Annotated in this window: 52 protein-coding genes and 1 pseudogene (2 of these 53 only partly in view); 24 read left to right on the forward strand and 29 right to left on the reverse strand. The window is 62.4% G+C overall.

Going from position 1 to position 56,873, the window contains the following annotated elements:
• The 3 genes in view from ACYU81_RS08835 to ACYU81_RS08845 are tightly spaced (each overlapping or abutting the next) and all read right to left on the reverse strand, a layout consistent with a single transcriptional unit that may run on beyond the window.
• Positions 1-504 carry the 5' portion of a cytochrome c oxidase subunit 3 family protein gene (locus ACYU81_RS08835; protein ID WP_460987265.1) on the reverse strand. The gene continues 96 nt to the left of window position 1, outside the view, so the window shows 504 of its 600 coding nt (coding positions 1-504); the start codon lies at positions 502-504; its stop codon lies off the left edge, out of view.
• Positions 501-2,219 (reverse strand): cytochrome c oxidase subunit I, encoded by a 1,719-nt coding sequence (locus tag ACYU81_RS08840; RefSeq protein ID WP_460987267.1) that lies wholly within the window; start codon positions 2,217-2,219, stop codon positions 501-503. The genes ACYU81_RS08835 and ACYU81_RS08840 overlap by 4 nt, the downstream gene beginning before the upstream one ends.
• On the reverse strand, positions 2,219-3,088 hold the full coding sequence (locus ACYU81_RS08845; protein WP_460987268.1) for a cytochrome c oxidase subunit II: 870 nt from the start codon (positions 3,086-3,088) through the stop codon (positions 2,219-2,221). Before ACYU81_RS08845 ends, ACYU81_RS08840 begins: the two co-directional genes overlap by 1 nt.
• A 323-nt stretch (positions 3,089-3,411) precedes the next feature.
• On the opposite strand from ACYU81_RS08845, the gene ACYU81_RS08850 reads away from it, so the two are divergent.
• Positions 3,412-5,712, forward strand: coding sequence for a GumC family protein (locus ACYU81_RS08850; RefSeq protein WP_460987269.1), 2,301 nt, complete (start codon positions 3,412-3,414; stop codon positions 5,710-5,712).
• A 450-nt stretch (positions 5,713-6,162) separates the two neighbouring features.
• On the opposite strand, the gene ACYU81_RS08855 is transcribed toward ACYU81_RS08850, so the two are convergent.
• Together ACYU81_RS08855 and ACYU81_RS08860 are read right to left on the reverse strand one after the other, a co-directional pair.
• Positions 6,163-7,503: an O-antigen ligase family protein gene (locus ACYU81_RS08855; RefSeq protein ID WP_460987271.1), complete on the reverse strand. Its 1,341-nt coding sequence runs from the start codon at positions 7,501-7,503 to the stop codon at positions 6,163-6,165.
• A gap of 191 nt (positions 7,504-7,694) precedes the next feature.
• On the reverse strand, positions 7,695-8,450 hold the full coding sequence (locus ACYU81_RS08860) for a LuxR C-terminal-related transcriptional regulator (protein WP_460987272.1): 756 nt from the start codon (positions 8,448-8,450) through the stop codon (positions 7,695-7,697).
• Between the two features lie 621 nt (positions 8,451-9,071).
• Between ACYU81_RS08860 and ACYU81_RS08865 the strand changes: the two genes are divergently transcribed.
• The 4 genes from ACYU81_RS08865 (at position 9,072) to ACYU81_RS08880 (ending at position 14,350) form a co-directional block, all read left to right on the forward strand.
• Positions 9,072-11,174, forward strand: coding sequence for a polysaccharide biosynthesis protein (locus ACYU81_RS08865; RefSeq protein ID WP_460987274.1), 2,103 nt, complete (start codon positions 9,072-9,074; stop codon positions 11,172-11,174).
• Positions 11,175-11,225: 51 nt separating this feature from the next.
• Positions 11,226-12,473: a DegT/DnrJ/EryC1/StrS family aminotransferase gene (locus tag ACYU81_RS08870; protein WP_460987276.1), complete on the forward strand. Its 1,248-nt coding sequence runs from the start codon at positions 11,226-11,228 to the stop codon at positions 12,471-12,473.
• 87 nt (positions 12,474-12,560) lie between these two features.
• The gene (locus tag ACYU81_RS08875) at positions 12,561-13,127 is read left to right on the forward strand and encodes a polysaccharide biosynthesis/export family protein (RefSeq protein WP_196225176.1); all 567 of its coding nucleotides are present in this window, start codon (positions 12,561-12,563) and stop codon (positions 13,125-13,127) included.
• The gene (locus ACYU81_RS08880) at positions 13,118-14,350 is read left to right on the forward strand and encodes an outer membrane beta-barrel protein (RefSeq protein ID WP_460987278.1); all 1,233 of its coding nucleotides are present in this window, start codon (positions 13,118-13,120) and stop codon (positions 14,348-14,350) included. Before ACYU81_RS08875 ends, ACYU81_RS08880 begins: the two co-directional genes overlap by 10 nt.
• 12 nt (positions 14,351-14,362) lie before the next feature.
• Here the strand turns inward: ACYU81_RS08880 and ACYU81_RS08885 are convergent, their stop codons facing one another.
• The 4 genes from ACYU81_RS08885 to ACYU81_RS08900 are packed head-to-tail and all read right to left on the reverse strand — an operon-like array spanning position 14,363 to position 19,087.
• A complete protein-coding gene (locus tag ACYU81_RS08885) occupies positions 14,363-15,769 on the reverse strand; it encodes a pectate lyase (protein WP_460987279.1) in 1,407 nt (468 codons plus the stop codon).
• Positions 15,766-17,028 carry a glycosyltransferase family 4 protein gene (locus tag ACYU81_RS08890; protein WP_460987280.1) on the reverse strand — a complete coding sequence of 421 codons (1,263 nt, stop codon included), beginning with the start codon at positions 17,026-17,028 and terminating at the stop codon, positions 15,766-15,768. Before ACYU81_RS08890 ends, ACYU81_RS08885 begins: the two co-directional genes overlap by 4 nt.
• Positions 17,029-17,030: 2 nt before the next feature.
• A complete protein-coding gene (locus ACYU81_RS08895) occupies positions 17,031-18,218 on the reverse strand; it encodes a glycosyltransferase (RefSeq protein ID WP_460987282.1) in 1,188 nt (395 codons plus the stop codon).
• Positions 18,219-18,241: 23 nt separating this feature from the next.
• The gene (locus tag ACYU81_RS08900; RefSeq protein ID WP_460987284.1) at positions 18,242-19,087 is read right to left on the reverse strand and encodes a hypothetical protein; all 846 of its coding nucleotides are present in this window, start codon (positions 19,085-19,087) and stop codon (positions 18,242-18,244) included.
• Positions 19,088-19,279: 192 nt separating this feature from the next.
• Between ACYU81_RS08900 and ACYU81_RS08905 the strand changes: the two genes are divergently transcribed.
• The 3 genes from ACYU81_RS08905 (at position 19,280) to ACYU81_RS08915 (ending at position 23,475) form a co-directional block, all read left to right on the forward strand.
• The gene (locus tag ACYU81_RS08905) at positions 19,280-20,446 is read left to right on the forward strand and encodes a glycosyltransferase family 4 protein (RefSeq protein ID WP_460987285.1); all 1,167 of its coding nucleotides are present in this window, start codon (positions 19,280-19,282) and stop codon (positions 20,444-20,446) included.
• Between the two features lie 281 nt (positions 20,447-20,727).
• Positions 20,728-21,921, forward strand: coding sequence for a calcium-binding protein (locus tag ACYU81_RS08910; RefSeq protein WP_460987286.1), 1,194 nt, complete (start codon positions 20,728-20,730; stop codon positions 21,919-21,921).
• Positions 21,922-22,134: 213 nt separating this feature from the next.
• On the forward strand, positions 22,135-23,475 hold the full coding sequence (locus ACYU81_RS08915; RefSeq protein ID WP_460987288.1) for a lipopolysaccharide biosynthesis protein: 1,341 nt from the start codon (positions 22,135-22,137) through the stop codon (positions 23,473-23,475).
• A 9-nt stretch (positions 23,476-23,484) separates the two neighbouring features.
• Here the strand turns inward: ACYU81_RS08915 and ACYU81_RS08920 are convergent, their stop codons facing one another.
• From ACYU81_RS08920 to ACYU81_RS08945, 6 genes are read right to left on the reverse strand one after another with little or no spacing between them, the layout of a single operon-like run.
• The gene (locus ACYU81_RS08920; protein WP_460987289.1) at positions 23,485-24,165 is read right to left on the reverse strand and encodes an HAD family hydrolase; all 681 of its coding nucleotides are present in this window, start codon (positions 24,163-24,165) and stop codon (positions 23,485-23,487) included.
• Positions 24,149-25,189, reverse strand: a complete 1,041-nt coding sequence (locus tag ACYU81_RS08925; RefSeq protein WP_460987290.1) for an ATP-grasp domain-containing protein — start codon at positions 25,187-25,189, stop codon at positions 24,149-24,151. Before ACYU81_RS08925 ends, ACYU81_RS08920 begins: the two co-directional genes overlap by 17 nt.
• A gap of 1 nt (position 25,190) precedes the next feature.
• Entirely contained in the window at positions 25,191-25,874 is a 684-nt protein-coding gene (locus ACYU81_RS08930; RefSeq protein WP_460987292.1) for a PIG-L deacetylase family protein, read from the reverse strand.
• Entirely contained in the window at positions 25,871-26,794 is a 924-nt protein-coding gene (locus tag ACYU81_RS08935) for a methionyl-tRNA formyltransferase (RefSeq protein WP_460987294.1), read from the reverse strand. Before ACYU81_RS08935 ends, ACYU81_RS08930 begins: the two co-directional genes overlap by 4 nt.
• Positions 26,766-27,368 (reverse strand): sugar transferase, encoded by a 603-nt coding sequence (locus ACYU81_RS08940; RefSeq protein WP_460987295.1) that lies wholly within the window; start codon positions 27,366-27,368, stop codon positions 26,766-26,768. Before ACYU81_RS08940 ends, ACYU81_RS08935 begins: the two co-directional genes overlap by 29 nt.
• Positions 27,368-28,609 carry a glycosyltransferase family 4 protein gene (locus ACYU81_RS08945; protein WP_460987296.1) on the reverse strand — a complete coding sequence of 414 codons (1,242 nt, stop codon included), beginning with the start codon at positions 28,607-28,609 and terminating at the stop codon, positions 27,368-27,370. Before ACYU81_RS08945 ends, ACYU81_RS08940 begins: the two co-directional genes overlap by 1 nt.
• Positions 28,610-28,794: 185 nt before the next feature.
• On the opposite strand from ACYU81_RS08945, the gene ACYU81_RS08950 reads away from it, so the two are divergent.
• Positions 28,795-29,658 carry a sulfotransferase family protein gene (locus ACYU81_RS08950; RefSeq protein WP_460987297.1) on the forward strand — a complete coding sequence of 288 codons (864 nt, stop codon included), beginning with the start codon at positions 28,795-28,797 and terminating at the stop codon, positions 29,656-29,658.
• 246 nt (positions 29,659-29,904) lie between these two features.
• Positions 29,905-31,236, forward strand: coding sequence for an FkbM family methyltransferase (locus tag ACYU81_RS08955; protein ID WP_460987298.1), 1,332 nt, complete (start codon positions 29,905-29,907; stop codon positions 31,234-31,236).
• A gap of 30 nt (positions 31,237-31,266) precedes the next feature.
• Here the strand turns inward: ACYU81_RS08955 and ACYU81_RS08960 are convergent, their stop codons facing one another.
• Positions 31,267-32,373 carry an AI-2E family transporter gene (locus ACYU81_RS08960; protein ID WP_460987299.1) on the reverse strand — a complete coding sequence of 369 codons (1,107 nt, stop codon included), beginning with the start codon at positions 32,371-32,373 and terminating at the stop codon, positions 31,267-31,269.
• Between the two features lie 180 nt (positions 32,374-32,553).
• Between ACYU81_RS08960 and ACYU81_RS08965 the strand changes: the two genes are divergently transcribed.
• The gene (locus ACYU81_RS08965) at positions 32,554-32,991 is read left to right on the forward strand and encodes an acyl-CoA thioesterase (protein WP_449470942.1); all 438 of its coding nucleotides are present in this window, start codon (positions 32,554-32,556) and stop codon (positions 32,989-32,991) included.
• A gap of 217 nt (positions 32,992-33,208) precedes the next feature.
• On the opposite strand, the gene ACYU81_RS08970 is transcribed toward ACYU81_RS08965, so the two are convergent.
• Positions 33,209-33,598: a DUF983 domain-containing protein gene (locus ACYU81_RS08970; RefSeq protein WP_460987301.1), complete on the reverse strand. Its 390-nt coding sequence runs from the start codon at positions 33,596-33,598 to the stop codon at positions 33,209-33,211.
• 94 nt (positions 33,599-33,692) lie between these two features.
• On the opposite strand from ACYU81_RS08970, the gene pabB reads away from it, so the two are divergent.
• The 6 genes from pabB (at position 33,693) to ACYU81_RS09000 (ending at position 39,199) form a co-directional block, all read left to right on the forward strand.
• Positions 33,693-34,874: an aminodeoxychorismate synthase component I gene (gene pabB, locus ACYU81_RS08975; RefSeq protein ID WP_460987302.1), complete on the forward strand. Its 1,182-nt coding sequence runs from the start codon at positions 33,693-33,695 to the stop codon at positions 34,872-34,874.
• A gap of 18 nt (positions 34,875-34,892) precedes the next feature.
• Positions 34,893-35,516: an aminotransferase class IV gene (locus ACYU81_RS08980; protein WP_460987303.1), complete on the forward strand. Its 624-nt coding sequence runs from the start codon at positions 34,893-34,895 to the stop codon at positions 35,514-35,516.
• Between the two features lie 264 nt (positions 35,517-35,780).
• Positions 35,781-36,983, forward strand: a complete 1,203-nt coding sequence (locus ACYU81_RS08985; RefSeq protein WP_460987304.1) for a pyridoxal phosphate-dependent aminotransferase — start codon at positions 35,781-35,783, stop codon at positions 36,981-36,983.
• A 264-nt stretch (positions 36,984-37,247) separates the two neighbouring features.
• Positions 37,248-37,415, forward strand: coding sequence for a hypothetical protein (locus tag ACYU81_RS08990; protein WP_449470952.1), 168 nt, complete (start codon positions 37,248-37,250; stop codon positions 37,413-37,415).
• The gene (gene msrA / locus ACYU81_RS08995) at positions 37,402-38,073 is read left to right on the forward strand and encodes a peptide-methionine (S)-S-oxide reductase MsrA (RefSeq protein WP_460987306.1); all 672 of its coding nucleotides are present in this window, start codon (positions 37,402-37,404) and stop codon (positions 38,071-38,073) included. Before ACYU81_RS08990 ends, msrA begins: the two co-directional genes overlap by 14 nt.
• A gap of 13 nt (positions 38,074-38,086) precedes the next feature.
• Positions 38,087-39,199 (forward strand): zinc-binding dehydrogenase, encoded by a 1,113-nt coding sequence (locus ACYU81_RS09000; RefSeq protein WP_460987308.1) that lies wholly within the window; start codon positions 38,087-38,089, stop codon positions 39,197-39,199.
• A gap of 58 nt (positions 39,200-39,257) precedes the next feature.
• Here ACYU81_RS09000 and ACYU81_RS09005 read toward each other — a convergent pair whose 3' ends face one another.
• The 3 genes from ACYU81_RS09005 to thrS form a co-directional block, all read right to left on the reverse strand.
• Positions 39,258-39,641, reverse strand: a complete 384-nt coding sequence (locus tag ACYU81_RS09005; protein WP_460987309.1) for a VOC family protein — start codon at positions 39,639-39,641, stop codon at positions 39,258-39,260.
• Between the two features lie 318 nt (positions 39,642-39,959).
• Positions 39,960-40,493 (reverse strand): translation initiation factor IF-3, encoded by a 534-nt coding sequence (infC, locus tag ACYU81_RS09010; protein WP_449470959.1) that lies wholly within the window; start codon positions 40,491-40,493, stop codon positions 39,960-39,962.
• A 126-nt stretch (positions 40,494-40,619) separates the two neighbouring features.
• Entirely contained in the window at positions 40,620-42,602 is a 1,983-nt protein-coding gene (thrS, locus tag ACYU81_RS09015; protein ID WP_460987310.1) for a threonine--tRNA ligase, read from the reverse strand.
• A 162-nt stretch (positions 42,603-42,764) separates the two neighbouring features.
• On the opposite strand from thrS, the gene ACYU81_RS09020 reads away from it, so the two are divergent.
• The 3 genes from ACYU81_RS09020 (at position 42,765) to ACYU81_RS09030 (ending at position 45,446) form a co-directional block, all read left to right on the forward strand.
• Positions 42,765-43,202, forward strand: coding sequence for an ExbD/TolR family protein (locus tag ACYU81_RS09020; RefSeq protein ID WP_460987312.1), 438 nt, complete (start codon positions 42,765-42,767; stop codon positions 43,200-43,202).
• A 79-nt stretch (positions 43,203-43,281) separates the two neighbouring features.
• A complete protein-coding gene (locus tag ACYU81_RS09025; RefSeq protein ID WP_460987313.1) occupies positions 43,282-44,367 on the forward strand; it encodes a YjgN family protein in 1,086 nt (361 codons plus the stop codon).
• 59 nt (positions 44,368-44,426) lie between these two features.
• Positions 44,427-45,446, forward strand: coding sequence for a M48 family metallopeptidase (locus ACYU81_RS09030; protein ID WP_460987315.1), 1,020 nt, complete (start codon positions 44,427-44,429; stop codon positions 45,444-45,446).
• Here the strand turns inward: ACYU81_RS09030 and ACYU81_RS09035 are convergent, their stop codons facing one another.
• The 6 genes from ACYU81_RS09035 to ACYU81_RS09060 are packed head-to-tail and all read right to left on the reverse strand — an operon-like array spanning position 45,447 to position 50,574.
• Positions 45,447-45,812 (reverse strand): DsrE family protein, encoded by a 366-nt coding sequence (locus tag ACYU81_RS09035; RefSeq protein ID WP_460987317.1) that lies wholly within the window; start codon positions 45,810-45,812, stop codon positions 45,447-45,449.
• Positions 45,800-46,567, reverse strand: a complete 768-nt coding sequence (locus tag ACYU81_RS09040) for a HesA/MoeB/ThiF family protein (protein ID WP_460987318.1) — start codon at positions 46,565-46,567, stop codon at positions 45,800-45,802. Before ACYU81_RS09040 ends, ACYU81_RS09035 begins: the two co-directional genes overlap by 13 nt.
• On the reverse strand, positions 46,564-47,028 hold the full coding sequence (gene dut, locus ACYU81_RS09045; RefSeq protein ID WP_449470964.1) for a dUTP diphosphatase: 465 nt from the start codon (positions 47,026-47,028) through the stop codon (positions 46,564-46,566). The genes ACYU81_RS09040 and dut overlap by 4 nt, the downstream gene beginning before the upstream one ends.
• The gene (gene coaBC / locus ACYU81_RS09050) at positions 47,003-48,250 is read right to left on the reverse strand and encodes a bifunctional phosphopantothenoylcysteine decarboxylase/phosphopantothenate--cysteine ligase CoaBC (protein ID WP_460987320.1); all 1,248 of its coding nucleotides are present in this window, start codon (positions 48,248-48,250) and stop codon (positions 47,003-47,005) included. Before coaBC ends, dut begins: the two co-directional genes overlap by 26 nt.
• A complete protein-coding gene (gene ubiB, locus ACYU81_RS09055) occupies positions 48,247-49,788 on the reverse strand; it encodes a 2-polyprenylphenol 6-hydroxylase (RefSeq protein WP_460987322.1) in 1,542 nt (513 codons plus the stop codon). Before ubiB ends, coaBC begins: the two co-directional genes overlap by 4 nt.
• Positions 49,789-49,842: 54 nt before the next feature.
• Entirely contained in the window at positions 49,843-50,574 is a 732-nt protein-coding gene (locus tag ACYU81_RS09060) for a class I SAM-dependent methyltransferase (RefSeq protein WP_460987324.1), read from the reverse strand.
• Positions 50,575-50,694: 120 nt separating this feature from the next.
• On the opposite strand from ACYU81_RS09060, the gene mutM reads away from it, so the two are divergent.
• From mutM to ACYU81_RS09080, 4 genes and pseudogenes are all read left to right on the forward strand, one after another.
• Positions 50,695-51,507, forward strand: coding sequence for a bifunctional DNA-formamidopyrimidine glycosylase/DNA-(apurinic or apyrimidinic site) lyase (gene mutM / locus ACYU81_RS09065; protein WP_460987326.1), 813 nt, complete (start codon positions 50,695-50,697; stop codon positions 51,505-51,507).
• A gap of 117 nt (positions 51,508-51,624) precedes the next feature.
• Entirely contained in the window at positions 51,625-51,888 is a 264-nt protein-coding gene (gene rpsT / locus ACYU81_RS09070) for a 30S ribosomal protein S20 (protein WP_449470969.1), read from the forward strand.
• A 435-nt stretch (positions 51,889-52,323) separates the two neighbouring features.
• The gene (dnaA, locus tag ACYU81_RS09075; RefSeq protein ID WP_460987328.1) at positions 52,324-53,736 is read left to right on the forward strand and encodes a chromosomal replication initiator protein DnaA; all 1,413 of its coding nucleotides are present in this window, start codon (positions 52,324-52,326) and stop codon (positions 53,734-53,736) included.
• Between the two features lie 37 nt (positions 53,737-53,773).
• Positions 53,774-54,376, forward strand: a pseudogene (locus ACYU81_RS09080) (peptidylprolyl isomerase); the annotation flags it as partial.
• A 78-nt stretch (positions 54,377-54,454) separates the two neighbouring features.
• Here the strand turns inward: ACYU81_RS09080 and ACYU81_RS09085 are convergent.
• From ACYU81_RS09085 to murJ, 3 genes are all read right to left on the reverse strand, one after another.
• Positions 54,455-55,102, reverse strand: coding sequence for a DUF4136 domain-containing protein (locus ACYU81_RS09085; protein WP_460987330.1), 648 nt, complete (start codon positions 55,100-55,102; stop codon positions 54,455-54,457).
• A 169-nt stretch (positions 55,103-55,271) separates the two neighbouring features.
• Positions 55,272-56,276, reverse strand: a complete 1,005-nt coding sequence (gene trpS, locus ACYU81_RS09090) for a tryptophan--tRNA ligase (protein WP_460987332.1) — start codon at positions 56,274-56,276, stop codon at positions 55,272-55,274.
• A 4-nt stretch (positions 56,277-56,280) separates the two neighbouring features.
• Positions 56,281-56,873: the final stretch of a murein biosynthesis integral membrane protein MurJ gene (gene murJ, locus ACYU81_RS09095; RefSeq protein WP_460987334.1), read on the reverse strand. 1,000 nt of this gene lie beyond the right edge of the window; 593 of the gene's 1,593 nt are visible here — the last part of the coding sequence; its start codon lies off the right edge, out of view — the gene reads right to left on this strand; the stop codon is at positions 56,281-56,283.

Here is a 56,873-nt window from a genome sequence, read left to right on the forward strand (position 1 = left end):
CGCCAGCACCCAAGCGGCGGCTACCAGGCCTCCGACGATGTGAAGACCGTGAAGCGCCGTCAGCAGATAGAAGAAGGCGTTGGCTGGATTGGACGACAGATAATAGCCGTCGCCAAGATAGTGACGCCACAGCAGCCATTGACCGAAGAGGAATGCCAGGCCGAGCGCAGCGCCCGCGAGGGAAGCGCCTGCCGCTCGTCCAGTTACGTTGGATCGGCGCGCGATCTCCCATGCTATGCTGCTCGCGACCAATATCCCGCTATTGACCCAGAGCAGCGGCGGATCGGGCATGGCGACCCAGTCGTCCGCATGCCCCATGGCGGCGTGCAGCCCCATACGCATGAAATAGGCCGCGCCCAGCAATGAGAACATCACCATTGCAACGGCAAAATAGACGCGGAGCCCCACGCTCCCGGCGGACGGGCGGTTCCCGGATTGAGTCGCCGGGTCTCGGTCGCTCGCCGGTTCCCAGCTTCTCTCCGCAAGGCGCGAGAGGATCGTCATGAGCGCGGCTCCGTCTGGGGGATGAAGTCGCGAGGCGCGCCCGGCACGCTATAATCATAGGGCCAGCGATAGACGGTGGGCAGGGCCGGTCCCCAATTGCCATGTTCGGGCGGCGTCTGCGGCGTTTGCCACTCCAGGCTCGCCGCGCCCCACGGGTTCGGGTCTGCGCGCGGTCCCCAAAACCGGCTCCAGATCATGTTGAAGAAGAAAAGTCCCTGCGCTGCAAAGACGATCAATGCCGCAATGCTGATCCATTCATTGGCCAGATGTACCGACGGCGGGATGAACCCGGTTTCGCCCAGAGCATAATAACGGCGCGGCACGCCCAATATGCCCAGATAATGCATCGGCAGGAAAATCGCATATACGCCAAGGAAGGTGATCCAGAAGTGGAGCTTGCCCAAGGTCTCGTTCCACATTCGCCCGAAGATCTTGGGATACCAATGATAGATCGCGCCGAAGATCACCAGCACTGGAGACACGCCCATGACCATGTGGAAATGGGCGACGACGAAGAAGGTATCGGACAGCGGGACATCCACGCTGACATTGCCCAGAAATAGCCCCGACAGCCCGCCATGGATGAAGGTGAAGATGAACGCGATCGCGAACAGCATCGGCACGCGCAGATGAATGTCGCCGCGCCACAATGTCAGCAGCCAGTTATAGACCTTGATCGCGGTAGGGATCGCGATGATCAGCGTTGATGTTGCAAAGAAGAACCCGAAATAGGGGTTCATCCCGCTTACATACATATGGTGCGCCCAAACGAGAAAGCTCAGGGCGCCGATGATGACGATCGCCCACACCATCATGCGATAGCCGAAGATGTTGCGCCGGGCGTGGACGCTGATCAGGTCCGACACGATGCCGAAGGCGGGCAGGGCGACGATATAGACTTCGGGATGGCCGAAGAACCAGAAGAGATGCTGGAAGAGGAGGGGGCTTCCTCCCTCCGTGGGTGTGATCGCGCCCATCGATTGCATCGTCGGCATGAAGAAGCTGGTGCCCGCGAAATGGTCGAACAGCATCATGATCGCCGCGACGAACAGCGCCGGGAAGGCGAGCAGGCCCATAATGGATGCGGTGAAGATGCCCCATACCGATAGCGGCATCCGCATCAGCGTCATGCCCTTCGTGCGCGCTTGCAGCACCGTCGTCACATAATTCAGCCCGCCCATGGTGAAAGCGGCCACGAATATGGCAAGGCTCACCAGCATGGTGGCGATGCCCCATTGATGACCGGGTGTTCCCTCGCTGATCGCCTGCGGGGGATAGAGCGTCCATCCCGCGCCAGTCGGCCCGCCCGGCACGAAAAAGCCCGATACCAGAACGATGACCGACAGCAGGTAGAGCCAGTAGCTCAGCATATTGACGAACGGGAACACCATGTCCCGCGCGCCGATCATCAACGGGATGAGGTAATTGCCAAAGCCCCCGAGCAGCAGCGCCGTCAGCAGATAGACGACCATGATCATGCCATGCATCGACACGAACTGGAGGTAATTGTCGGGCTGGATCGCGGGGAAGGCGCCGGGAAAGCCGAGTTGCAGCCGCATAAGCGCGGACAGCACCAGTGCCACCAGTCCGATCGCGATGGCGGTCAAGCTATATTGGATGGCAATGACCTTATGATCCTGGCTCCAGACATATCTGGTGACCCAACTGTGGGGATGATGCAGCGGCCGCAGATCGTCAGCCAGGGTGGTAGCCATCAACTCTTGCTCCAGGACGCGGGGACGCTGCAGGCATTGGCCTTGATCAGCAGGATGGACATGGCGGCAGGCGGCGTTTCGGCCAGGATTTGTCCAAAGCTCGTCTGCTGCGCTTGCCAGGCGGCGAAAGCCTTGGGCGACTCCACCACCACGCGCCCGCGCATCTCATGGTGGCCCGTGCCGCACAGTTCGGCGCAGAGGATGTCGAACGTGCCCACCTTAGTCGGGGTCATCCAGAAATAGGTGACGATGCCGGGCACGAGATCCATCTTTGCCCGGAACTCCGGCACATAGAAGTCGTGCAACACATCCTTGGACCGCAGCACCATCTTGACCGGCTTGCCCAGCGGCAGATGCAGGTCACCCGCCTCTATGAGCACATCATCGCGTCCGAACGGGTCCAGGGGATCGAGGCCGAGCGCGTTGTCAGGCGTCACATATTTGACCGCCGCTGCACCCAGCACGCCATCGGGTCCGGGATAGCGGAAGGACCACTGCCACTGCTGCCCCACCGCCTCAATGACAGTGGCGTCCTGCGGCACGGAAACATAGCGGCCCCATGCGGCGAGGCCGGGAGCCAGCATCCCCGCGATGCCGATCGCCGTCCAGAGCGTCAGCCTTTTCTCCAATGAGGCGTTTTCCGGCTCATAATGCGCCTTGTGTCCGGTGCGATGTCGGTAGCGGACCAGCACCCAGGCCAGGAACAGGTTGAGGATGATGAAGGCCGCCGCGCAAATCCAGAGCGTTACGTCCAGCGCGGAATCGATGGAACCCCAATTTGAAGCGATCGGCGTCCGCCACCATGGGCTGAACAGGTGAAATGCGACCGAACCAAACACCAGCATGGCGATGGCGACCGCAATCGGCACAGGCTCTCTCCCATCAATGCAGGCGCGCCTCACAGCCATCGACCCGGCTTTTATTGAGTCGCCCCGGAAATAACCTCATTGGTAATCTATAGAAAAATCGCACCGGGTGGAAGTGGTTAGCCGTGATGCCGCTTTTCCGGACTGAAGACTGCCGCGTGCGGTGCGCGGAAGGGGGCAGGGCTGCGCCTCTTGCGTCACGCGATGCCCGAAGGGGTTAATCATTATGCCTGCGCTCTGCGACCGAAGATTGTTTGATCGGACCTGGCAAAAGCGGGAGGGTCGGCGGCCAATGAGGTCAGAATGCCGCTGTGGAGGATCTATTCATGCTATCGCAATCGGGAACGCTGAACGCGCCCCTGCTCGAGGCAATGTCTGACCGGCCGATGGAGGGGGGCTCCCGGCCCTCCAGCCTGTCGGCCCGCCAGGTCATCAAGATCATCCGGCGGCACGAACTGTTGCTCGGCGCCATCGTGTTCTTCGCGGTCCTCATCGTACTGGTGGTTCAGTTGACCGCGACGCCCATCTATCAGGCGACGGCGACGGTGCAGGTCGAACTGAATGACGACAGCGGATCGCCCGACATGGCCGCGCGCAACCAGCAGCGCGTCGCCAACGAAGCGGGCATCTACCGGTCCCGTTCCCTTGCCGAACGCGTGGTGCAGGATTTGAAGCTCGCGTCCGATCCGCGCTTCGTCGAAGCGCCGCTTCCCGCTAACGCCGTCGTCGACAACCGCCGCCTGTCCCGCCTCGCGGGCAGGCTGATATCCAGCACATCGATTTCAAGCTCCAAGGATTCCGACTTCATCGACATCACCGTGCGATCCGAGTCGGCCGACCTGGCGTCGGAAATCGCCAATCAATATCCCGCCAGCCTTGCCGCCTACCGCTCCGTCATGCGCGACGACCGGCAGGGCAAAATCGTCAGCCAGCTGGATGACGAGCGGGCGCGGCTTGCGATCGAGGCGCATCAAGCCGAAAAGGCGGTCGCCGACTTCCGGCGCCAGCATCAGATGCTCACCGGCGCCGGCGGGTCGGAAGACTATCAACAGATCAACCGGATCGCCACCGAAGCCGCCTCCGCCGCCGCCATGCGCGCCGCGCAAAGCGCGCGGGCAGCTGGCATCGCGAGCGCCGTGAGCAACATCACGACGGCGGGCGCGACGTCCCCGCTGCTCGACCAGCAAAGGCGGCAACTGGACGATCTGACCCGCACGCGCAGCGAACTCGCCATGATGTATGGGTCCGAACATCCCAAGATGCGTGGAGTAGAAGCGCAGATCGCGGAAACCACCGGCAGCATGCAGCAGGAACAGGCGAGGGTCATCGCCGCTGCCACGACCCAGGCCCAGAACGCGGCCGCCCGTGAAGCGGGCATCGCAAGGAGCGAGGCGGCCTCTGCCGCATCGCGCGCAGGCCAGTTGGAAGGAACGCTGCGTTCGATCACTGGCAAGGCATTCGCGAACACCGCCGCGACGGTCGAGTTGAACTCGCTCGAACGCAATGCGGAAGCCGCGCGCAGTGCTTTCACCGCCATGAGCACGCGTGCGCAGCAGGTGAAAGCCAGCCTCGCGGCATCGGGCATCCATTCGCGCCTGATGTCGCCTGCCGCCGTCCCGCAGGACCCGATTTCGCCCCGGCCCAAGTCCGCGACCTTCGCCGCGTTCGTCGGATCGCTGATCCTGGGGCTGCTGGTGGTGTTCGGCATCGAGCTGACGGACAACCGCCTCTGGAATGCCGAGCAGATATATCATCAGTTCGGCCTGCGCACCTTTGCCCTGCTGCCCGAGTTGGATGGCGACGCCCTGAGGTCGGCAAAGGCGAACCCGGTGCTTCAAGACCCCCAGTCGCTCTTTGCCGAGGTGGCCCGTGGGTTGGGAAGCGAGGTCGCCGAACTGGCCCAGCCGGGAAGGGCGCAGACCGTGCTGATCACCTCGCCCATTACCGGAGACGGCAAATCGACCGTCACGCTCACCCTGCTGGCTGCGGCCGTCGCCATGGGCCGCCGCGCGATCGTGATCGACCTCGATCTGCGCCGTCCCAGTGACGTTCTGCGTCCCACCGATGATGCGGGGGGGAAGCCGGACCTCATCGATTTTCTCAGCGGTGCGGTCGATGCGCGCCATATGCTTCCAACGCTCGCCCTGACGCAAAGGCCAGACGCAGAGCAGCCGTCCGAAATCACTACCTATGAACCCGTTGTCCTCAGCGCGCGTGAACCTGCGCGCAATCCGGCCGCGATCATGCGGCTGGGGAAGGTCAACGACCTGTTGGACCATCTGCGCGAACATTATGATCTCCTGATCATCAATGCGCCCCCCACGCTTGCCACGCGGGATTCGCGCATGCTGATGGATGCGGCCGATCAGACGCTGCTGGTGGTGCGGTGGGGTCGCACCACGATCGAACAGGTGCGCGCGGCGTTGCAGGTGCTGCAAAAGCCGGTGGACGGTGTCGTCATCAATCGCGTCGATTATGCGGAACACGCCCGTCGCGGCTATGGCGATCCGGTCCAGTTCTACATGGATTCAGCGGAATATTTCAGCGGCGAAATGCCGACCCCTCGCCGCTGGTATGAGCGGATGGCCCCATCGCGCTGGCGCGACCGCGCGGACCATATGGCATGACGGCCTGAAGGCTGCGCGATCCCTTCGTGCAGCCTTTCGCGGACTGGCCTGTCGTTGCGCGCGCCAGGGTAGGCGCTCTCCCCAGAGCAGAGTGCCAAGTTGCGGGCTCATCAGAAGCTGTCGGCGGGAAGAGGGCTGAAGCGCCTTTCTTCCGAAACGAACCTCATGCAATCTCATGCGCGAGATTGCAGCGCCGATCATTTGGGCCATGAAGGCTGCTGACGAACGATGGACTTAACAGGCAGGCGCGCAGAGATGCCCCGCAAAATCGCAATCGCCACTGATGCCATGGCGCCCGCATATCCTGCCCAAATTGACACGGCCACTTAACCCTTCTGTCTGGCCTTTCGAAGGCCTCAGACGGAAGAAGGGTGAATAATCCGGAAGGTGTGTCAATGGTGCCCAGGAGCGCGAGCAAGGACAACGGTCACTGGAAACCGGGAAGAGCCTTCAGCTTTCCAGCGGAGGAAGATGGCCGCGCATGCCTCTGCGTTGCGAGGGCGAAGGCAAGAAACGAGGGCTGATCACTCCCGGTCCGATCAGTGCGGGACTGACGGCGAGGAAGACGAACAGGAACCAGCATCGCCCATAAACGTGCGGCATGCCCATCACCGCGTTGGCGAAGGTTACGAGCGTCGTAACGATCGTCAGCAGCACCAGCTTCCCATATCGGGCTCTATAGCCGGCGATGCCCGCCAATATGGGAACGGTCATCAGCACCAGATAGCCCAACAGCGACAGGCCGCCACCCTCGTTCAGCAGCAGCAGGTAGAGGTTATGGACAGGAAGACCATAGCGGCTTTCCTGCCGATACTGATCCGCGCCAAGGCCGATGATGAGATTCTTGTCGGCCATCTCCAACGCTTCCCGGTTCAACTCCTGCCGGGACTCGAACGTACCCGCGGTCGAAAGATCGCCTGAGTTCAGGGCGGAAAGGACCCTGGTCTGGAATGTCGCGGGAAGATAATTCTGCCCGAATGCGAGCACAGTCGCGCCCAGCGACGCGACGATGATCAGGGTCTTGAAATTCCGTCTGCCGCCGAAGAAAATCAGGGCGGCGGCGATCATGCTGTAAAGTCCGGTATTGGAACTGGTCAGGATCACGCCCGTGATGAGAATGGCGAGGCAGGGCAGCGCAATCATCGGCCGCATCTGTTTGGACAGGAGCATCAGCCAGACGAGCGTCATCGCCATGACCGTCAGCACGCCCATGCCATTGGGATTGCCGGCAAAACCCTGTAGCCGCTTGTTGCCGGTGACGAGGGCCATCTGTTCCCTGTCGATGCTGTAATAACCGGCCGAGTAGACCATGGCGCCGAGCGCGCACATGACCACCATGCCCCAGATTCCGCATTTGATGAGGCGGACGACTTCCTCTTCCGACCGGCGCAGCAGGACGAGCGGCACGAGCAGATAGGCGAAGGAATATTGGGTAACCAACACCAGGCACCTGACCACATCGCCCTTGAAAACGCTGCCTATGAAAAGGCCGCCGCTAAGCATCAGCAGTCCCAGCACCCAGAGCCAGGTCAGACTGGCAAAGGGCGACGCCACCCTCCCTGTCGACACACGCAGGAAGAAGGCGCCTGCGAACATCACGTCGCTTATGGTTATGTAAAGGCTGGGATGGCGGAAGGCGTTGTAAGGCGCGAAAAACACCGCGCCTTGCAACAGGACGAATTCCCATCTGTGGAGTTCGTCCGTCCAGAATTGCGTTCGTTCCTGGGCGGGGCTGGCACGACGGCCGCCGGGCAGTGGATAATGGCTTGCCTGATACTGACTGGTTTGCACGCCTGGCGCTCCGGCTATTTTTCTGCCTTGTTCCGCGACTAGGATGCAAATCTGGCCGGACTTAGTCCATTGCACATAATGCCTGCCCGGCGTTCAAAAGGGCAGGGGACGATATCCGATTGGGTAGGGGGTCAGGCAATGAAAACGGATGGTTAGCACCGCTCAATGCTACCTCTGTTCTTCAGCGATTTTCACACGCTTGCCGAATAACCAGCCGTCTCGCGCGTCGCGCCTTTCGGCGGGAAAGCGGCAGGGCTGGCCTTGGGCGGAGAGGGCCTAGCGCTGTCAGCTGCCAGACCATGCAGTCCCTGTCCTGCTGCCCATATGGCTGCCTGGGTACGATTGGACACCCGCAGTTTGCGCAGGACCGCTTTCACATGAACCTTGACTGTGGCTTCGCTGATCGAAAGCTCGCGGGAGATGACTTTGTTGGGCAGCCCTGCGATAAGGCGCCGCAATATCTCCATTTCCCGTGCCGACAGATTGGCGCAGTCGATAGATACCGCGTTGGGCGTTTCCTCGCAGACGGCGGATTGATCGATCAACTTCTGGGCCAGTTGCGAAGGAAAGATCTTTTCCCCCAACGCGATCAGGTCGAGATACCCTCCCAATCGTTCGCAAGACAGGTCATTGATCAGATAGCCTTCGGCGCCCGATCGAAAAGCATCCAGCATTGCGTCGAAATCGAACTTGTTGGCGAGTATCGCGATCCGCGCGCTTGGATAATATTCGCGCGCTTGGGCAAGCGCCGCGCCGTTCCATTCCATGTCCTGATCTTCGATCAGCAGCAAAAGGCAGTCGGAATCGGCGACGTGGGCGGGGCAAGGCTCGTCCAGTCTGGCCCCGGTATAGAGGATCTGACGCTGTTGTGACGAAAGAAGCCGCCGGAGACCCTCTCTGACGATGGAGCTTCCGCCCACAAGCACAACATCTGAATCCATTGTCATCGTCCGCCTCCCTCAACACCACAGAAAGACTGTGATGGATTGAATGCAAAAGCACTTGCTGAAGGCGACCCCTGTCTTATCGGGTCGGAGAGTATCACAAATGCAGCGTCGAACAATAGGCGTAACATTTTGGAAAAATTTAACTTACGTGAAGATCGTGCGTTGGCGCGATTTCGCTAACCGCTTGTCTATTCATGAATTTATCTGAACCATCCCAAATAGCAAGGAAGCGCTGTCCTTTAGGACGGCCTGATGACATGTGCTGAACAGCATGTGCGATTCGCGCGTAACCTATTGTGGAAATGATCTTCTGGCAGCGGCTTGGATTTAGCCCGTCAGTCGATGTCGTGGGCGAATACGACCCGGCGCACATGTCAATTAGCCAAAAGACTTAATCCAGCTTCCTCCCGCAAATCATTCGGGGCGCATGCCTGCGGATATTCTGCTCGTTCGGCCAACACCCGCACCGATTCCTGCCACAAGGGATGATAGCTGTCTGGTTCATTGCGGCCGGGGGCCAAGTTGTTACCGTTTTACTCGTGATCTGGACGATCGCGCTCCGCATGCTGCGACAGGCCCTCTTTGGCAGCATGCGGGGCTTGTTCGTCGGAGGTCCTTCTCTTGAACCGCAAGGGTTTTGCTATGGATGCGAGCGCGCCGCCCGCTGGATCTGACCCGCTTCTCGACGATCTCGCAGACCCGCGTGCGGAGGTTTCCGCTGGTGGGCCTGGATGGGCGATATTGCTGCACGATCTGCTGACGCGGCCGACCGGCTTTCCCGGCCCGGCCCGCTTTGCAGCGCTGATGCTGATCGACGCGTCGTTGATCCTGACCACCCTGCTTCTGGTCGTGATGGCCATACCGGGCAGCGTTTCGGCGGCCTTCTATGACCGTCCCAGCCTCATGATCTTCTTCACCCTGGTGGCGGTGTTCGCTCTCTGCCTGACGGGCCTTTACTGGCGAAGCTGGCGCTTCCTCTCCTTCGGCGACTGCATCGCGCTTTCTACGGGGGTCGCGGGCGGAGCTACGGCGGCATGGAGCATGTGCCTGATCATCTCGGCAAAGATACGGGCCGTGCCGCTGGAGGCGGTCGGCTTCGCGCTGCTGCATTCGGCATTGCTGCTGGTGGCGATGATCGGCGTGCGAACGGTGCGCCGGGGCCTGCGCGAATTCGCCTTGGCGCATATCGTTCCTCCCGGCGGCGGTCACAACATATTGCTGCTGGGTGAGCTGGACTGGATACGGTCGCTGATGGACATGCTTCGCGCCGAGCGGACCAATCGGTTCAATGTCGTCGGCGCGCTGACCTTTGACGGACGCGAGACGCGGTTGCAGGTCGCCGGTGTACCTGTGCTGGGTTCGCCCGACAAATTGCCGCAGATCGTTGAGATGCTGGCGACGCGGGGGCTGAAGCCCGAAAGCCTCGTCATACGCGGCGACAGGACGATGCCCCGCCGGTCCTTCTCCCATCTGGTGAAGTTGGCCGATCAGTGCGACCTGACGGTTGCGCACGCCAATGACCTGCAAAAGGCGAAGGACGGAACGGCCCGCCTGGAAATCAAGCAGTTCGAGCTGGCCGACCTGCTCGGCCGACCCGAAGTCTCCCTCCAGCGCAGCATCGTCGATCGGCTGATCCGCGCCCGCCGGATATTGGTGACGGGCGCGGGCGGCACGATCGGCGGCGAACTGGTGCGCCAGATCGCCACCTTCCGCCCGGCGGAGATCGTCCTCCTCGATCATTGCGAGTTCAATCTCTACACCATCGAGATGCAGGCGCGGGACAAGTTCCCGGATCTCATCTGCCGGCCCGAACTCTGCTCGATCCGCGACCGCGCGGCGCTCGACGACGTCTTCCAGCGTCATCAGCCGGAGGTTGTCTTCCATGCCGCCGCGCTCAAACATGTGCCCATTGTCGAGGCCAATCCGTGCGAGGGCGCCCATACAAATGTGCTTGGCACGCGAAACGTCGCGGATGCCGTCTGCGCTTATGGCTCGCTCGCGATGATCCAGGTGTCGACGGACAAGGCGGTCAATCCGGTGGGCGTCATGGGCGCCACCAAGCGCCTCGGCGAACTCTACTGCCAGGCGCTTGACCTGATCGGCCAGTGCGACCCGGACAGCCCGCGTTTCATGACGGTGCGGTTCGGCAATGTGCTGGGTTCCAGCGGATCGCTCGTGCCCCTGCTCCAGCAGCAGATGGCCGCCGGAAAGCCGCTCACCATCACGCACCCGGACATCAAGCGCTATTTCATGACCGTGGGCGAAGCGGTGCAACTCATCCTGCAAAGCAGCGCCCGCGCCATGGAAACCAACATTGATCGCGGCACCATCTTCGTTCTCGATATGGGTGAGCCGATCAAGATCGTCGACATCGCCCGGCGAATGATCCGTCTAGCGGGCCTGCGTCCGGACATCGACGTGCCGATCAAGTTCGTCGGCCTTCGTCCCGGCGAGAAGCTTTACGAGGAATTGTTCGACACCACCGAGGAACAGCTTCGTTCCAGCATCCCTGGAGTCATCGAAGCAAGCCCCTGCCCGGTCCCGCTCGAAAAGCTGGTGAATGCCTTCACCGAATTGGCAAACCTCATCCATACCCATGACGAGGATGGGGTGCGCGACCTGATGAAGGAATTGCTGCGCGCGCCCGCCCAATCGAACTGGGCAAAAACGCTGCGAGAATTGACTCGGGAGATCGACCTTGTCGGCAAGGCTGCGAATGAATGACCGGGTGCCAGCGTTTGCGCGACCGATGCCCATGATCCTGGGGATGAGGATATGAATCGCATAGCCCAGACGCGCGAACTAGGTGCTGCGGCCGTCGCCATCCCGCCTTTCCCGCCGCCAGACCGGCGCTGGCCCCAATATGAGCCGGACGAGATCGATGCCGTGGTCCGGGTGCTGGAAAGCGGCCGCGTCAACTCGCTGGTGCATGGTGACGAGTGCCGCGCCTTCGAACGCGAGTTCGCGCTGTATTGCGGCATGCCCCATGCGATCTCTCTCGCCAACGGCACGCTGGCGCTGGAACTGGCGTTTCGCGCGCTGGGCGTCGGGCCGGGCGATGAGGTGATCGTTCCGGCCCGCAGCTTCTTCGCCAGCGCCTCTGCCGTGGCGGCGGTCGGCGCGGTGCCAATATTCGCGGACATCGACGCCAACAGCCACACGATCGATCCCGCCGCCGTGGTTCCGCTGATCAACGGAAGGACGAGAGCCATATTGTGCGTCCATCTGGCTGGCTGGCCCTGTGACATGGAGGCGCTGTCGGCGATCGCGAACGGGCATGGCCTGTGGCTGGTGGAGGACTGTGCCCAGGCGCATGGCGCCGCCATCGATGGAAAGAAGGTCGGCTCCTTCGGCCACGCCGCCGCCTTTTCCTTCTGCACCGACAAGATCATGTCGACGGGCGGGGAAGGGGGCATGTTGCTGCTGAAGGACGAAGCGCATTGGGAACGCGCCTGGGCCTATAAGGACCATGGCAAGAATGTCGCGATGCTCTCGGCGCCTGCGGCGGGCAACGCCTTCCGCTACCTGCATGAAAGTTTCGGCACCAACTGGCGGCTGACGGAAATGCAGGCCGCGATCGGGCGGGCGCAGTTGCGCAAGCTGCCGCCCTGGCTGGCGCGGCGGCGCTCCAATGCCGCCATCCTGCGCGAAGGACTGGGCGATCATCCGCTGATCCATGTGCCACAGGTGCCGCAGGGGGTGGATCACGCCTTCTACAAATTCTACCTCATGCTGGACGCGGCGGATGCTAGACCTGCCGTCATCGCCGCGCTCGCTCGTCATGGCATACCCGCCGGGACAGGATCATGCCCGGACATGTCCCGGGAACTGGCCGTCCGGAACAGTGCCCACCCCAATCTCCATTCCCTGCCGATCGCCGCCGAAATAGGCGAACGCAGCCTCATGCTGCCGGTCGATCATCTGCTAGGCGATAAAGATATGAAAATCATCGTCGATGCGCTGCTGGAGGCGCTCGAGGATGCTCGGGAAGGCGACCAGAGTTTATCCTTTCCGAACAAATAACTATCCAGCAGCAATTGACATTAATTTATTTCTGTTCTGAAACTGTAACAAAAATGGCCAGAAGTGGCCAGGAAATGGGAGGTGGTCATGCGGCTAGTTCACTCTATCGGCATTTCCCTGATGCTCGCGCTTTCGGCCTGTACCGGCTCTGTGTCCGGTCTGCCTGCCGTTTCCACCGCCAACGCCGATCAATATCGGCTTGGTCCGGGTGATGAACTTCGCATCATCGTTCCCGGCTTTACCGAAATCGATAATGGCACGGCCTTCGTCGTCAATGATCGCGGCGAACTGACGTTGCCGCTGATGGGCGGGATTCCGGTCAGGGGATCGACCATCCCCGAACTGGAACAGCGCATCGCCGCCCTGCTGGTGGAAAAACGGCTGATGGTCTCGCCCGCCGTCAGTGTTCAGCCGGTGAAGCTGCGGCCCATCTACATCCTTGGTGAAGTGCGTAGCCCCGGCGAATATCCCTATCGGCCCGGTATGACGGTCGTCACCGCAGTATCGGTGGCAGGCGGGTACACATTTCGCGCCAATCGCAACACGGTTGCCATCATCCGTCAGGTGAATGGCCAAGCGTCCACCGCCAAGGCTTCCGAAAATACGCCGATCCAGCCGGGTGACACCATCAAAGTCGTGGAGAAATGGTTTTGACAGCGAAGCGCCTCATCCCCTTCTGCTCATGCGTCATTTTGACGGGCATGGCCTTTCCTGCTGCCGCACAGCAGCTGGATCGAGCCACGCCGCTGCTGGAAACGCCGGAGGAATATGAGGCGAGAGCGGTGCAGTTGGGCAGAATATCGGCCTATCTCGGCGCGGATGCCCGGCTTGAATATGATTCCAACATCTACGCCCTGTCCTCGAATGAAATCGACGATGAGCGCTTGACCATCTCGCCGTGGCTCAACCTGCGGCTGAGCGATAGCAAATTCGAGCTGGCGGCGCAGGCGCGGGGGGTAATCCGGCGCTATTTCAAGAATGACACTGAAAATTCCGAGGGCATAAATACCAGTATCGGCGGCGTGTATCACCTGTCGGGCGCCGATAATATTACCGCTAGCGCGGGCTGGATGCGGCTGGTCGAGGACCGCGGCGAACCTGAATCCCGCACGGGCGTCGGCACGCCGCCGCGCAGATATGACCAGTGGCAAAGTGACCTTGGCTATACGCATCAGGGCGCCCGCTTCAATCTCGGCGTGAAGGGCACCTGGCTCAAGAACAATGCCCTGGCCGCCGTCGATGCCGAACGCGACTTCGACCAATATTCCGGCTCCGCCCGGCTGGGATACCGGGTCAGCGGCATGATGAATGTGTTCGGCGAGGGTTTTATCACCCGGCGCGAGTTCCGGTTGCCGGTGGACGCGTCGGGTGTAGACCGCGATTCCAAAACCTATGGCGCACGGGCAGGGGTCGCCTTTGAACCCGGCGGCCTGATCCGTGGCGAAGCGTCCGTCGGCGTGTTCCGCTTCAACCCCGACGACGCGCTATTTGACAGCAGGACCGGCCTGTCGGTTTCGGCCGGGCTGACCTACACGCCTTCGCCCAGATGGGCGGTCACGCTCGATGGCTTCCGGGGCGATGTCGCCACTGTCCGCACTGGCGCGCAGTCGCGGACTGACACGAGATTCCGGCTGGGTGTGCAGAATGAGATTTATCACAATCTGCGCTGGCAGGCTTCCGTGCTGTACCGCCGCAGCAGTTTCATTGGGTCGGGCCAGCACGAACGGACGATCGCCGGTGTGGCTGAAGTCGAATATCTGGTGAACCGCAATATTTCCTTCGCGCTCACCGGCCGCATCGCCAATCGCGACAGCACAAGAGCGTTCGACGATTTCGACCGCTCGATCGTCGGCGCGGAAATCCGCCTGCAATATTGATTGGATAGAAGATCAGCGTATCTGCCGCCCGGCCATGACTTCGCGATGGGCAAAATCCAGGAATTCGTCCAGATTCAGCCAATTGTCATGGTCGGCATCCTGCCAGGCATCATTGCGCCGGGCGTTCATGCCATTGGCCCGCTCCCAGCTGTCGGCCATCCCGTCCTCATCCAGATCGACATAGGGCGTTCCGGACGCAATCCGGGGTAGCGGGCGTGGTCCGTTTCGCATTCTTGCGTTACGCAGGATATTCCCTGTCCGGTTGCGAACATCGCTGACGGTACGCAGGTCGAGCGCATCTCGCGGAAATGCTCCAGCGCCGGCCAGTACCTGGATATAGGCCTTTTCGGGTGAGGCGACTTTCATGCTGAGGGGGCAGACGGGCCGCCCCACACGTGCAGCGGCTGCGGCGCGGGTTGTCATCACCTTGACCTGATCCAGCCTGTTGGCGGCCATGAATATTTCCGATTGGCCTGTGCTCGCGCCCACATCACGATCTATTGCGGCAATCTTGTCCGTACCGTCCGGACCATTTTTGTAATAGTTGCCGACGATGTTGACGGGCGTTCCGCCATAGATTTCCTGCACGCGGGTGAATTGGGACCTGGCATTATAAAGAACATTGTTGACGATCTCCACGCATGACTTGGGCGTGAAATTCACGTCCGGACTTCTGCTTCCATTATGAGCGCACAGGTTGCGGATGAAGCTGACCTTCTGCGGCTCCCGCGGGTCGAAAGCGAGCATCGCGCATTTGCTCCGCCGGGAAATGCCCTCTGTAAAGATGGAGTTGGACATTGTGACATTGTCGTTCACGCCAAAGCCGCCGATGATCTGACCTAATGCCCAGGCACCGCTGACATGATCGAAGATGATGTTGTGGCTGTTCTCAAAAAGAAATGATCCGTTGCTCGCGGCAGCATTCCCGTTGAGATCGGTTCGTACGCGGATATGGCGAATGATCACGTCATGCGTATTTTTGGCAACGATCGGGGTGTTGCCGCTTTCGCCTCCCGCATGGGTGATCAATATTCCGCCCCCAGGCGCGGTCTGACCGGCGACGGTGATATAGGGGTGGCGGATCACCGGCCGATCCGTCGTGAAACGGATCACGCCAGCGACGCGGAAGATGCACACGCGCGGCTTTTTGGCCTCTATGCATGCGCGCAGGGAACCGGGGCCGTGGTCCGCCAGCGTGGTGACAGGCATAATCACGCCGCCACGTCCGCCACGGGTCCGTCGGCCAAAGCCTTCGGCTCCGGGAAATGCTTCGGCACCGGGTACTTCGGGCAATACTGAAGTTCCGTCGGAATTGCCGGTGCCCGTCAATTGCCGCACGATATCGGAAGGCGTGACAAACGGAGCCACCAGTAGCGCGGCGATCCCGACACCCAGGGCGGCCACCGCATTCGAACTCACCATCGCCTCCGGTTCCGGCGCGGCCCCGTCCCGAGGAACGACTGATAGATTGCGGACACTTGCGACGCATGCTGCTCCACGCCGTAACGGCGGTTCGCCAGGATCTGCGCCTGTGCGGCGACCGCCGTCCGGCGATCCGGGCAATCGAGCAACTCGACGATGGCCCGCCCCATGGCGGCGGGATCATCGGGTTCGACCAGCATGCCCGTCACGCCATGGTCGATCGCTTCGATATTACCGCCCGACGCGGCAGCAATGACGGGCGTGCCGAGCAGCATGGCTTCGATCAGCGACCGGCCAAAGGGCTCGTTGACCGCCGTCACCACATGGATGTCGCAGCCCGCCATTAATGCCGCCGATGGATAGCGAAAGCCCATGAGGCGCAGGCGATCGCTTACGCCCAGCGCCTTGGCTTTTTCGTTGATCTGTTCCTCTATCCCGTCCGTCAACGGCAATCCGAACATCAATCCCATCACGGGCAGTTCGGGCCGCGTCCGGGCAATATGTGCCAGCGTCTCCACGAACATCAGCGGCCTTTTGCGGTCGATGAAGTGGCCGAAAAAGCCAAGAAGGCGGGTGTCGGGATCGACGCCCAGCTCCGATGTCAGCGCCAGATGCGCCTGCGCCCGGTCGATCGGCTCGGCGTCCGCGTCGAAGGGACTGTAGATGACGGAAGTCTTGCGCGCCGCGCGCTTTCGACGGCGCACCTCGGACAAGGCATAGGCGGATACGCCGACGATGCGATCCGCCGCGAAGGGGGCGACGAAGCGGACGCCTCGGGCATCATGACTGCCCCTATGGTGCCACAGCATCTTGGCCCCCGCCAGATGCGCGGGCAGTGCCCAGGACATATGCATCGGCCCATCATTGGTATGAACGATCCGGACGTCGTTCAGCCTCAGAAAACGGGTCATGCGCCACTGATCGATCAAGGCGCTCACCGTCTCCGCCTTGCCTCCCGCCTTAGGAACGCCAGGCGACTCGCCGAAGAATCGGGTATCCGGTAGAGTGACGAACTCCAGCCCTTCGGATCGCAGGAAATCGCCGAACTGCCCCGATCCATAATGCAGGACGATGAGGGGCGAGAAGCGGCTCCGATCCAGCTGATGGATGAGCTTGGTCGCGGAGATATGGCTCCCCCCCATCGCGCCCCCGGCAAAGGGGAAGCAGATGCGCGCCGGGGCAGCGCTTCCGGCTTCGTGGTCCAGCGTCGCGGCGGATCCGGACAGAGAGGGGGAGGCGGGCAAGACCTGCAACATGTTCACATCACCTGTGCGCGGCGTGGCGAGGCGGGGGCTCCCCGTTCCGGAAAGGAGGAACCAGATACATCCCGGTAAAGCTGGTGGTAACGCGCCGCGATCTGGCCCATCGAAAACTGCTCCTGCACGCGCGTGCGGGCGATCTCACCCCATTGGTGGCGCCCATCGGAACCCAGCCGGTCCATCGCCATGATCGCCTCGGCAAGCGCCGCCGGGTCGCGTGGCGGAACGACCATCCCGCTTTTGCCGACGATCCAGCCGCTGTCCCCGACATCGGTCGCGATGCAGGGCACGCCGCACGCCATCGCCTCGCCCAGTATATTGGGAAAGCCTTCACCCCAGGCCGAAGGCAGTGCGACTATGTCGAGGCCGGGCAGCAATGTCTCAAGATTCCGGTCATGGCTCCGCAGGGTCAGGCGATCGGCGGGCATGGACGCCAGCAGACGCGCAAGCGGACCGCTGGGTTCGTCCATGCCTTGACCCGTCAGCAGCAGGTGAACATCGGCGCCACGCTCGCGAGCGCGCAGGACCGCTTCGACCAGAGTGGCCGCATCCTTCATCGGATGATTGCGCGCCGCCATCCCGACGATCAGCGCGCCCGGTGCAATCCCTAGATCGCGGATAAGCGCATCGCGAGCCTCTTCACGTGGACGAAAGAGGTCGCAATCGAACCCATTGGGAATGACCGCCATATCTCCCGCGTGAAAGCCTAGCCGCTGATGCTGCGCCGCCGCCGCATGGGAGTTATAGATGATCGTGCGCGGCCAGGATGAACATGCGGCGGCCAGCCGCACGATGACTCGCATCAGGGGCTTTTCCTGCGACAGTTCATCGATGCTGTGGCGCACATTCCAGATCACCGGCACGGTGTCCGCGCTCGCCAAGGTCGCCAGCCGGGTGGCGAGATGGGCGTGATACATCCACGCCATGATGACCGCTGGCTGTTCCTGCCGAATGACGGCGCGAAGGCGGGAAAGCCCCGGCAGGAGATCGATGGCCCTTCTCATGCCGCAATGATGAAGCGGCACGCCGCTCGCACGGATGCGGTCTCCAGCTACACCCGGTGGCATCAGCGACACGACCGACGGCTGCATCGCGCCGCCCTGCCTGCGTTCATGATCCACCAGCTTCGCGAGCATGGTTTCCGCGCCCCCGACATTCAAAGCGGTTATGACGTGGAGAATCTTCATGGGGGCTCCTGAAGCCGTGCCGATCACATTGCGGTCAGCAACTTTTCTATTTCGGATCCGGCACCAATCCGTTCCACCACCTCCAGGGCGCCACTGTCGCTCATGGCGAACAGCGTCCCATGATGGTCCCCGGACACCCGCGTGCGCACGATGAACAGCAGCGATCCTGGACCTTTGAGATAGGACCGAAGATTATCCACCGCCTTCCGAAGGTCGGCTTCGGCGAAGTAATTTTCGTTGAGGATGTTGGCGGCGCGAACCAGATCGAAACGGCGGCCGAAACCGTCACGCGGGGCCAGCACATCATCCTCGACAATCGTGATGAGGCCATGGTTGCGGACGCGCGGGCTGACCAGTTCGACCTTCCTGACGCCCACACCCTCGCGCAGCCTGCGCGCCGCCAGACCGCCGACGATGCGGGACAGGATCGGCCGCACTAGCCACATGCCGGTCAGATAATCCAGACGGCGCCGCCATGGCTGTATCGACCGGCCGGACAAGTCGACCTGCAACAGCTGACCTTCGGGGTTCAGCAGCGCCGCGCACCTTTTGCCCAGCGGGACGATCCACGCATGGATGGCATGATCGGTGCCGGTGATGCGCGGCCGATAGCCTTCACGGGCAAAGGCGTCGCACAGGTCCAGCGTGGTCGTCCCCGACGATACGCCGACGTCCAGTACTTCCCGCACATCCAGCCCGCGCGCCTTGACCGCTTCCACCAGACGGCCGTCCAGCGCGCCGAACCGTCCGCCCCAGGTGCATTTGAACGTGTTGTTCGGGTTCTTGATGGAACTGAAGAAGGCGTCTTCGACCTGTTGCGGAAGGGCTTCTGCCGGGTGCGAGAAAAATTCTGTTGCTGCTACTATCATAGCCGTTGAGCCTACAATGTGTGGCGGCGGCATGAAGTGGGCGCTTGGCTATGAGGAAGGCCAATAGGGATTAGCCCAAATGCGAGCGGCCTGCGGTTCTGGCTAAGCCGCTTGGCCGCCACGACCAACTGGCGATAATCCGCAAGTTCCATGGATTTGACGCGGCCAAGGCTTCACTGTGCGCGGATGACAATGCCGGTCCGGACGGATGCCTCAGCCAGAGGCAAGCCGCACATCGCCTTCATTCTGCCCGGCCTGCGTGCTGGAGGATCGGAACATATCGTCAGCCTGCTGTGCAATCATTTCAGCCGGTCGGGTTGGACGGTCAGCCTGTTCGCCTTCGAAGAGCCCGGAGCGCGTCCCTATTATGCGCATGATCCGGCTGTCAGCATCACGCAGCTGGGCTTTCCCGTCGGGCGCTTGCCGGTGCTGCGATCCGCCCTCGCGGTCTTCAATCGCATCGGCGCGCTCCGCAAGGCACTGGCAAGCACGCGCCCGGACCTGATCATCAGTTTCCTGACACGCACCAACGTCGTCACCGTTTTTGCCGCAAAGCCGCTCGGCATCCCGGTGATCGTGTCGGAACGCAACAATCCCGCCCAGCAACGACCCGGCGCCTTCTGGTCGGCTCTGCGTCGCTACACCTATGCCCGCGCGCACGGGCTGGTGACGATGACGCAAGGCGCGATGCAATATTTCCCCAAGGTCATGCGTCCCCGCCAATGGGTCATTCCCAATCCCACCTATGCTCCCGTCACGATCGATGAGGCGCGCCCATGCGGCAGGCAGGTCGTCGCCGTCGGACGGCTGGTGCCGCAAAAGGGGTTCGACCTGCTGCTGGATGCCTTCGCCAGCGCGGCCCCTCTCATCCCCGACTGGTCGCTCACCATCTGGGGGGAGGGGCCGGAGCGCGCGAAGCTCGAAGCGCAACGGGACGCCCTCGGCCTGCAAGACCGGGTGTCGATGCCGGGCGTCACAAACGATCATGGCGGCTGGCTGCGTGAAGCCGACATCTTCGTCCTCTCCTCCCGCTTCGAAGGGTGGGGTATCGTCGTGGGCGAAGCCATGGCGGCGGGCGTCCCCGTGATTTCCTTTGATTGCCGCTTCGGCCCCGGCGAAATGATCGCCGACGGGATCAGCGGCCTGCTGGTCCCGGATGGCGACGTGTCCGCTCTTGGCGCGGCCATCGCCGCCTTGTGCGCCGACCCCGATCAGCGCCGCCGCCTGTCCGAAGGGGCGCGGGCCGCCTCTCAGCGTTTCACCGTCGACCGCGTCCTTGTCCAATGGGAGCGCGCAGCGATGGAGGCGATCGCCCCGCGCCAGTCCGGGGCAAGTTCGATCAGGCCTGTCGCTATCTGAACGGTGCAGCCTGTTTTTGACACTTCTAAACGACGCTGATTTCGTATCGGCGCGCGCGCCCTAACGCGTGGCAAACAGGTTTCCCGTTTGGAGAAGTCACTGCGCTAAAACGCATAATGCCGGAAGCGCGCGGCCAAATCGCCTTTCTCGTGCTCCAGGACTGGCCGGAATCCGCGCCTGCCCGGCGGTTTCAATCAACCTATCGTTTAGATTAGCGTGAGACAGTTATGTCGGTCCCGCACCATTTTTATGCGCGTGGGGCCTCTACTGGGAGCGGGTGAATGGCGAAGTTTTACGGGACTGTCGGAGACGACACCATCAAGGGAACATCCCTAATCGACAGTATATTCGGTGGCGCAGGCAATGATCAGCTGTGGGGCGGATTAGGCGACGATTATATTGAGGGGAATGATGGCAACGACGTGCTTCATGGGGAAGCGGGCGCCGACTTCCTCAAGGGCGGTTTGGGCGATGACCAGCTTTGGGGAGAGGACGGCAATGACTCGCTCGACGGCGGTCTCGGTAACGACCGTATCTATGGCGGCCTGGGCAACAACATCGTCGTCGGCGGGGACGGCAACGATCGCATCGAAACGCTCGACGGGCACGACCAGATATTGGGGGATGCCGGGAATGACACCATCCTCGCGGGCGGGGGCCGCGACTATATCGATGGAGGCGCGGGAGATGACATCATCTACGCTGGCGCTGGCGATGACGGGTTCCTGAACGAAATCAATCCGGCGACCGGCCTGCTGACGACCCAGGCCGTGGCCGGCGGCGCTGGCAATGACTGGATCTACGGCGAAGACGGCAACGACAAGTTGAAGGGGCAGTCGGGCGACGACTATGTCTACGGCGGCAACGGCAATGACAGGGTCGATGGCGGCGACGGCAACAACTATCTGTCGGGCGGCAGCGGCGACGATATTCTGGATTCCGAAGGCGGCGTGGATCAGCTCTATGGCGGCGACGGTCGGGACAATATGGAATCGGGCGCGGGCAATGATTTCCTCGACGGCGGCAAGGACGCGGATTCCCTGAATGGGGAGGCGGGGAACGACATTCTGTTCGGCGGCGATGGTGACGACCTGCTCTTGGGCGGCGGCGGTGCCGACGAGCTGCACGGCGATGCCGGGAACGACAAGCTGACCGGCGATCTGGGCGCCGACAGGCTGTGGGGTGGCGCGGGCGCCGACTGGTTCGTCTTCAAGGGCGCGGGTGCGCTGGATGGCGGCGACCGGATAGAGGATTTCCAGGACGGTGCCGACCGCATCGTGCTGGAAAAGCTGGGAGTCACCAAATATGCTTCGGGCGGAGCGCCCGGTACGGTGTTCGCGCATGATGGAGCCTCGGGTAACGTCTTGCTGGATGTCGTCACCTCTTCCGGGGCGAAGTTCAGCATCGACATTGCCGATCCCCTGGGGACGTTGACCGCCCATAATTTCACCGCTGCGGATTTCATCTTCGCCTGATGGCGGCGCAGACCGGCCGTTTCTGAACGGAACGGGGCGCCGCTTGCTTGCTGGTGAGTGCGCGGCCCCGTTTCGCAATTCTTCCTCCGCACCGGCTATTCGGAGTTAAGACGACAGAGAAGCTGCGTCTTCCCTGCTTCGGTCCCATCATAAGTCTCGAAAAACAGGACTGAAGGTGGCGTGCCGATGAATGCGGTGGGATTTCGATTGAAGATGACCTTTTCCGCGATTCGGTTGCGCGATGCGCTGACTCATCGGCGTGCGCGGGCCGTATTCCATCTTCTGTCCGGCACCGCCGCGACGCTGGCGCTGACGCTTCTGTCCATTGCCCTGGTCGCGCGGCTGCTGGGGCCTGCCACCTATGGCATATTCGCCATGATCCTGACGCTGGGTCAGGCATGCGAGCGGCTCGTCAGCTTTCAGTCGTGGCAGCCGCTGATCCGCAATGGGGCGACCGTCGATCCTCACGCGGACCCGGTCACCTATTTCGCGCTGCTCAAATTCGGCTGGCTGCTCGATATCGGCGGCAGCATCGCGGCCTGGGCGATCGCGAGCGTGCTGACGATCGCCGGACATTATCTGTTCGGCTTTTCCTTCCAGCATGTCGGCTACACGCTCCTCTTCGCCACCTCGCTACTGTTCAACTTCAACGGTGTCTCAACCGCCATATTCAGGCTCGCGGGCCAATATCGCGCGGTGGCGCAGATTCAGGTCGCGAACGCGTTAGTCCGCCTCCTCTGCGTGGTGGTTGCTTATCTGGCGGGCGCGGGCATGCTCCAGATCATCCTCATATGGACGATCACCCAGATTTTGGGCTCGATTGCCAATTTCGTTTTTGCCATGCGCTTTTTGCCCCAGCCTGGATTTCGTCAACTGCTAAGAGCAAGGGCGAAAGGGATCACCGGCCGTTTTCCCGACATCTGGCGCTTCGCGCTCGGGTCGAACCTCTCGCTCACCCTTTGGTCGAGCGTGCAGGTCGTGGACACGCTGATCGTCGGATGGCTCGCCGATCCGGCAAGCGCGGGCCTGTTCCATATCGCCAAACGCATCAGTCGCATACTTCTCCAGGTCGGCGCGCAGGTGCAGGCCGTGGTCTATCCCGATCTCAGCCGGTTGGTGGCGGCGGGCAAGCGCCACGCCTTCGTCCGCGTGCTCGTTCAAACCGAATTGCTGCTGGGGGCCTTTGGCGTCTTCTGCTTCGTTGCCATGCTGTTGGTGGGCGGGCCTTTGATGCGCCTTGCGGTCGGGCCGCATTTTGCCGGAGCCGTTCCCTTGCTCACCGTGCAGATCCTCGCGGTCACTTTCGCGATCAGCGGGTCCGCCAGCCGCGCCGGGCTGCTGGCCCTGGGCGACCAGCGCGCACTTCTCCGCACGGTCATGGCATGCACGCTCGCCTTCTATTGCGCCGTGTTTTCGTTGGTTCCGTCGGTCGGAGCGATGGGCGCGAACATCGCCCATCTGCTGTTCGGCGTGATCTGGCTGGGCAGCCTGACGCTGTGCCTGCGCCGGGCGATCAATGTCGCCCCTTGGACGGTGGAAGAAGCTCGGAAATAGAGGCGCTCGTCAAAGCTCTTCCAGCGTCTCGATGATCTGATCGGCCTTCACGCCCTCATGCATGCCGAACTTGTGGATACGGTCGGGCCGGGCAATCTGCACCGTCCGCCACCCGCGTGACCGGGGCGCGGTGAAATCCTTCGACGGGTTGTCCGCGACATAGGTCAGCGATCCGCCCGACCGGCCGAAAATCCGCTCGACATGCTCGAACGCGCGCGGGTTTGGCTTCCAGCACTCGCGCCCCCATTTGTCGGTGCATATACCAAGGTGGATACCGCGCCCATATAGGCCCAGCGCCCTGATCTTGCGCCTCTGCGCATCAAGAAAGCCGTCGGTGATCACGGCAAAGCCCGTTCTGCCATCACGCCCCGCAAGGAACCGCTCCGCATCGGGCGCAAGGCAGATGTCGGGCCGGTGCTGCCGGTACGTAGCCAGCATCCGCGCGATCAGAGGGGGCGACGGCGTAAGCCCCAGCTCCTGCAAGCTGTCGTCGAATATCTGGCTGCGACGCCCCGCGTCGAACCGCGCGCGCATCACCTCGCCCAGCCCGTCGATGCCCAGCGCGTTACTCGCCCATTGCCCCACGGCCCTCAGCCCGCTCAGCACATAGTCGCGCTCGAGGTAGAGGGTGTCGTCCAGATCGAAGACGATGACGCGCTCGAACCGGGTGCTTTCAGACGAAAACGGCATCATCGAAACGCAGCATCAGGACATTGTCCTGCCAGCCATCATGCGCCGTACGCGGCAGTCCCAGCCGTTCTTCCAGCATCCACTGCGCAAACCGCGCCCCCGCCCGATGCGCCAATGGATAGCCCCCGCCGAACCGAGCATTGATCTCGAAAATGGAGGCGTTCCCCTCCGCATCCACCCGCAGCTGAAAGCACATCGCCCCGCGCGCGCCCTGAAGGGCGGAGCCCAACCGCCAAGCCAGGTCCTGGATGACCGCATCCCGCACCGTGACGCCCTTCTCGACCTCCCCCGACCGTACCCGCAGCCGCTCATGCGGAACCGCGCATTGCAGCTGTCCTGCGCCATCGAAATAGAGGCTGATCGTAAATTCCCGCCCCGCAAGAAACTGCTGGAGAATATAAGGTTCACTCTTGTCGAGCGCCGCCACTTCCTCGCGATCATAGACCATGCCGATGCCCCGGCTGGAGCTGCCATGCCGCGGCTTGGCCAGCAGCGGGAGCGGGAGGTCAGCCGATCCCTCCAGATAGTCTTCGACCGCAATCGTCGCGGGGGAGGGCAAGCCCGCATCCGTCAGGAACCGCGCCGTGGCCAGCTTGTCCCGCGCCATCTCCACCAGTTGCGCGTCAGAAACCGCCACATGACAGTTGATGGCAGCGAACTGCTCGCGCGCATTGGCATAGGCGATAAGCTCGGTATCGATCGTCGGCACGATCAGTTCGATCCGCTCGCGCCTGCAAATGTCCAGCATCTCAGGGATAAAGCCCTCGCTCTCCGCAGGCGGCGCGGCAAAGCTGCCGTCCGCCTCGACACAAGCCGGGCTCCAGTCCGGTTTCAGATCGCACGCGAACATGGCAAGGTCGACGCCCAGCGCGCCCGCCGCTTCGCGAAAGCTCCGCATCAGGCCGACCCGCCGCCCGGCGGAACTCAGCATCATGCGCAGCGACCGGCCGCTGCGGTCGGGTCCTTCCCAATCCGTGCCCAAGGTTGCCGATGCTCCTCCAGTCCGAGTCGCGGGCGCGTCCATGTCAGGCTACCTCTCTTATCAGCACAAAGGCTTCCGCCGCCCGCCGGCTGACGCAACTACCCCGCACCTGCGCAAGCGCGCGCAGGGTTTCGAAGGATCGTTCATTGGGAAAAGGACGAACCTGCGATTCAAAACAGCCAAAGGCCTCGATCTTCTGATCCAGATGCTCGCTGATGTCGATGAAGACGTGCGGCTGAAACGGAGGCGTCAGATATGGCGCCGCCCAATTGGTTTCCGACACGGTCTCATAAGCCAGAATGCGCCTTGGATAATGCGCCCCGACGGGCCGCGCCGCCACCATCGCGGCTTCGAATATCAGGCCGTGATCGAAATGCAGGTCGCCGAGGAAGGGCAGGAACAATGCGTCAGGACGGCTCTCCGCCACCACAGCGGCGATGCCCTCATTCAACTCCGCGCGCGGCAGGCAATCCAATGCCGCCGCTTCAAAATCCAGGAAATGCGTCCGCGCGACGCCCAGCACCTCATGAGCCTGGCGCGCTTCTGCCTGCACCCGCTCCACCTGCACCGCAGTGAAGCGCGGCGGCTTTCCCTGCGTCGCGATGACGACCTCGACATGACGACCCATGGCGGCAAGGCGCGCGATCGTTCCCCCGCAGCCCAGCACTTCGTCGTCGGGATGGGGCGCGATCACCAGCGCGCGCTCTATGCTGTCGATCATCGTCATGCCGCTGCCTTGGCCCGTCCCAATATGGCGTGGTTGGGCAGGGGCGCCTCCCGCGCCGTCTGCCACCGCAACACATGCAATCCCTGATCGTCGCCGCAGCGCACGACGAAGCCTTCCGCCATACGCTCGACAATCTGCCCCGGCGTCGCGGCGGCATGATGGCGCAGCGGCACCAGCGCCGCCTCTTCGATGACGATCTTCTCGCCTGCATAGCTCGTCCAGGCGCCGGGATAAGGATGGCCACAGGCCCTGACACAGCGCCAGATCGCCGATCCCGGCGCCGACCAGTCGATCAGCGCATCTTCCGGCCGCCTGCGCGCGGCATAGGTGGCGCACCGCTCATCCTGCATCGTGAGCGTCGGCGATCCGCCCGCAATATCCTCCAGCACGCCCGGCAGCATCGCTTCCAGCGCTGCCATATGCTTGGCGTAGAGCGTCGCCGCCGTCTCATCCGGCGCCAGATGGAAATAGCGCTGGCCAAGCAGCGGCCCGCTATCCACCCCCGCATCGATCAGGAAGAGGGAGGAAGCGGAAATGGGCTCATCCAGCAAGATGGTCCATGGAATGACAGCGCGGCCCCGCAGGCGTGGCAGTGGCGCGGGATGATAGCCCACGACTTCCCGCCTTGCGGTAGCGCGGAATGCTTCCCCGCAAATCTGCGACCAGCCGATGACGAAGATATAATCGGGCGCCACATCGCGGATCGCCTGCAACGCGGCATCGGAATTGATATTGGCGGTCCGCACCATCCGCGCCCCGGCTTTTTCGGCCTCGCCCGAAAGATCGACGAAATCGGAATGACGATGGGCAAGGTCGGGCGGCAGGGTGAATACCGCCGCCAGATCCCATTGGTGGGATTCGCCAAGGGCCGTCACCGCGACCCGCGTGCTTTCAACCGCGCCAACGACTATGGCCTTCATGCGCCCTCCTGATCGATGACTGGTTGGACCGTTCGCCGCGCACGGCCACGCTGATCGTCCGGGCAAGGATGGTAAGGTCGAGCCACAAGGAGCGGTTTGCAATGTACCAGAGGTCTAGCGCGATCTTGTCCCGCTCACCCAGCAGCGTGTTGCCGTTGACCTGTGCCCAACCCGTCAGGCCGGGCCTGACCGCGCACCGCTGCCGTCCCCGCTCTCCCGCTTCCTCTATGGTCGCGGGCAGCAGGGGGCGGGGGCCAATCAGGCTCATGGTCCCGGTCAGGATATTCCAAAGCTGGGGCAGTTCATCCAACCGTGAGCGCCGAAGGAACCCGCCGATCCGTGTCGTCCGCATGGCGTCGGGCAGCAACCGCCCATCCCGGTCGCGGGCGTCGGTCATCGTCCGGAACTTGATGACGGGAAAGCGCCGCCCGCCCTTCGTCACGCGCATCTGCCGGTACAGCACCGGCGCGCCACCGGTTAGCCTTATGGCACCGGCGATCACCGCCATGACCGGCAGCGCCAAAGGCAAAGCGGTGGCCGCGAACAGCATGTCGATCAGCCGCCTCATGCCCATCAGGATTCTCCGGCAAGGATCTGCGCGTTGACCCTCTTCCGCCCAGCACGCCCGGCCACGGGACCGTTCATCTCCATGGTCGAAAGCAGCAGCGCATTCACCATCTCGACCGAATAATGGTCTTCAACCGTCTTGCGCGCCGCCATGCCCAGTTGCGCGGGCAGGGTCGGCTGCTTGCATATCCGCACCATCGCGTCGGCCAGCGCTTTCGCATCGCGCGGCGCGACGATGAAACCGTTTACCCCCTGCCTGATCGGCTCACGGCAGCCCGGCATGTCGGTGGTGATCACGCCCCGGCCCACCGCCATCGCTTCCAGTATCGTGCGCGGCAGCCCCTCCCTATACCAGCTTGGCAGAACGAAGATGCTGGCCTGCCCCAGATAGGGGCGAACATCGCGCGTCTCGCCCAGATATTCGATAATGCCTTCGTCCTGCCATTGGGCGATCGCCTCACGCGAAACGGCGGCCGGATTTTCATCGAGAGGCCCAAGTAGTTGCAGGCGCACATCGGGAAAGCGCGCCCGTACGATCCGGGCGGCCTCGACATATTCGATCAGCCCCTTGTTGCGCAGCAGTCGCGCAATCATCAGGAAGACGGGCGGTCCTTCCGGCAAAGCCGCCTGGGCATAATGGGAAAGGTCCACGCCCGACCCTGGCACCTGGATGACCCGGCTGTCGGGGCGCAGAATATGGTGGCGCAGCATCTCGCCACGGTCATCGCTGTTGAACACGAACACCGCCTTGGCGGTGCGCAGCGCCTGCCGGTACAGGATGGACACGATCGCCCGCACATAGGGCAGCAGGCGCGATTCACCGTCGCTGAACACATGACCAAGCCCGCTCACCATTGCGTAGAAGCGGATGGACGGGAAAAACCGGCTGGCGATGCCGCCATAGATGATCGGCTTCTGCGTATAGGCCATTACCGCGTCCGGCCGATGTTTCCGGAAGCGACCGATCAGCCAGCTCAGCGTGCCCATATCGGCAAAGGGGTTCATCCCCGCCCGCGCCATGGGCATGGGCAGATAGGTCGCGCCCATCGCCGCCAGCTTTGCCTCGATTTCGGGATCACGGCCGGGCGCGCAGACAATGACCTCATGCCCGTTGCCGATCATTGCGGCGATCAGCCGTCCGCGAAAATTGATCACCGAATAGGCGAGGCTGGCGATGACGATGATCTTCATGCGGTCCCGTGACTGCTCCCGGATCGCCGCGCTATTGGGTGCGGCAAGGGCAAGCATAGGACAAAGCAGCCGAAAAACGCCGCACCATTCCGCACCTATACTTGAGGCCAGCCGCCCATCCTTTCGGATGACGAATGGGGATGGGGATTTGATTTCTGCTCAAAGGGATAAGGCCTCTACCCCTCTTCGGATCGTACCTATGCCCAACTGCCCGGCGCCCACATCCGCCCTATCTGAAGAACATGATTGATCGCCAGCCAAGCTTCGTCGTTATCGGCGCCATGAAAGGCGCGACAACCTGGATCGCTCATCAACTCCGCAATCATCCCGGCCTGTGGCTCCCTGACGCCGAACCCCATTATTTCAGTTCGGAATATGATCGCGGCCCGGAATGGTACGCCTCTCTCTTCGATCCCGCTCCGCCCGGCCGCATCATCGGGGAAAAGTCGGCGGACTATCTAGCGCATCCGCAAGCTCCGGAGCGCATGGCGGCCATGATTCCCGAGGCCCGCCTCATCGTTCAGCTGCGCGACCCGGTCCAGCGCGCCTATTCCGATTATTGCATGCTCTTCCGACGCGGACAGGTCAGCAGCGACCCGCGCAAATATCTGGAAAGCGCGCAGCCTGAACAGTCGCGTTTCCTGTCGGGCGGACTTTACGGCGCCCATCTGCGCCGTTTCCTCCGCCATTATCCGCGCAATCAGATCCACGTGATCCTGTACGAGTCGCTGCGGGAGCAGCCCGAACAGGTCATCGCGGACGTGTGCACCCATATCGGCGTGCCGGTGCATATCGCGCCGGAAGAGGTGGCCAGCCGGAAAAATGACAGCGCCAGCCCGATGTTGCCGTTGCCGCTGCGCCGTATGCTGCAACCGATGCGCCCGGTGCTCGACCCGCTCCGCTCCAACCCCCATCTGGCAAAATTGCGCGCGTCGTTGGCGGCGCCGATCCGCTACCCGCCCCTCACGGATGAATTGCAGCAGATGCTCCGCGATTTTTACTGCGAGGACCTGTTGATCCTGCAAGACATCCTCCAGATAGATTTGCGCCACTGGATCACCGGCGATCCTGCCACGAGGGACGTTCAAGCCGTGGCGGCTAAGTGAGGCGCGCCGTCATTCTCCAGTAACGTCGGCGACTTATCTGACGCCGTATGGAGCATCGGCCCGACCCGCGGGCGGGCAACTGCGGGGGTACTCCGGAAAAGTCGGCCACGGACGATCATGCATGACGTAAATTGCCGGCCATAAGGGAAGTGAGGTGCGCTGATGCCCGGTTTCAGGGTGGTTCGACCTTGGCTGTTGAACCTCTATGTCCACCGATTGCCTCGCTTTCGCGGGAAATGGCGGCTGTTGTCGCCTTTCGCCAGGTTGCTGGATGGCACGCCGATTCGATCGAGCTATGGCCGTGTCCGACTGGCCTTTGATGTCCGCGACCGGACTCATCTGCTCGGGCTGACCGGGGAATATGGCGCGCGAGTCTCCGATGAGGTGGAATGCCTCCGTCCCGGTGACTGCTTCATCGATGTCGGCGCCAATTGCGGCATCTTTACCCTGCTTGCAGCGGAACGCGTGGGGCCGGACGGGCTGGTGGTCGCCTTCGAACCTTGCTTTTCCACCTTCGCAAAGCTGGTCCGGAACATCAGCCTGAACGCGTTTGGCAATGTCCTGCCCTTCAACATGGCCCTTGCGGCCCTGACCCGTCCCGACCTGCTCGACAATAGCGCGACAGGGCATTCCGGGCGCTTCTCCATCGCCAGCGAGCCTGTGGAGGAGGGGGAACGGGTCATGACATTGTCGATCGGCGACTTTCCCGGCCTCCTCAAGCTGATCGGCGAGCGATCCATCACGGTGAAGATCGATGTGGAGGGATTTGAATATGCCGTCCTTCAGGGGCTGGCGCCGATCCTCGCCCTCCCGCAAACGCGTGCAGCGGTCGTCGAAATCGATAACCAGAACCTTCACCGCTATGGTGCTGATGCAGGCGAAGTCTTCACCCTGCTAGAGCGCCATGGCTTCACCCGCGTCGATCGTGACGGCGCAGGCGATCATTTCGACGCGGTTTTCCACCGCCGGACTGACACCGCAGTAACCGTCGCGGCTTGTGCTAACGTCACGCCATTTCGTCGGCCGCCTTCTCATGCCGCCTCCGTCTCGCTCTCGCTTGCCCGATCAACATCCCGCTTCGCGCGCGTCGCTGCGGCCCTGCTGGTGTTGGCAGGCGGCTGGTTCGCCATGGGCAAGGGCGTGTCGGTCGATCGCGGCCGGGCGGAGGAATATTTCATCAAGGAAGCCTTGCAGTCGCACAAAGTCGCGGAAATGCGGGCCGTCCTGCGCCGTTCGCCGCCCACAGTGTTCAACGTCGGCGAAGTCGGCTCCTTCGCCCGCATCGCGCTTCCCGTCCTGCCGCAGGGTTGGCGTATCACCGATGTACAGCTTTTCCCTTCCGACAGCGGCCCTAGCCTGCAGATGACCATCACCAACGACGTCAGCCGTCCGGTATCCCTGTTCGCCGTCCGCGACGATGGCGTGGCGCCCGCCAAACCGGCCGTGCTCACCCGCGATGGCAAGACCGTCGCCTATTGGCAGGAGGGCGAACTGGCCTACGCCCTGATCAGCAAGAAGAAGCAGCCAGCCGAACTCGATCGCCTTGCCGAGGATATCGCCGACAATGTCTCCTCCTAAGGGCGGTTAGTACAACCCTCAGCGATCCGCCTAAGCGGACGGCGTCTCTTCCTGCGTCAACGGCCCTTCCAGCCCGTTGCCCGTCCGCATCCGCGTGACGATGTTCCATGTCGCGATGAACAGCGCGGCGATCACCGGCCCGATGACGATGCCGTTGAATCCGAACATGTCGATGCCGCCGAGTGTCGTGATCAGCACCACATAATCGGGAATACGCGTATCCCGCCCGACCAGCATCGGCCGCAGCAGATTGTCGATCAGGCCGATGACGAAAAGGCCGCACAGTATCAGGATGATCCCCTTGACCACCGCGCCCGTCGCCAGCAGGTAAATCGCCACCGGCACCCACACCAATCCCGTGCCCACCGCCGGGATCAGCGAAAAGCATCCCATCAGCACGCCCCACAGCAGCGCTCCGGTGATCCCCAACGCCCAGAAAACGGTGCCGCCGATCATCCCTTGAACGATGGCTACGACCACGCTGCCCTTGATTGTGGCGCGGGTGACGACAACGAACTGTTGCATCAGCGCCCGCCGGTGGGTGGAACGCAGCGGCGCCGCGCGATCCAGCCGCGCCGCCAGCGCAGGCCCGTCGCGCAGCAGGAAGAAGGTGAGGTAGAGCGTGACGCTCAACGCCACGAAAAAGCTGAATGCGCTCTGCCCGATCTGGAACACCTGCGATGCGACGGACCGGAAGCTGTTGGCGATCCCCTGACCCAGCATGTCGCGCACCGCCGCGAAATTGGTGATGCCCACGCGCGCCAGCAGGTTCGAAGCCCAATCCGGCAGGTTCGCCCGGAATGCATTGAACATGGCGGGGATATTGATCTGGCCCGACTGTATCTTGGCGTAGAAAAGCCCTGCTTCCTGCACCAGCGAGACAGCCAGCACGATCGCGGGCAGGATGACGACCGCCACGATCAGCAACAGCGTCAGCCCCGCCGCGCTATTGGGGCGGCCCGGCATCTGCCGCAGCAGATTCTGGTTGATCGGCCCGAACAATATGGCGGCGATCACGCCCCACAGGATGGCCGCGAAAAACGGCTCGATCACCAGCGCAAAGGCCACCGACACCAACAGGACGAAGCCCAGAAAAACACCGTCTTCGATGCGGACATTCTGTGGCTTGTCGGTCATGTTCGCGCTTTGGCAGAAATGGGGGGCAAAAGTCCATCTCCCGCGCGATGGCGGCGCTTTTGCACCGCGACCAACATCCGCTGTGTCAAAAAGGTCGCAGTTGCGTCAATTTTCCCTGAGCGATTGAATCCGCGTCGGCGAAGCGTAAGAGCTTCAAGGACAACCATCGGAAAGCAGGACATGGCAAAACCCGAATCCTGGCGGCTGAGCCCGGAAGCCTACAGCTTCATCACCAGCATCGATACGCGCTTCCAGGATATCGACACGATGGGCCACATCAACAATGTGGCCATCTCCGGCATCTTCGAAACCGCCCGCATCCGCTTCCACCATCATCTCGGCCGTCACCCGCAGGAACAGGGCGTGCGCTGGCTCGTCGCTGCCGTATCGCTCAACTTCGTGGAGGAATCGCACTTCCCCTATCCGTTCGAAGTGCATTGCGGCATCGGCCATATCGGCCGCACCAGCTGGACCGTCAGCTCCGCCGCCTTCCAGAAGGGAGTCTGCGTAGCCACCTGCGACACTACCGTCGTCACCCACGGCTCCGAAGGCCGCCGCAGCATCGACGCCAGCCTGCGCGAAGCCATGGAGCGCAACTTCCTGCGCCAGCCGGCCTAACTCATGACCGTCACCCCAGCGAAAGCTGGGGTCTCGTGAGGCTTGCCCGCGCCGTCTCCTGAACCAACCTCCCTCACCCCCGTTCGCCCTGAGCTTGTCGAAGGGCTTTCCTTTCTTTCTCGAAGAGTAGGGTGGAGAAATCCAGATAAATGGTGAGGCGATCGAGCCCCGAGCAGCCTTAACAGGCCCCAGCCAACGCAGCCCCAATCACCCCGCCTTAACCCCCAGCAAATCCATCCATCCGCCGCGCCCACTGAAACGCGATCACCGCCCCCTTCACCGGCTGGATCATCACCGCCGCCAGCACCACCGCAAGCCCCGGCCACAGCGCCGCCTGCACCCCCAGCGGGATCGCGAACGCGCTATTCACCTCGATCATCAAAGGCACCAATATGTGCCCCAGCAGCAGGATCACGATATAGGCGGGGAAATCGTCCGCCCGCGAAACATCCCACGCCTGCCCGCACGTATTGCAGGCCGGACTGGGCTTCAGGAAGCCCGCGAACATCGCGCCCTCGCCGCAGGCGGGGCAACGGCCGCGCAGCGCTGACGTCAAGGCCGGGCGAAGCGGCCGCGCCACAGCATCTGCGGAAGGATGATTGCTCATGCGCCGTCCCTATGGCCGCGCGGCGGACTGTGCAACACAGGTTTAAGCGCCTACCTCCCTTTCGCCCCGCCAAAAGGCTGTTAAGACGGCCCCCATGCGACTGCCGGGTGCCTCCGAAGCCTTTGTCCTGTTCGACGATGCGCGAGAGCGCAATCCCGCGCCCGCGCGTCTCTATCGTGACCCGGTGGAGATCATCTGCGCCAATTGCCTTGAGGATGTGCAGCCCGCCCTCGACCGCATCGCCGAAGCGGGCGAGATGGGCCTCCATACCGCCGGTTACATGAGCTATGAGGCGGGGCTGATGCTGGAGGATCGCCTCCAGCCGATCGCCCTCCGACAAGGCGACCACACGCCCGCCATGCCGCTCCTGTGGTTCGGCCTGTTCGAAGGGCATCGGCTGATCGATCCCGCGCTGATGCCGGACCTGTTGCCCAATCCCTCCGCCGTCAGCATAGAAGCGCCGCAGCCGCTGATGGATGAAAAGGCTTATCGCGCGGCCTTCGCCCAGGTGCAGGACTATATCCGGGCAGGGGACATTTATCAGGTCAATCTGACCTTCCCCTGCGCCGCGCGCTTCGACGGCGACCTGATGGCGCTCTACGCCGCAATCCGTCCGCGCCAGCGCGCGGGCTACGGCGGCATCATCCGCACCGGCGCCCACAATATCCTCTCCTTCTCGCCCGAACTCTTTTTCACCAATGTGCGCGGGCAGCTGACCGCCAGGCCAATGAAGGGCACCGCCCTCCGCTCCGCCGACCCCGTCCGGGACGCGGCACTAGCGCGGGAATTGGAGGAGGACATCAAGCAGCGCGCGGAAAATCTGATGATCGTCGACCTGCTGCGCAACGATCTGTCCCGCGTGTCGCGCGCCGGAACCGTGATCGTGCCCGATCTCTTCCATGTCGAAACCTATCCAACCGTGCACCAGATGGTCTCGACCATCCGCGCACGGCTGCTACCGGGCCTGTCGCCCGTCGATATCCTGCGCGTCCTCTTTCCCTGCGGATCGATCACCGGCGCGCCAAAGGTGCGGGCGATGGAAATTATCGATGCAGTGGAGGCACATCCGCGCGACATCTATACCGGCACCATGGGCTGGATCGATCCGAACGGAGACGCTGCCTTCAATGTTGCCATTCGCACAATTTGGGTTGAAGAAGGCAGCAAGGAGGGGCGCCTGGGATTGGGTTCGGCCATTGTCGCGGACTCGGATGCGGCATCCGAGTGGGCGGAATGCCTGGCCAAGGGGCGCTTCCTTACGACTGCGGGACAGTAGGGGGCTTGAATAGTTTCGATGTCATTGGATGACGGACGGTTCGATCTGCTCGAAACCATGGCTTTCGATCCGGTCGACGGTATCAGGTTGCTGGAGCTGCATCTGGAACGGCTGAAGGAAAGTGCCACGGCACTCGACTTCGTCTTCGACCGTCACGACGTTCGCAACGAATTACAGGCCGCGACTTTCCGTCTGCGCGAACGCAGCCGCCTCCGCCTTCTCGTCTCGCGGCGCGGCTCCATCGCCATCGAAGTGCGCGAACATCGCACCTGGCCCCAGGCGATCATGCAGGTGGCGATCGTGCCCCGGAAAAGCCGAACCGATGACTTTCGCCTCACGCACAAGACCACCGACCGGACAATCTATCGGGACGCGTTGAAGCGCGGCGGCACTTACGAAGTGCTGATGACCGACGAAGAAGGCTTCCTCACCGAAGGCTGCTTCTCCTCCATCTTCGTCGAACGCGGCGACAAGCTGGTGACGCCGCCCCTCTCGCGCGGCATCTTGCCCGGCGTCCTGCGCCGCAGCCTCATTGAAATGAACGAAGCGGTCGAAGCCGACCTCAAACCGCGCGACTTGGAAAACGGCTTCTTCATCGGCAACGCCGCCCGAGGCATGGTCGCGGCCTCCCTCGCAAGGTAGAAACTCTCCCCTCCCGCAAGCGTTCAAACGAGGCGCGTGACTCGTTTGAAGGGTCGGGGGTGGGCCAGCAGCCTCTCCTGCTCGGCTTACTTCCGTCATCCAGCGAACGCTGGGATCTCAGGCCAACGCGCACCAAGCCTCCCCAGATTCCAGCTTCCGCTGGAATGACGAAAACTATCTGGCGGTTGCCCCCCGCGCCATAGCGCACTAAGGAGCCTCGCGTCCGCCCGCGCGGACTCACTATTCATCAGAAAGAGTGTCACGATGAGCCAGACTTCCGCTGCCCTCGGTCGCATCCAGCCCTCCGCCACCCTGGCGATGAGCGCGCGTGTGAATGCCCTCAAAGCCGAAGGCGTCGATGTCATTGGTCTCTCGGCCGGCGAACCCGACTTCGACACGCCCGACTTCGTCAAGGAAGCTGGCATTGCCGCGATCCGCAAGAACCTGACCCGCTACACGGACGTCGATGGCACCGCCGACCTCAAGGACGCGGTCGCCTTCAAGTTCAACCGCGACAACGGCCTGACCTACAAGCGCAGCCAGATCAGCGTGAACTCGGGCGGCAAGCACACGCTGTTCAACGCGCTGGTCGCCACTGTCGACGTGGGCGATGAAGTCATCATCCCGGCGCCCTATTGGGTCAGCTATCCCGACATCGTGAACTTCGCGGGCGGCACGCCCGTCTTCGTCGAAGGTCCCGCGAGCCAGGGCTACAAGATCACCGCCGCCCAGCTCGACGCCGCGATCACGCCGCGCACCAAATGGTTGATCCTGAATTCGCCCTCCAACCCTTCGGGCGCGGCCTATTCGGCCGATGAGCTGAAGAGCCTGGGCGAAGTGCTGCGTCGCCACCCGCATGTGCTCATCATGACCGACGACATGTACGAACATGTCTGGTACGCGCCGACCCCCTTCGCGACCATCGCGCAGGTATGCCCGGACCTTTACGACCGCACCCTGACCGTGAACGGCTGCTCCAAGGCATTCTCGATGACCGGCTGGCGCATCGGTTTCGCCGGTGGCCCGGAATGGATCATCAAGGCGATGGGCAAGCTCCAGTCGCAGTCCACGTCGAACCCCTGCTCGATCAGCCAGGCGGCCGCCGTCGCCGCGCTGACCGGGGAGCAGGACTTCCTTGAAGAGCGCAACGCCGCCTTCAAGAAGCGCCGCGACATGGTCGTCTCGATGCTGAACGACGCGCCCGGCCTTGACTGCCCGACGCCCGAAGGCGCCTTCTACGTCTATCCCGACGCCAGCGGCTTGATGGGCAAGACCACGCCCAAGGGCCAACTGATCGACACCGACGAAAAGCTCATCGGCTATTTCCTCGACGAAGCCCGCGTCGCTGCCGTCCACGGCGCCGCCTTCGGCCTCTCGCCCGCCTTCCGCATCAGCTACGCGACCTCGGAAGAAATTCTGTCCAAGGCGTGCAAGCGCATCCAGGAAGCCTGCGCCGCCCTCAAATAAGTCCCCTTAATCCTCCCCATCGAAGATGGGGAGGGGGACCATTTGCTCCGCAAATGGTGGAGGGGAAAATGCGCAACACAAGCCGTTTCCCTCATCCTATCCGAAAAAAAACGGACTCCCGTCCGGCACACCGTCTTGCAGCCAGAACAAGGTTGCCTATATCCCGTTTCAATTCGAAACGGGACTAGCCGCCTCGTTCACCAAAGGCTAACCCTCCCACTGCTAATCCCCGTCCTTCCGGGAAATGATAGAAGGAAGAAGGCCATGCTGACATTCCTCAAATCCGACCTGTTCCTTCGCTTTCTCGGCGGGTTTGTGATCGGGTCCGCTGGCGTCTTCGCCCTCCACCTCGCCGATCCTCCGGCCCTGACGACCCCGGCCATGGCGGCGTCCGACAGCGCCCCCGAGGCGAATTCAAATGCGGCCCTTTAACGCCTTCCTCATCGCCCTCTCTGCGGCCGCCGCCGTTGCCTCTCCCCTGCGCGCCGAGCGCCCCGTCCTCGCTCCGGCACCCGCGATAGATGCCCCGGCAACCCGAAAGCTGGAGACCGCAGTTTTTGCTGGCGGCTGTTTCTGGGGAGTCGAGGGCGTCTTTTCCCACATCAAGGGTGTCCGTCTCGTCACCTCCGGTTTTTCTGGCGGCCCTGCCAACCTCAAGGTCGACTATGACCGTGTGAGCGAAGGCGACACGGGTTTCGCCGAATCCGTCCGCGTCACCTACGATCCCCGGCAGGTCAGCTACGGCACATTGCTGCGAGTCTTCTTTTCGGTGATCGCCGACCCCACCACGCTCAACTATCAACGTCCCGATCGCGGCACCCAATATCGCAGCGCGCTCTTCCCCCTCACTCCGGGGCAGGACAAGGCCGCTCGCGCTTATCTGGCGCAACTGGACAGGGCGGGGCTTTGGCGCGACCCGATCGTGACGAAGGTCGAACGCTTCACCGGCTTCCAGGCCGCTGACGCCTATCATCAGGATTTCCTGACCCGTAACCCGCGCCATCCCTATATCCAGCGTTGGGACATGCCCAAGCTTGCCGCGTTCAAGGCGATGTACCCCAACCTCTACAGCGCCCGCCCCTCAGCCTGAAAAGGACATAGCCATGACCCGAATCCAAGGATTGAAGCTTCTATCGACCTTGGACGAGGATGGTCGGCTGACCGTGGAACTGGCGGAGGAGACGCTACCGCCGCCTCGGGCGGACGAGGTGCTGGTCCGCGTAGAAGCCGCACCCGTCAACCCGTCAGACCTCGCCCTGCTTTTCGCCTCCGCCGACCTTGAAAATGCTGATTACAGCGAAGGCCGCATCGTCGCCCTCATGCCTGACGCGGCCCGTCGCGCGCTGGCGGGTCGGGTGGGTCAGCCCATGACGATCGGCAATGAAGGGGCTGGCACCGTCATCAATGCTGGCGAATCCCCGGAAGCTCAGGCCCTGCTGGGCAAGCGCGTCGCCCTGATCAGCGGCGGCATGTTCGCGCAATATCGCATCGTCAACGCCCGCGCCTGCATGGTCTTGCCCGATGAGGTGACGGCGGAGCAGGGCGCGTCCGCCTTCGTGAACCCCATGACGGCCCTTGGCTTTGTAGAAACCATGAAGCGGGAAGGGCACAAGGCCATCGTCCACACCGCCGCCGCCTCCAACCTGGGCCAGATGCTGGTGCGCATCGCTCAGGAAGATGGCGTTCCGCTGGTGAACATCGTGCGCAACGACGCGCAGGTGGCGATCCTCGAAGGGATCGGCGCGGACCATGTGCTCAACAGTTCGGCAGAGGACTTCCCTGCTCAGCTTGAAGCCGCCATCGCAGCCACCGGCGCGACCATCGCCTTCGACGCGATCGGTGGCGGCAATCTCGTCAGCCAGATCCTGCATGCCATGGAACAGGTCGCCAGCAAGGACGCGCCCTACAGCCGCTATGGTTCCGACAGCCCCAAGCAAGCCTATATTTATGGCGCGCTCGACCTGTCCCCCACCATCCTGACGCGCAGCTTTGGGTTTGGCTGGTCTGTTGGCGGCTGGCTGCTCTTCCCCTTCCTGCAAAAGGCGGGACCGGAAACGATCGAACGGATGAAGCAACGCGTGATGGACAATATCACGACGACCTTCGCCAGCCACTATAAGGGCCACATCTCGCTGTCCGAAGCGCTCAACCGCGAAGCCGTGCTGACCTACAATGCCCGGCGCACCGGCGAGAAATATCTGATCGTTCCGAATTGATCTGAAATGCGAGAGTTCAGGAGCGCCACGTCAGCGCTCCTGAAAAAGCCCCGTCGCGTCAGGCCGCCATCTGGTGCAGTACGCACAGCTTGTTGCCTGCCGGGTCGCGCAGATAGGCCAGGTACAATTTGCCCATGCCGCCGTCACGAACACCGGGCGGATCTTCGCAAGTCGTGCCGCCTGCCGCGATCCCCGCCGCATGCCATGCATCGGCCTGCTCGGGCGAAGAGGCAGAAAAGCCGATGGTTCCGCCATTGGCCGCACAGGCCGGTTCACCGTTGAGCGGCTTGGAAATCGCGAACGCACCGGTCGGCGTCATGTAGAAGACACGATCCTTGTCGTCGATGAAACCCGGCGACACACCTAGAGCGCCCAGCGTCGCGTCATAAAATTGCTTGGATTTCTGAATGTCGTCGGCACCAACCATGATGTGGCTGAACATATGCATCCTCTCTGCCATTTCGCGCGGCCCGCAACCAGCCGGGCTCACCGGCCCGGTTGAGGAACGCTTCGAATAAAAAAGCCGAACTCTCCGATCCAATGGTTCGGAAAGCTCCACAAGACCACGGCTTGCCTTTGCCGCCCCTTATGCATGAACCAGCTGGAGCACGCTGTCGATCCTCATCGGCGCATCAATGTGATCCCGGGAAATGCTTCACGGCCGATGGCGTATCGCCGCTGCGTCGGTGCCTTAAATAGCAAATGGGCGGAGCCTGAACCCAGACCCCGCCCAAAAAGCATCCGCCAAAACCGGCAAGCCTTATTTCGGCGCGAGCACCATCAGCATCTGGCGGCCTTCCATGCGGGGATAGGCTTCGACCTTGGCGATCTCGCCGACATTCTCCGCCACGCGCTGGAGCAGCTGCATGCCAAGCTGTTGGTGCGACAATTCGCGACCGCGGAAGCGCAGGGTGATCTTCACCTTGTCGCCGTCGCCGATGAAATCATGGACCTTCTTCATCTTCGTATCATAGTCATGATCGTCGATGTTCGGACGCATCTTGATCTCTTTGAGTTCCTGCGTCTTCTGGGTCTTGCGGGCGATATTGGCCTTTTTCTGGGCCTCGTACTTGAACTTGCCGATGTCGAGGAACTTGCAGACCGGCGGATCGGCCGTCGGAGACACTTCGACCAGGTCCAGGCCCAGCTCATAAGCGCGCTCCATGGCCTCCTGCGTCAACATCACGCCCAGATTTTCGCCTTCGTCGTCGATCACGCGCACCTTGGGCACGGTGATGAACTCATTGTAACGGGGACCGGACTTAGGCGGCGGCGCCATCGGGCGGCGCATCATTGGGGGACGTATAGCGGCTTCTCCTATTATTGTTCCAAAAACGGCTCTGGCGGCCTTTAGCGCAAAGCCGAAAGGGGCGGCAAGTCCGCAGTTACGGAATCACCGGCCCCATGTGGCATCGCTGCCTCACCGCATATCGGGGGCGAGCGCCTCTTTTGCAAGACGCTGGATGACATCATCAACGGCAAGGACGCTTTGCCCCTCCTTGCCCAACTCACGCAGCGCCACCGTGCCTTCATCGGCCTCACGGCGACCGACGACCAGCAAATTGGGCACTTTGGCAAGGCTATGCTCGCGCACCTTGTAGTTGATCTTTTCGTTGCGAACATCGATTTCGGCGCGGATTCCGGCGGCCCGGAGCTTTTCCACCACCGCGTCCGCATAGTCATCCGCGTCCGAAACGATGGTCGCGACCACCGCCTGCACCGGGGCGAGCCAGAGCGGGAATTTGCCCGCATAATGTTCGATCAGGATGCCGATGAACCGCTCATAGGACCCGAAAATCGCTCGATGGAGCATCACGGGCCGGTGACGCTCGCCATCTTCCCCCACATAGGATGCGTCGAGTCGCTCCGGCAGCACCCGATCCGACTGGATCGTGCCCACCTGCCAGGTCCGCCCGATCGCATCGGTCAGATGCCATTCCAGCTTTGGCGCATAGAAGGCGCCCTCGCCCGGCAGCTCCTCCCAGCCATATTCGGGCGTGTTCAGCCCCGCAGCGGCGACGGCGTTGCGCAGTTCCTCCTCGGCCTTGTCCCACATTTCCTCGGTGCCGAAGCGCTTCTCCGGACGCAGCGCCAGCTTGATCGAGTAAGTGAAGCCGAAATTCTTGTAGATCCGATCCGCCAGTTCGCAGAAGGCCCGCACCTCCGCAACGATCTGGTCCTCGCGGCAGAAGATATGCGCGTCATCCTGCGTGAATTGTCGCACCCGCATCAACCCGTGCAGCGCGCCATGCGGCTCGTTGCGGTGGCAGCAGCCATTCTCATAGAAACGCAACGGCAGGTCGCGATAGCTTTTGATCCCCTGACGGAAGATCAGGACATGCGCGGGGCAGTTCATGGGCTTCAATGCCATCCAGTCGGCATCATCCGACACCAGAGGCCCTTCATCTTCGACGTTCGGCACCTCGTCGGGGATGACAAACATATTCTCGCGATATTTGCCCCAATGGCCCGACTGCTCCCACTGGCGCGCATCCATCACCTGCGGCGTCTTGACCTCGCGATAGCCCGCCGCATCGATGGCGCGGCGCATATAGGCTTCCAGCTCGCGCCAGATCAGATAGCCCTTGGGATGCCAGAAGACCGACCCATGCGCTTCCTGCTGGAGGTGAAACAGGTCCATCTCCGCACCCAGCTTGCGATGGTCGCGCTTGCCCGCTTCTTCGAGGCGCATGAGGTGCGCGTCCAACTGCTTCTTGTTGAGCCAGCCGGTGCCATAGATGCGCGACAGCATCGCGTTCTTCTGGTCGCCGCGCCAATAAGCTCCCGACACGCGGGTCAGCTTGAAAGCATTCGGGTCGAGCTTGCCGGTCGATGCCAGATGCGGCCCCCGACACATGTCGAGCCACTCGCCACCGGACCAGTAAACCGTCAGTTCCTCGCCCTCGGGAAGCTCCGCCGCCCATTCCGCCTTGAACGTCTCGCCTTCCGCCTTCCAGCGCGCGATCAGGTCCTCGCGCGTCCACACCTCGCGGCGGAGCGGCTTGTCGGCTGCGATCAACGCCCGCATCTTCGCTTCGATCGCGGGCAGGTCCTCTTCCGTGAAGGGCCGGTCCTTCGGGGCGAAATCATAGTAGAAGCCGTCGTCCGTCGCCGGGCCGAAGGTGATCTGCGTCCCCGGAAACAACGCCTGCACGGCTTCGGCCAGCAGATGCGCAAAGTCATGCCGCGCCAGTTCCAGCGCGTCCGCCTCATCCTTGCTCGTCACCAGCGCGAGTTGCGCGTCGCCTTCCAGAGGCCGCATGATGTCGCGCAGTTCGCCGTCCACACGCGCCGCGATCGCCGCCTTAGCCAGACCCGGCCCGATCGCCGCTGCAATATCCGCCGGCGTAGTGCCGGGCGCGACTTCACGCACGGAACCGTCGGGCAGGGTGATCTTCAGCATGGCGGACAAGGGACAAGTCTTTCTGTGATTGGATGGCAGCGCAAAATGCCGCACTTTCCCCATAAATGGGCGGCCCCGTCTGTCAATAGAAGGGACCCTTGCCAAGGAACGCTGATACAGGCATGTTGAATGTGTTGATATATCATTCAACAGGAGGGGTTCATGGCTTCAAGCTTTGCGCAATCCAACGCGTCTCAGCCCGAACAACCGATGGGCGAGATGAATACCACCCCATTAATCGACGTGATGCTGGTACTGCTGATCATGTTCATCATCACGATACCGATCCAGACGCACAGCGTCGGCGTCGACCTTCCCCAAACGCCTGACACGGTGACGCAGCCGCCCGTAAATCCAGTCAAGAACAGGCTGACGATCGATGGGGACGGCGTGCTGCGCTGGAACGGGGCCGCAATCGATCGGCTCACTCTGCGCCAATATCTCGCCGCGTCCCTTGCGAAGCCTGTCGAACCGGAGTTGCAGTTCCAGCCCGCCGCTGACGCCCGCTATGTCGTGGTGGACGAAGTACTCGCCGACATTCGCCGAGCGGGCGTCAAGAATATGGGCTTTGTTGGTAACGAGCGCTACGCCACCTTCTGACGGAAGGACCGCAAACATGATCCCCCTTGACCAGTCGCCCGGCGCATAGTCTTTTGCTGCCGGGGACTACGGGGGGACCATGGACCAGGAACGCTTTTACGGCGAGAGCTTCGCCTTTGAAGGAAGCTGGCGCGAATATGCGCCCATCGCTTTTACCAACCTGCTGCTGACGATCGTCACACTGGGCATCTATCGTTTCTGGGCCACCACGCGGACGCGGCGCTACCTTTGGTCGAACACGCGCTTCATCGACGATCGGCTCGAATGGACGGGCACCGGTAAGGAATTGTTGCTGGGATTTCTGATGGTGCTGCTGCTCATGGGCGTGCCCTTCATGTTTCTTCAGTTCGGCGCGCAGGCGCTGGTGCTTCGGGAGCATGCGGGCCTCGCAGCTGTGCTCACCATGGCGGCGGCCTTCACTATCTTTTACCTCACGGGCGTCGCCCGCTTCCGCGCGCTGCGCTATCGGCTCAGCCGCACCTGGTGGCACGGCATCAGAGGTGGCGCCGACGACAGCGGCTTCGGTTTCGGCCTGCAATATATGTGGCGCACCATGGTGTCCTACATACCCTTGGGCCTGCTCATCCCATGGTCGATGGTTTCGCTCTGGAACCGGCGCATGAACGCGATGAGCTTCGGCTCGCATCCATTCGTTGCGGTCGGTCGCGCCCGGCCGCTCATGAAGAGGTTCCTGCTCTTCTATCTCGCTCCGCTGCTTTTCGTCCTGCTCGGCGTCGCGATGGCGGGCACTTTCGGAGGGGCCATTGGCGGCGTTTGGGTGACATCCAGCTTCCCGCCGCTGCTGCGCATCCTGTCGTTCATCGTCATCTTCGTAGGCGTTTATGCTTTGCTTGGCCTCATCGCGCTCGCTTATTATGCGGCCTTCCTGCGCGAAACGATCGGTAACCTGACCCTCGCTGGCCTGGAATTTTCCTTTGAGGCCAGCACGGATGATTGGCTTGCCTTGTTCTTCGGCGACATCGCACTGGTCGTCTGCACCCTCGGTATCGGGTCGATCTTCCTCCAGTATCGTCACTGGAAATTCTTCATCACCCACATGAACGCAACGGGCGAAATCTATACCGACGATCTCACCCAATCGCAGACGAAGACCAGCCGCCATGGCGAAGGCCTGCTCGACGCGCTCGACGTAGGTGCCTTCTGACCGGCCTGCCCGATTTCCGGCTCTGGCATTATGACGGCGTCACCGCGACGCGGCGGAGCGTGCTCCTCCGCCCGGTCGGGGATGGCTTCGTGCTGGAGGAACCGGAAAGCGGCTGGGCCGGTGCGCCTGCCATCTGGTCCGACCTGACCGTGATCGGCTCGGACGGCGGGCGTTCTGCCTATGGGCACAGCGCTATTCCCGGATGGCGCATGGGTTTTTCAGGAGAGCCACCAGCGGGTCTGTCCGCGCATCTGCCCCGGGGCGAACGCTATGGCCGCTGGATCGACCGCTTCGGCTTCTGGCGTGCGGCGGGGCTATTCACGGTTGTGGCGGGACTGGTTGTCTGGGGTGCACTCGAAGCCCCCGGCGCCATTGCGCCACTGATTCCGCGTTCCTGGGAAAACCGCATGGGCGACACCATGGTCGGGGATTTCGGCGGCCGCTTCTGCCACACGCCCGCCGGGGATGCCGCGTTGCGGACGTTGGCGGAGAGGATCGATCCCCATCATGAAGCGCGCGAAATCACGCTTGCCAACATTCCGATGGTCAATGCGGTAACGCTGCCCGGCGGCCGCATCATCCTGTTCGACGGCCTCATCCAGCAGGCGGGCTCGCCCGACGAGGTCGCGGGCGTCCTGGGCCATGAACTTGGCCATGTTCGTCACCGCGACACATTGACCGGCCTTGTCCGCCAATTGGGCCTCAGCGCTGTGCTCGGCGGAGCAGGGGGCGGTGCAGGCAGCTACCTGAACGGGGTGCTTGCGCTCAGCTATGGGCGGGAGGCCGAAGCGGCAGCCGACAGCGTCGCGATCGATCAGATGCGCGCCGCCAGCATTTCCCCCGCCGCCACCGCGGCCTTCTTCGAAAAGCTCGGCGGCAAGGAGGCAGATAGGGGAGAAAGGGCCATGACATGGCTCTCCTCGCACCCGCTCTCCGCCGGTCGTCGCCGCCGTTTCGCCGAAGCGGTCCAGCCGGGTTCGGCCTATCGCCCGGCCCTCGACCGCGTTTCATGGCAGGCGCTGCGCTTCTCCTGCGCGGCCGACCCCAAGGTTGCGAAATTCTGGGGAAAGCCCTTCTGATCAGGCGAAGATCAGGCGCGCCTGATCCCCGGTCTGCTGAAGAAAGGCGATGGGGCCGCTGATGGAAACGCCTTCCGGCAATTCACTGGCGGCGACATCATGCAGCGCCATGCCACTCTGGCAGGCCAGGATGCCGACATCTAGCGCCAGCGCCTCGGCGATCAATTGGCTAAGGGAAGGCAGGCCCGCCGCCAGATGCGCGGCATCCTCTGGCGCTTGGGCGGTTTGCCGCAGCAGCGCCACCGCATCCAGTTGCAGGAAGATGCTGGCCGCTCCGCCCAACGCCGCCTGCGCGCTCGCCAGCACCAGTGCGCCGCGTAGCCGCTCCGCGTCAGCCGTGGCGACGACAATTCTCAGTTCGCGCATAGTTCGGCGGCGCACGCCTTGCAGCCGGGGTCCTTGGCCACGCTCAACGTACGGAACCGCATGGAGAGCAGGTCGGCGAGCAGCAGCTTGCCCGCCATGTCCGCGCCGAAGGGGACCAGCGCGCGGATGACTTCCAGCGCGGCCAGGCTTCCCATCACGCCGGTAAGAGCGCCAATCACGCCTGTTTCGGCGCAATTCCGCTCCGGCGCGTCCTCCGGATCGCCGACAAGGCAGCGATAGCAGGGCTGATCGTTCTCCCAGCCGCGATAGGTTGCGAGCTGCCCCTCAAACGGCCCGACCGCCGCCGACACCAACGGGATGCGCAGCCGCTGCGCGCAGTCCGCCACCGCCAGCCGCGTCGCGAAACTGTCGCATCCGTCCAGAACGACATCCGCGTCCCGCAGCATGAGCGCGGCATTGCCCGCATCGATCCGCGCATTGATGGGGATCAGCTTCAAATCGGGATTGAGCCGCGCCACCGCCGCCATCGCGGCTTCAGCCTTCGGCGCGCCTAAGTCGCCGGTGCCAAACAGCACCTGCCGCTGCAAATTGGAAAGCGCGACATGATCGTCATCGATGACCCGGATCGTGCCGACGCCAGCCGCCGCGAGATAGAGGATAGCGGGGCTGCCAATCCCGCCCGCGCCGATCACCGCGACATCGGCCGACAGCAGCCGCGCCTGACCCGCGCCGCCAATCTCCTTGAGGACGATATGGCGGGCGTAGCGTTCCAGCTGCTCGTCGGAAAGGGTCATGAGCTACTCACTCCCGTCGATCCGAAACCACCCGAACCCCTGACCGTCTCGTCCAGTTCCTCAACCTCGGCGAAGCGCGCCACCTGCACCGGCGCCGCCACCAGCTGCGCGATGCGGTCACCGCGTGAAATGACGAAAGGTTCAGCGCCCAGGTTGATGAGGATGACCTTCAATTCCCCGCGATAATCCGCGTCGATCGTGCCCGGCGTATTGGGCAGGCTGATCCCATGCTTCAGCGCCAGTCCCGACCTTGGCCGCACCTGCACCTCATAGCCATCTGGGATCGCCATCGCGAAGCCTGTCGCCACGGCATGCCGCCCGCCCGGCACGATGATCACATCCTCGGCGGCCACCACGTCCATGCCCGCTGCATGCTCGGTCGCATAGGCAGGTACCGGCAGCCCCTCACCATGGGGCAGGCGCTTCAGACGGATTTCAATCGGAGAGAGAGGGGAGGACATTGGCAACCTTTTCGATGATTCGGGTGGCGACGGCATCCTTGGGCAAATGCTCCCAGCTTTCGATGCCGTTCGCCGTGACGATATGCACGCTGTTGCTGTCGCCGCCCATCACGTCGCCTGACACATCATTGGCGATGATCCAGTCCGCACCCTTGCGCGCCAGCTTGGCCTCAGCATGTTCGGCAACCTTCTCGGTCTCGGCGGCAAAACCGATCAGCAGGGCAGGGCGCCCCGCATGTTTGCCCAAGGTGCCCAGAATGTCAGGATTCTCCACCAGCGCCAGCGGCGCAGGCTTGCCTGATCCATCCTTCTTCAGCTTCTGTTCGCAAGCGTCAGCCGTGCGCCAATCGGCAACCGCCGCCACCATAATCGCCACATCGGCGGGCAGCGCGCCCTCGACCGCCGCCAGCATCTCCCGCGCGGTTTCCACATCGACGCGATCCACGCCCGCAGGCGTCGGCAGATGCACCGGCCCGGCGACCAGCGTCACCCGCGCACCGGCCCGCGCCGCCGCCGCCGCGATGGCAAAGCCCTGCTTTCCCGAAGAGCGGTTAGCGATGTAGCGCACCGGATCGATCGGCTCATGCGTCGGTCCAGCGGTAACCAGAATATGCCGCCCTTTAAGCGGCAGTTCCGCGCCCTCAAAATCCGGTTGCCCCGCAAGCGGATCTTTCGCAGCCGGATGCTCCAGCAACCGCTCAATCTCTTCCACGATCGCTTCGGGTTCAGGCAAACGCCCCTTGCCGAACTCGCCGCAAGCCATCTCGCCGCTATCCGGCTCTATCAGATGGACGCCATCGGCATGCAGGCGCGCCAGATTCCGCTGCGTCGCTGCATGATGCCACATGCGCACGTTCATCGCGGGCACCGCCAGCACCGGCTTGTCCGTCGCCAGCAGCAGCGTCGTCGCCAGATCATCGGCGATGCCATTGGCCATCTTGGCAAGAATATTTGCCGTCGCGGGCGCGACCACGACCAGATCAGCCTGTCGGCTCAGCTGGATATGCCCGATCTCCCGCTCTTCCTTCAGGTCGAACATGTCGCCATAGACATGGTCTTCGGTCAGCACGCCCAAGGACAGCGGCGTCACAAAGTTGGTTGCGCTGTCCGTCAACACCGCGCGCACGGCGATACCGCGCTTCTTCAGCAGCCGCACCAGTTCCAGCGACTTATAGGCCGCGATGCCACCGGCGACGATCAGGAGGATGCGGCGCTGAGTCATAGTTGCAGATGTAGCAGGGCCGTAACGACCGCTCCAGTCACCGCGGCAACACCGGCCACCGCGGCATAGCGCCACCCCCCGCCGATGCGGATCAGCCTCACCTCGGTCAGCGGCGGCGGCGGCGGCGCTCCTCCCTTCTCCGGGAAAGCCTCCTCGATCCGGCGCACAAGGCCGGGCAGCCGCTGAAGCGTCCGCCAATTCTCGATCAGCGCATCCGCAGCCTTGGCTTCTGGCCCCAGTTCCGCGCGCAGCCATTCCTTCACATAGGGGCCGCTCGTCTCCCACAGGTTGATGTCGGGATCGAGCGCGGTCGCCACACCCTCCACCATCACCATGGTCTTCTGGAGCAGCAGCAAATGGGGCTGGGTCTGCATGTCGAAGTCGCGGGTGATGGCGAACAACCCGTCCAACATGCCCCCGACCGATAGTTCGCGCACCGGCTTGCCCCGCATCGGTTCGCCCACGGCGCGCAGGGCGGTCGCGAACTCCTCGACATTATGGTGGCCGGGCACATATTGCGCCTCGAAATGGATTTCGGCGACCCGCTTATAGTTGCCGGTGATCAGCCCGTAGAGAATCTCCGCCAGCCACATGCGCGCCCGCCGGTCGATCCGCCCCATGATGCCGAAATCGATCGCCACGATATCGCCATTGGCGGTGACGAACAGGTTCCCCTGATGCATGTCGGCATGGAAGAACCCCTCGGCGATTGCTTGCCGCAGGAAGGCGTTGACCAGCCGCGCTGCCAGTTCCTTTACGTCATGACCCGCCGCGATCAGGCCGTCGCGATCAGAGATCTTGATCCCGTCGATCCACTCCATCGTCATGACCTTGCCGGTCGTGCGATCCCAATCGATGACGGGTACGCGATAGCCCGGCATCGCCTCCATCGCCTCGGCGAGTTCGGACGCCGAAGCGGCTTCCCGGCGCAAATCCAGCTCGCGCGCGGTCCAGCGCTTCATGTTGGCGATGACCAGGCGCGGCCGCAATCGCGCGACCTCGCCACCCAACATTTCCACATGGGCAGCGGCCCATTCATAGGTCTGGATGTCGCGGTTGAACTGATCCGTGACGCCCGGCCGGATCACCTTCACCGCGACATCGCGGCCGTCCGTGGTAATGGCGCGATGCACCTGCGCGATCGACGCAGCACCCACCGGTGCTTCATCGAAGCTGGTATAGATGCTCTCCAGCGGACGTCCGAAACTCTGTTCGATCTGCGCGCGAATGGTGGCGAAAGGCACGGGCGGCAGTGCGTCCTGCAACCGCAAAAGGTCGTTCGCCGCCTCATCCCCAACCAGATCGGGGCGTGTTGCCAGCGTCTGCCCCAGCTTGATCGCCGCAGGCCCGATCGCCTGAAAGGCATCGGCATAGCGCGGTTGCCTGGGCACCCGTGCCCCCACCCGCGCCAATCGCACCAGCCGCCTCACGGGCGTAGGCGTCAACGGATCGCGCTCAATCCCCCGCAGCGCCCCATGTCGCGCCAGCGTCCGGCCCCATTTCAGCAGCCGCCAAATATGCGTGATGTGGGATGGCATCTACCTAAGCCCCTCCCTTGAAAGGGAACGGCCTCATTGTGAGTCGCCCCACCATCAAATCTTCCACCCCGAATGGATCGCCACCAACCCACCAAGGATCGGCTCGACCTTCGTCTGCACGAAACCAGTCTCCCGGATCATCCGCTCAAATTCCGGCATAGGCGGAAAGCGCCGGATCGATTCGATCAGATACCGATAGCTGTCCTCATCATCGGCGAGCAGCTTGCCGAGCTTCGGCACCAGCCGATGCGAATAGACGTCATACACATCGGCAAAGCCCGGCCAGGTCGTCGTCGAAAATTCCAGGCAGAAGAAGCGCCCGCCAAATTTCAACACGCGGTGCGCTTCCCGCAGCGCCTTGTCGATATGCGTCACATTGCGGATGCCAAAGGCGATCGTATAGGCGTCGAAGCTGCGGTCCTTGAATGTCAGTTCTTCCGCATTCTGCTCTGACCAGATCAGCCCTTCGAGGCCCTTCTTCTTCGCGCGCTCGACGCCCACCGCCAGCATTTCGGGGTTGATGTCGGACACGGTGACGTGCGCGCCATGCTTGGCCATGCGAAAGGCGATGTCGCCAGTGCCGCCCGCCATATCCAGGATCGCTTCATCCTTGCGCGGCTTCACGCGCCCGACAAACTGGTCCTTCCACAGCCGGTGCGCGCCCACGGACATGGCGTCGTTCATCAGGTCATATTTGGACGCAACATTGGAAAAGACCGCGCGCACCATCCCCTGTTTTTCAGAGGCATCCACGTCGCGATAGCCGAAAGAAGCAGTGTCGTTCATGGGCCAGCCTCCTAGAGCATTTGCATGTCCGGTGGAAACACCCCAGATCGGCGAAAATGTTCAGTGACTTGTCGGCATAATTCGGCCTGACGATCCGATCGCTATCCAAGAGAGATTTGAATGCCTGAACTGCCCGAAGTCGAAACCACGGTCGCTGGCCTCCGGTCGGTGCTGGAGGGCGCGGTTCTGACCCGTGTCGAAGCACGCCGCGCGGATCTCCGCTTCCCCATACCGGTCGATCTGCGGCAGCGACTGACTGGCGCGACCGTCACATCGCTGTCTCGCCGCGCCAAATATGGGCTCATCGAAACCAATCGCGGCGACACGCTGATCTTTCATCTTGGCATGTCGGGGCGTTGGCGAATCGACCCGGCGGAGATTGGAACGCATGACCATCTTCTGATCGAGACTGGAAACGGACACCTGCTTTCCTTGAACGATCCGCGCCGCTTCGGCTCGATCGACCTCGTGCGCACCGACGGCTCCCACGCCTACGGTCCCTTCACCCGCATGGGGCCGGAGCCACTCGGACCTGATTTTTCGGCTGCCTATCTGGCGCAGGTGCTGAAAGGGAAGGCGACATCGATCAAGGCGGCGCTGCTCGATCAGCGAATCGTGGCGGGACTCGGCAACATCTATGTCTGTGAAGCGCTCAACATGGCGGGCATCTCCCCAACGCGCGAGGCGGGGCGGATCAGTCGGGCGCGGCTCGGGCTGCTGGCCGACGCGATTCGGGAAGTGCTGACAGCCGCGATTGCGGCCGGAGGATCGACCCTGCGCGATTATGCCCGGCCCGATGGGGAGCTGGGCTATTTCTCCAAACAGTGGCGTGTCTATGGCCGGGAAGGCGAAAGCTGCGCCTGTGGCGGCGTAATCCGGCGACGCGTGGACGGCGGACGGTCGACCTTCTACTGCCCGAAATGCCAGAAATAGCACGCGCCTTCCCGTTGACGCTTTGGCTTATCCCCTGTAAGGGGCGCACCTTCACAGGGACGGCTGGCGATTCCGGCTGACCCTATTCACGAGATTTGACGAGACCGAGGACTTTAAATGGCCAATACGCCGCAAGCCAAGAAGCGCATCCGCCGCAACGCACGCCGCGCCGAAATCAACGGCGCCCGCATCAGCCGGATTCGTACCCTGGTGAAGAAGGTCGAATCCGCTCTCGCTGCTGGCGACAAGTCGGCTGCGGCCACGGCGCTTCAGTCCGTCCAGCCTGAACTGGCTCGTGGCGTCGCACGCGGCGTGCTGCACAAGAACACCGCCGCTCGCAAGTTCGGGCGTCTCACGAAGCGGGTTAGCGCGCTCGCCTGAGCCGCTTCACTCGATCGTCACGTAAAAATCGAAAAACCCGTCCCGCTCTGGGGCGGGTTTTTTTCATGATTCCGTCACGCGGCCGTAACGGACATCCGCAGTTTCTCGCGATTCCCTCACGATTCGAGCAAAAGGGCACAGAGGTGTATATTTGCTAAGTATCTGTATTTGCGTGATATTCTGTTCATTTCGCCATTTTCCCCGGTTTTCCGCGTCAACGTCTTTATTTCATATTTTTGAAGGGCCTTGCCCTTGATCAGGCGAAGATTGCCTGTCTATTTTCATCTCTCTGATCACCACTCGAATCGATTCCGGTGATCGTCATTAGGTTGTTTTTGCGCAGACTTGTTGGGGAAGCTCCCGCTTTTCCAAACGGATTTTTGCGTCTGATGGTCCCTGCCCGGCAGGGGCACAGTTGATGGGGGTCGACTGTTTATGAAGGGTTTCACGGCAGTGGCGGATAGTTTGAGCGTTCAGGCATCGCACGATGATGCGCGTCTGGAATCGGCGTGGGACGCGATCCGCGCCGGGCTTCGCCGCGACATCGGCCCGCGCATGTTCGATCAGTGGCTGAAGGCCGCTCGGCTGGGCGACTATTGCCCCGAATCCCAGACGCTGGACCTGCTGTTCGCCTCCGACTTCACGGCCAATTTCGTGTCCGGTCATTTTGGTGACCGCCTTTGCATGGCATGGCGCTGTGCTGGCGTAGGGGTCCGGGAGGTCAGGCTTCGCCGCGCGCCTAACTCCATCGGCCCGCGCCTGCTCGAAGCCGCACCGGTGGAGGAGATCGCCGTTGTTGATCCGGTTTCCCTTGATGCCGCCCCCGCCTGCAATTTTCAGCCGCGCCACAGCTTTGCCGATTTCGTAACCGGCGAGTCTAACCATCTCGCCTTTTCCGCGGCGCAGGCGATCGCGGCAGAAGCGCAGCCCCGTTTCAGCCCGCTTTTCATCCATGGCAGCACGGGACAGGGCAAGACGCACCTGCTCCACGCCATCGCCCAGCACTTCTCCACCCACTCTCCCGCCGCGCCCGTGCTCTACATGTCGGCGGAGCGGTTCATGATGGAGTTCGTGAACGCGATGCGCGCGAACGAGACCATGATGTTCAAGGCGCGCCTGCGCGCTGCCCGCCTGCTGCTGATCGACGATATCCAGTTCATCGCGGGCAAGGGCTCCACGCAGGAAGAATTTCTACACACTATCAATGACTTGATCGATTCTGGCGCTCGCATCGTCGTGACCGCCGACCGCGCCCCGCAACTGCTCGATTCGATCGACGCCCGCATCCTCTCCCGCCTCGCCGGAGGGCTGGTCGCGGACATCCGCCCGGCCGACCTCGACCTGCGCCTGTCCATCCTGGAAGCCAAGCGCGCCATCGCCGGCGACCCGCCGGTCCCTGACGCCGTCATCGATTTTCTAGCGCGTTCAATTCGCTCAAACATTCGTGAGTTAGAAGGCGCTTTCAACAAACTGATCGCCTACGGCCAACTCACTGGCCGCTCCGTCGATCTGGAATTTGCCCAAAGCATGCTCGCCGACGCCGTGCGCGCCAACGCGCGCCGCATCACGGTAGACGAGATCCAGAAGGTCTGCGCGGCGCACTACAAGATCGACGCCTCGGAGATGCGGTCCAAGCGCCGCGCTCGCGCTGTGGCGAGACCCCGTCAGGTGGCCATGTATCTCGCCAAGAAGATGACGCCCCGGTCGCTGCCCGAAATCGGACGCATTTTTGGCGGCCGCGATCATAGCACCGTCATCCACGCCGTGCGCACGATCGAGGGACTGCGGCAAACGAATGCGGATATAGACGCCGACATCCGCGCCCTCCTGCGCCAGCTGGAAAACTGACGCTGACAGCGATGTAGCGATGGATTAGGGTGTCGCCGTGATCCGACATTTTGCCCTTCTGCTCGCTGCTGTACTTTCCTTCACGGCCGCTGCTGCTCAGGTTCCGGCTTCTTCTCCTTCCCAGGATGTGCAGGTTGCGCTCGATACAAGTGCTGGCCGCATCATCGTCGCCGTCCATCTAGCCAAGGCGCCGATCACCGCGCGCAACTTCTTGCGCTACGTCGATCAAAAGCGGCTGGATGGCACCACATTCTACCGCGCCGTGGGGACAGCCGATTATGGCTTCGTCCAGGGCGGAACGCAGAATGATCCCGCGCGCACACTCCCACCCATCGCCCATGAGTTCACCACGCAAACCGGGCTTACCCATGATGAAGGCGCGCTTTCCATGGCACGCTATGCGCCTGGAAGCGCCACCGGGGATTTCTTCATCGTCCTTGGCAAGATGCCCAGCATGGACGCGCAACCCGCGTTGCCGGGCGATAATCAGGGGTTTGCTGTGTTTGCCCATGTGGTGGAGGGCATGGACGTGGTCCGCGCGATCCTCTCGGCACCAAAGTCGCCGACTGAGGGCGAGGGGGTTATGAAGGGGCAGATGCTTCAGCAGTCCATAAGGATCATGACAGCCCGTCGGCTTCCCGGATCCTTTCGAGCCCAGAAATTCGGCGGTCTTCTACTACTCCAAGGCGAAGACCGCCCACGAGCGTTTCGTTCGAGGTCAGCCCTTCCGTTCGGGGGGTAGGGTGATCTTCACATCCTCTCCATTCTGCCCCGGAAAGCCGGTGAACATGGCGTCGATCAAGTTGGGGACGAGATAGGTCAACCTGTTCGACAGGGATTGCGCGGACGCCTTGCCTTCGAACAGCCGCCGGTTATCGGCCGCCCGATCGATCTTCATGCTGAGGTCGCTGGTATACACGGTATAGCTGCTGACGTCGCTGTAACCGGGGCCGAACAGCCACGGATCATAGAAGCCGTAGCCCCACGGCCGACCCCACCGGCCGCGCCAGCCCCAGCCGCCATAGAAATAGGGATCGGGCGGGCCGAAGCCGGTGGAGCGCACCTTCTCACGCCCGTTGTCGACATGATAGGCGACGCGCACGATAAGGTCCGCGCGGGCCGGATCAGATGCGGGAGTATAGCCTGTCTGCGCCAGGCGTTGACCTACCATCCCTGCATATTGTGAAAATTCAAGGCCACCGGCGAGACGGGGGTCATCGGCGACGACCGTGAAGCTCTGCCCGGCGGGTGCAGGCAATTGCTGGAAGCGCGCAACATTCGCTTTGAAGGATGAAGCACAGCCAGAAAGGGCGATCAGCGCCAACGTCGGCGCCGCAACCATGCCAATCTTTTTGATAAGTTTCATATTCTTGCGTCCCTAAGGCAGAGAGCCATTGCAACCTTGCGCCCGTCAATAGCAGAACGCAACTGAACATCATTTGAACGCTCGAACAAGGCGGGCGGGCGCAAAAAGGTCAGCTATAGGCAAGACGCCACGGCGATCGTTATTCCGTCGACGACGTACGGGCAGCGTTTCAGCGCATCAGGCCCATCGCATCATAGGCCGACCGCAATGCGGGTTCAGCGGCGGCACGCGCCTTCGCCGCACCATTCTCCAATATAGCGTCGAGAGCCGCGTCATCCGTGCGCAGTTCAAGAAAGCGCGTACGGATAGGCCGGAGGGTTTCAACCAACAGTTCGCCCAAAGCAGGTTTGAAAGCCCCAAAACCCTTGCCCGCAAAATCGGCGCACACGGCGTCGGCCGTTCTTCCCGCCAAAGTCGCGTAGATGCCGATCAGATTATTCGCTTCCGGTCGGCCCTGCAGACCCTCTGCCGTTTCGGGCAATGGTTCCGGATCAGTCTTGGCCTTCTTCACCTTCTGCATGATCGCGTCATCCTCATCGGTGAGGTTGATGCGGCTCATGTCCGACGGATCGGACTTCGACATCTTTGCAGTGCCATCGCGCAAGGACATGATGCGCGCCGACTCCCTGGGGATGATCGGATCGGGCAAGGTGAACAGCTCGACCCCGAAATCCGTGTTGAACTTTGTGGCGATGTCCCGGGCCAGTTCGAGATGCTGCTTCTGGTCCTCGCCCACAGGCACATGCGTAGCGTTATAGACGAGGATGTCGGCTGCCTGGAGTACCGGATAGACGAACAGGCCGATCGAGGCGCCTTCGCGATCCTTGCCGACCTTGTCCTTGAATTGTGTCATGCGGTTCAGCCAGCCAATCCGCGCCGTGCCGTTCAGTAACCAGCATAGCTCCGCATGGGCGGGGACCCGTGCCTGATTGAACAGTACGGAGCGATCAGGATCAATCCCCGCAGCGACAAGCGCCGCCGCCATGTCCCGGACATTGCGGATGCGCTGCTCGCGCCCCTCATGCACGGTGATCGAGTGCATGTCGGCCAGAAAGAAGAAGCATTGGCTTGCCGCATCCATCTCATCCTGCATGCGCACCCAATTGCGGATCGCGCCCAGATAATTGCCTAGGTGCAGATTACCGGTCGGCTGGATGCCGGAAAGGACGCGCATTCTTCTATCCATTCTCTTGGGTCGTGGTTGAACCCCGTCGGCGCATGAGTGCCTTAAGGTCGGACACCCGATAGGCGCCAGTCAGGAAACAGGCTATCCCGTAAAGCGCTATCCCCGCGCCGACAAGCACGGCCAGCGCAAGATAACGCTGGATCATTGCCCCCGCTAACCATGGTTCAAGGAGGCTTTCGCCCGCGACAAGCGCGCCGCCCATGACGAGTGCTGCCAGCGCAAGTCGAGGAAGCCTTCGGCGCAGCTGCGCATCAGCGATGAAATGGCCGCGCTTTACCAGCGTTGCATAAAGCATGGCGACATTGACGGTCGAGGACATCGCAGTCGCCAGCGGCGGGCCTACATGCCCGAGCAGGGGGATTAGTGCGATATTGCCGATGATGTTGATGAGGATGGATAGCATCGCATAACGCACCGGCGTTTTGGTGTCGCCACGCGCATAATAGCCGGGCGTCAGAACCTTCACGAGCACATAGGAGGGGAGGCCGATCGAGAAGGCGGACAATGCCCAGCCACAGCGACGCGCATCCTCAACGCTGAAGCGGCCGTATTGAAAAAGGCCGCGAACGATCGGCTCGGCAACCG

This window comes from Sphingobium sp. TomTYG75 (assembly GCF_054771635.1).

What these genes read in the sequence shown, in the direction of transcription:
- ACYU81_RS09000 (WP_460987308.1), top strand. Translation starts at nt 38,087, where the DNA reads ATGACCCGAATCCAAGGATTGAAGCTTCTATCGACCTTGGACGAGGAT.
- ACYU81_RS08880 (WP_460987278.1), top strand. Translation starts at nt 13,118, where the DNA reads ATGGTTTTGACAGCGAAGCGCCTCATCCCCTTCTGCTCATGCGTCATT.
- ACYU81_RS09005 (WP_460987309.1), bottom strand. Translation starts at nt 39,641, where the DNA reads ATGTTCAGCCACATCATGGTTGGTGCCGACGACATTCAGAAATCCAAG.
- ACYU81_RS08870 (WP_460987276.1), top strand. Translation starts at nt 11,226, where the DNA reads ATGAATCGCATAGCCCAGACGCGCGAACTAGGTGCTGCGGCCGTCGCC.
- ACYU81_RS09040 (WP_460987318.1), bottom strand. Translation starts at nt 46,567, where the DNA reads ATGACCCTTTCCGACGAGCAGCTGGAACGCTACGCCCGCCATATCGTC.
- ACYU81_RS08850 (WP_460987269.1), top strand. Translation starts at nt 3,412, where the DNA reads ATGCTATCGCAATCGGGAACGCTGAACGCGCCCCTGCTCGAGGCAATG.
- ACYU81_RS08930 (WP_460987292.1), bottom strand. Translation starts at nt 25,874, where the DNA reads ATGACGATGATCGACAGCATAGAGCGCGCGCTGGTGATCGCGCCCCAT.
- ACYU81_RS08985 (WP_460987304.1), top strand. Translation starts at nt 35,781, where the DNA reads ATGAGCCAGACTTCCGCTGCCCTCGGTCGCATCCAGCCCTCCGCCACC.
- ACYU81_RS08970 (WP_460987301.1), bottom strand. Translation starts at nt 33,598, where the DNA reads ATGAGCAATCATCCTTCCGCAGATGCTGTGGCGCGGCCGCTTCGCCCG.
- ACYU81_RS09085 (WP_460987330.1), bottom strand. Translation starts at nt 55,102, where the DNA reads ATGAAACTTATCAAAAAGATTGGCATGGTTGCGGCGCCGACGTTGGCG.
- ACYU81_RS08910 (WP_460987286.1), top strand. Translation starts at nt 20,728, where the DNA reads ATGGCGAAGTTTTACGGGACTGTCGGAGACGACACCATCAAGGGAACA.
- dut (WP_449470964.1), bottom strand. Translation starts at nt 47,028, where the DNA reads ATGTCCTCCCCTCTCTCTCCGATTGAAATCCGTCTGAAGCGCCTGCCC.
- ubiB (WP_460987322.1), bottom strand. Translation starts at nt 49,788, where the DNA reads ATGCCATCCCACATCACGCATATTTGGCGGCTGCTGAAATGGGGCCGG.
- ACYU81_RS09025 (WP_460987313.1), top strand. Translation starts at nt 43,282, where the DNA reads ATGGACCAGGAACGCTTTTACGGCGAGAGCTTCGCCTTTGAAGGAAGC.
- ACYU81_RS08925 (WP_460987290.1), bottom strand. Translation starts at nt 25,189, where the DNA reads ATGGACGCGCCCGCGACTCGGACTGGAGGAGCATCGGCAACCTTGGGC.
- ACYU81_RS09020 (WP_460987312.1), top strand. Translation starts at nt 42,765, where the DNA reads ATGGCTTCAAGCTTTGCGCAATCCAACGCGTCTCAGCCCGAACAACCG.
- rpsT (WP_449470969.1), top strand. Translation starts at nt 51,625, where the DNA reads ATGGCCAATACGCCGCAAGCCAAGAAGCGCATCCGCCGCAACGCACGC.
- ACYU81_RS09035 (WP_460987317.1), bottom strand. Translation starts at nt 45,812, where the DNA reads ATGCGCGAACTGAGAATTGTCGTCGCCACGGCTGACGCGGAGCGGCTA.
- ACYU81_RS08905 (WP_460987285.1), top strand. Translation starts at nt 19,280, where the DNA reads ATGCCGGTCCGGACGGATGCCTCAGCCAGAGGCAAGCCGCACATCGCC.
- ACYU81_RS08935 (WP_460987294.1), bottom strand. Translation starts at nt 26,794, where the DNA reads ATGAAGGCCATAGTCGTTGGCGCGGTTGAAAGCACGCGGGTCGCGGTG.
- ACYU81_RS08840 (WP_460987267.1), bottom strand. Translation starts at nt 2,219, where the DNA reads ATGGCTACCACCCTGGCTGACGATCTGCGGCCGCTGCATCATCCCCAC.
- coaBC (WP_460987320.1), bottom strand. Translation starts at nt 48,250, where the DNA reads ATGACTCAGCGCCGCATCCTCCTGATCGTCGCCGGTGGCATCGCGGCC.
- ACYU81_RS08895 (WP_460987282.1), bottom strand. Translation starts at nt 18,218, where the DNA reads ATGAAGATTCTCCACGTCATAACCGCTTTGAATGTCGGGGGCGCGGAA.
- pabB (WP_460987302.1), top strand. Translation starts at nt 33,693, where the DNA reads ATGCGACTGCCGGGTGCCTCCGAAGCCTTTGTCCTGTTCGACGATGCG.
- ACYU81_RS08980 (WP_460987303.1), top strand. Translation starts at nt 34,893, where the DNA reads ATGTCATTGGATGACGGACGGTTCGATCTGCTCGAAACCATGGCTTTC.
- ACYU81_RS08945 (WP_460987296.1), bottom strand. Translation starts at nt 28,609, where the DNA reads ATGCTTGCCCTTGCCGCACCCAATAGCGCGGCGATCCGGGAGCAGTCA.
- ACYU81_RS08900 (WP_460987284.1), bottom strand. Translation starts at nt 19,087, where the DNA reads ATGATAGTAGCAGCAACAGAATTTTTCTCGCACCCGGCAGAAGCCCTT.
- ACYU81_RS08915 (WP_460987288.1), top strand. Translation starts at nt 22,135, where the DNA reads ATGACCTTTTCCGCGATTCGGTTGCGCGATGCGCTGACTCATCGGCGT.
- dnaA (WP_460987328.1), top strand. Translation starts at nt 52,324, where the DNA reads ATGAAGGGTTTCACGGCAGTGGCGGATAGTTTGAGCGTTCAGGCATCG.
- ACYU81_RS08990 (WP_449470952.1), top strand. Translation starts at nt 37,248, where the DNA reads ATGCTGACATTCCTCAAATCCGACCTGTTCCTTCGCTTTCTCGGCGGG.
- ACYU81_RS08860 (WP_460987272.1), bottom strand. Translation starts at nt 8,450, where the DNA reads ATGACAATGGATTCAGATGTTGTGCTTGTGGGCGGAAGCTCCATCGTC.
- ACYU81_RS09060 (WP_460987324.1), bottom strand. Translation starts at nt 50,574, where the DNA reads ATGAACGACACTGCTTCTTTCGGCTATCGCGACGTGGATGCCTCTGAA.
- ACYU81_RS08965 (WP_449470942.1), top strand. Translation starts at nt 32,554, where the DNA reads ATGGCAAAACCCGAATCCTGGCGGCTGAGCCCGGAAGCCTACAGCTTC.
- infC (WP_449470959.1), bottom strand. Translation starts at nt 40,493, where the DNA reads ATGATGCGCCGCCCGATGGCGCCGCCGCCTAAGTCCGGTCCCCGTTAC.
- thrS (WP_460987310.1), bottom strand. Translation starts at nt 42,602, where the DNA reads ATGCTGAAGATCACCCTGCCCGACGGTTCCGTGCGTGAAGTCGCGCCC.
- ACYU81_RS08875 (WP_196225176.1), top strand. Translation starts at nt 12,561, where the DNA reads ATGCGGCTAGTTCACTCTATCGGCATTTCCCTGATGCTCGCGCTTTCG.
- trpS (WP_460987332.1), bottom strand. Translation starts at nt 56,276, where the DNA reads ATGCGCGTCCTTTCCGGCATCCAGCCGACCGGTAATCTGCACCTAGGC.
- ACYU81_RS08960 (WP_460987299.1), bottom strand. Translation starts at nt 32,373, where the DNA reads ATGACCGACAAGCCACAGAATGTCCGCATCGAAGACGGTGTTTTTCTG.
- msrA (WP_460987306.1), top strand. Translation starts at nt 37,402, where the DNA reads ATGCGGCCCTTTAACGCCTTCCTCATCGCCCTCTCTGCGGCCGCCGCC.
- ACYU81_RS08950 (WP_460987297.1), top strand. Translation starts at nt 28,795, where the DNA reads ATGATTGATCGCCAGCCAAGCTTCGTCGTTATCGGCGCCATGAAAGGC.
- mutM (WP_460987326.1), top strand. Translation starts at nt 50,695, where the DNA reads ATGCCTGAACTGCCCGAAGTCGAAACCACGGTCGCTGGCCTCCGGTCG.
- ACYU81_RS08940 (WP_460987295.1), bottom strand. Translation starts at nt 27,368, where the DNA reads ATGGGCATGAGGCGGCTGATCGACATGCTGTTCGCGGCCACCGCTTTG.
- ACYU81_RS08920 (WP_460987289.1), bottom strand. Translation starts at nt 24,165, where the DNA reads ATGCCGTTTTCGTCTGAAAGCACCCGGTTCGAGCGCGTCATCGTCTTC.
- ACYU81_RS08890 (WP_460987280.1), bottom strand. Translation starts at nt 17,028, where the DNA reads ATGTTGCAGGTCTTGCCCGCCTCCCCCTCTCTGTCCGGATCCGCCGCG.